Source organism: Dongia sp. agr-C8, from assembly GCF_054658695.1.
Genome location: NZ_BAAGHZ010000002.1, coordinates 829,694 through 886,870 on the forward strand (window position 1 = coordinate 829,694; position 57,177 = coordinate 886,870).

General features: G+C 65.9%; 50 protein-coding genes, 1 tRNA gene and 1 other RNA gene (2 of these 52 only partly in view). 18 read left to right on the forward strand and 34 right to left on the reverse strand.

The features are described from left to right. The 4 genes from ACYQ4T_RS11465 to ACYQ4T_RS11480 all read left to right on the forward strand — a co-directional run. Positions 1-44: the final stretch of a S24 family peptidase gene (locus tag ACYQ4T_RS11465; protein WP_459853941.1), read on the forward strand. It extends 646 nt beyond the left edge of the window; 44 of the gene's 690 nt are visible here — the last part of the coding sequence; its start codon lies beyond the left edge, outside the window; the stop codon is at positions 42-44. A gap of 105 nt (positions 45-149) precedes the next feature. Then, positions 150-491 carry a hypothetical protein gene (locus tag ACYQ4T_RS11470; RefSeq protein WP_459853943.1) on the forward strand — a complete coding sequence of 114 codons (342 nt, stop codon included), beginning with the start codon at positions 150-152 and terminating at the stop codon, positions 489-491. Continuing rightward, a complete protein-coding gene (locus tag ACYQ4T_RS11475) occupies positions 488-715 on the forward strand; it encodes a hypothetical protein (protein WP_459853945.1) in 228 nt (75 codons plus the stop codon). The genes ACYQ4T_RS11470 and ACYQ4T_RS11475 overlap by 4 nt, the downstream gene beginning before the upstream one ends. Positions 716-803: 88 nt before the next feature. After that, complete coding sequence (locus tag ACYQ4T_RS11480; protein ID WP_459853947.1) at positions 804-1,070, forward strand: Flp family type IVb pilin; 267 nt, start codon at positions 804-806, stop codon at positions 1,068-1,070. Here ACYQ4T_RS11480 and ACYQ4T_RS11485 read toward each other — a convergent pair. The 13 genes from ACYQ4T_RS11485 to miaA form a co-directional block, all read right to left on the reverse strand. Beyond that, positions 1,067-2,323, reverse strand: a complete 1,257-nt coding sequence (locus ACYQ4T_RS11485; RefSeq protein WP_459853949.1) for a DUF445 domain-containing protein — start codon at positions 2,321-2,323, stop codon at positions 1,067-1,069. The two genes, ACYQ4T_RS11480 and ACYQ4T_RS11485, sit on opposite strands and share 4 nt — an antisense overlap. Before the next feature lie 136 nt (positions 2,324-2,459). Further along, a tRNA-Lys gene (locus ACYQ4T_RS11490) sits at positions 2,460-2,535 on the reverse strand. A 134-nt stretch (positions 2,536-2,669) separates the two neighbouring features. Beyond that, positions 2,670-3,839: a rod shape-determining protein RodA gene (rodA, locus tag ACYQ4T_RS11495; RefSeq protein ID WP_459853951.1), complete on the reverse strand. Its 1,170-nt coding sequence runs from the start codon at positions 3,837-3,839 to the stop codon at positions 2,670-2,672. Further along, on the reverse strand, positions 3,839-5,713 hold the full coding sequence (mrdA, locus tag ACYQ4T_RS11500) for a penicillin-binding protein 2 (protein WP_459853953.1): 1,875 nt from the start codon (positions 5,711-5,713) through the stop codon (positions 3,839-3,841). Before mrdA ends, rodA begins: the two co-directional genes overlap by 1 nt. 5 nt (positions 5,714-5,718) lie before the next feature. After that, the gene (mreD, locus tag ACYQ4T_RS11505; RefSeq protein ID WP_459853955.1) at positions 5,719-6,246 is read right to left on the reverse strand and encodes a rod shape-determining protein MreD; all 528 of its coding nucleotides are present in this window, start codon (positions 6,244-6,246) and stop codon (positions 5,719-5,721) included. A 20-nt stretch (positions 6,247-6,266) separates the two neighbouring features. Further along, a complete protein-coding gene (gene mreC, locus ACYQ4T_RS11510) occupies positions 6,267-7,184 on the reverse strand; it encodes a rod shape-determining protein MreC (protein ID WP_459853957.1) in 918 nt (305 codons plus the stop codon). A 136-nt stretch (positions 7,185-7,320) separates the two neighbouring features. Then, the gene (locus ACYQ4T_RS11515; protein WP_379953501.1) at positions 7,321-8,364 is read right to left on the reverse strand and encodes a rod shape-determining protein; all 1,044 of its coding nucleotides are present in this window, start codon (positions 8,362-8,364) and stop codon (positions 7,321-7,323) included. A gap of 325 nt (positions 8,365-8,689) precedes the next feature. Next, positions 8,690-9,253 carry a dimethylsulfonioproprionate lyase family protein gene (locus ACYQ4T_RS11520; protein WP_459853959.1) on the reverse strand — a complete coding sequence of 188 codons (564 nt, stop codon included), beginning with the start codon at positions 9,251-9,253 and terminating at the stop codon, positions 8,690-8,692. Between the two features lie 7 nt (positions 9,254-9,260). After that, positions 9,261-10,511, reverse strand: coding sequence for a glycosyl hydrolase family 8 (locus tag ACYQ4T_RS11525; protein ID WP_459853961.1), 1,251 nt, complete (start codon positions 10,509-10,511; stop codon positions 9,261-9,263). 4 nt (positions 10,512-10,515) lie between these two features. After that, a complete protein-coding gene (ilvC, locus tag ACYQ4T_RS11530; protein WP_459853963.1) occupies positions 10,516-11,535 on the reverse strand; it encodes a ketol-acid reductoisomerase in 1,020 nt (339 codons plus the stop codon). 53 nt (positions 11,536-11,588) lie between these two features. Next, positions 11,589-12,098 carry an acetolactate synthase small subunit gene (gene ilvN, locus ACYQ4T_RS11535; RefSeq protein WP_459853965.1) on the reverse strand — a complete coding sequence of 170 codons (510 nt, stop codon included), beginning with the start codon at positions 12,096-12,098 and terminating at the stop codon, positions 11,589-11,591. 47 nt (positions 12,099-12,145) lie between these two features. Continuing rightward, entirely contained in the window at positions 12,146-13,906 is a 1,761-nt protein-coding gene (locus tag ACYQ4T_RS11540; protein WP_459853967.1) for an acetolactate synthase 3 large subunit, read from the reverse strand. A gap of 113 nt (positions 13,907-14,019) precedes the next feature. After that, positions 14,020-14,997, reverse strand: a complete 978-nt coding sequence (gene miaA, locus ACYQ4T_RS11545) for a tRNA (adenosine(37)-N6)-dimethylallyltransferase MiaA (RefSeq protein ID WP_459853970.1) — start codon at positions 14,995-14,997, stop codon at positions 14,020-14,022. 27 nt (positions 14,998-15,024) lie between these two features. On the opposite strand from miaA, the gene serB reads away from it, so the two are divergent. Further along, positions 15,025-15,936: a phosphoserine phosphatase SerB gene (gene serB, locus ACYQ4T_RS11550; RefSeq protein WP_459853972.1), complete on the forward strand. Its 912-nt coding sequence runs from the start codon at positions 15,025-15,027 to the stop codon at positions 15,934-15,936. Next, a complete protein-coding gene (locus ACYQ4T_RS11555) occupies positions 15,933-16,613 on the forward strand; it encodes a hypothetical protein (protein ID WP_459853974.1) in 681 nt (226 codons plus the stop codon). Before serB ends, ACYQ4T_RS11555 begins: the two co-directional genes overlap by 4 nt. Before the next feature lie 7 nt (positions 16,614-16,620). Here the strand turns inward: ACYQ4T_RS11555 and ACYQ4T_RS11560 are convergent, their stop codons facing one another. The 3 genes from ACYQ4T_RS11560 to hflK all read right to left on the reverse strand — a co-directional run bounded on the left by ACYQ4T_RS11560 (position 16,621) and on the right by hflK (position 20,391). After that, a complete protein-coding gene (locus ACYQ4T_RS11560) occupies positions 16,621-18,063 on the reverse strand; it encodes a DegQ family serine endoprotease (RefSeq protein WP_459853976.1) in 1,443 nt (480 codons plus the stop codon). A 163-nt stretch (positions 18,064-18,226) separates the two neighbouring features. Further along, positions 18,227-19,192, reverse strand: a complete 966-nt coding sequence (hflC, locus tag ACYQ4T_RS11565) for a protease modulator HflC (RefSeq protein ID WP_459853979.1) — start codon at positions 19,190-19,192, stop codon at positions 18,227-18,229. Further along, positions 19,189-20,391, reverse strand: coding sequence for an FtsH protease activity modulator HflK (gene hflK, locus ACYQ4T_RS11570; protein ID WP_459853981.1), 1,203 nt, complete (start codon positions 20,389-20,391; stop codon positions 19,189-19,191). Before hflK ends, hflC begins: the two co-directional genes overlap by 4 nt. A 216-nt stretch (positions 20,392-20,607) precedes the next feature. On the opposite strand from hflK, the gene ACYQ4T_RS11575 reads away from it, so the two are divergent. Further along, complete coding sequence (locus tag ACYQ4T_RS11575) at positions 20,608-21,768, forward strand: Mrp/NBP35 family ATP-binding protein (RefSeq protein ID WP_459853984.1); 1,161 nt, start codon at positions 20,608-20,610, stop codon at positions 21,766-21,768. Here ACYQ4T_RS11575 and ACYQ4T_RS11580 read toward each other — a convergent pair. The 3 genes from ACYQ4T_RS11580 to thyX are packed head-to-tail and all read right to left on the reverse strand — an operon-like array spanning position 21,722 to position 24,333. Next, positions 21,722-22,810, reverse strand: coding sequence for a questin oxidase family protein (locus tag ACYQ4T_RS11580; protein ID WP_459853987.1), 1,089 nt, complete (start codon positions 22,808-22,810; stop codon positions 21,722-21,724). The genes ACYQ4T_RS11575 and ACYQ4T_RS11580 overlap by 47 nt on opposite strands. A 4-nt stretch (positions 22,811-22,814) precedes the next feature. Then, positions 22,815-23,387 (reverse strand): L,D-transpeptidase family protein, encoded by a 573-nt coding sequence (locus tag ACYQ4T_RS11585; RefSeq protein ID WP_459853989.1) that lies wholly within the window; start codon positions 23,385-23,387, stop codon positions 22,815-22,817. Between the two features lie 7 nt (positions 23,388-23,394). Beyond that, the gene (gene thyX / locus ACYQ4T_RS11590; protein ID WP_459853992.1) at positions 23,395-24,333 is read right to left on the reverse strand and encodes an FAD-dependent thymidylate synthase; all 939 of its coding nucleotides are present in this window, start codon (positions 24,331-24,333) and stop codon (positions 23,395-23,397) included. A 73-nt stretch (positions 24,334-24,406) separates the two neighbouring features. On the opposite strand from thyX, the gene ssrA reads away from it, so the two are divergent. The 4 genes from ssrA to ACYQ4T_RS11610 all read left to right on the forward strand — a co-directional run bounded on the left by ssrA (position 24,407) and on the right by ACYQ4T_RS11610 (position 26,665). Next, positions 24,407-24,764: a transfer-messenger RNA gene (gene ssrA, locus ACYQ4T_RS11595) on the forward strand. Positions 24,765-24,871: 107 nt separating this feature from the next. Continuing rightward, the gene (locus ACYQ4T_RS11600) at positions 24,872-25,396 is read left to right on the forward strand and encodes an SspB family protein (RefSeq protein ID WP_459853994.1); all 525 of its coding nucleotides are present in this window, start codon (positions 24,872-24,874) and stop codon (positions 25,394-25,396) included. Positions 25,397-25,879: 483 nt separating this feature from the next. Then, positions 25,880-26,119, forward strand: a complete 240-nt coding sequence (locus ACYQ4T_RS11605) for a hypothetical protein (RefSeq protein ID WP_459853997.1) — start codon at positions 25,880-25,882, stop codon at positions 26,117-26,119. A 144-nt stretch (positions 26,120-26,263) separates the two neighbouring features. Next, a complete protein-coding gene (locus ACYQ4T_RS11610) occupies positions 26,264-26,665 on the forward strand; it encodes a response regulator (RefSeq protein ID WP_459854000.1) in 402 nt (133 codons plus the stop codon). Positions 26,666-26,681: 16 nt separating this feature from the next. Here the strand turns inward: ACYQ4T_RS11610 and ACYQ4T_RS11615 are convergent, their stop codons facing one another. Both ACYQ4T_RS11615 and ACYQ4T_RS11620 read right to left on the reverse strand, forming a co-directional pair. Continuing rightward, a complete protein-coding gene (locus tag ACYQ4T_RS11615) occupies positions 26,682-27,824 on the reverse strand; it encodes a response regulator (protein ID WP_459854003.1) in 1,143 nt (380 codons plus the stop codon). A gap of 13 nt (positions 27,825-27,837) precedes the next feature. Then, positions 27,838-31,866, reverse strand: a complete 4,029-nt coding sequence (locus tag ACYQ4T_RS11620) for a response regulator (RefSeq protein WP_459854006.1) — start codon at positions 31,864-31,866, stop codon at positions 27,838-27,840. A 257-nt stretch (positions 31,867-32,123) separates the two neighbouring features. Between ACYQ4T_RS11620 and fumC the strand changes: the two genes are divergently transcribed. Genes fumC through ACYQ4T_RS11635 form a run of 3 tightly spaced genes read left to right on the forward strand, consistent with a single transcriptional unit; the run spans position 32,124 to position 34,779 of the window. Then, positions 32,124-33,533 carry a class II fumarate hydratase gene (gene fumC / locus ACYQ4T_RS11625; RefSeq protein ID WP_459854009.1) on the forward strand — a complete coding sequence of 470 codons (1,410 nt, stop codon included), beginning with the start codon at positions 32,124-32,126 and terminating at the stop codon, positions 33,531-33,533. Continuing rightward, a complete protein-coding gene (locus tag ACYQ4T_RS11630) occupies positions 33,530-34,543 on the forward strand; it encodes an ornithine cyclodeaminase family protein (RefSeq protein ID WP_459854011.1) in 1,014 nt (337 codons plus the stop codon). The genes fumC and ACYQ4T_RS11630 overlap by 4 nt, the downstream gene beginning before the upstream one ends. Then, positions 34,543-34,779, forward strand: a complete 237-nt coding sequence (locus tag ACYQ4T_RS11635) for a ribbon-helix-helix domain-containing protein (protein ID WP_459854014.1) — start codon at positions 34,543-34,545, stop codon at positions 34,777-34,779. Before ACYQ4T_RS11630 ends, ACYQ4T_RS11635 begins: the two co-directional genes overlap by 1 nt. Positions 34,780-34,785: 6 nt before the next feature. Here ACYQ4T_RS11635 and ACYQ4T_RS11640 read toward each other — a convergent pair whose 3' ends face one another. Together ACYQ4T_RS11640 and ACYQ4T_RS11645 are read right to left on the reverse strand one after the other, a co-directional pair. Then, entirely contained in the window at positions 34,786-35,775 is a 990-nt protein-coding gene (locus ACYQ4T_RS11640; RefSeq protein ID WP_459854016.1) for a DUF2280 domain-containing protein, read from the reverse strand. A gap of 343 nt (positions 35,776-36,118) precedes the next feature. Beyond that, positions 36,119-40,444, reverse strand: coding sequence for an AsmA family protein (locus tag ACYQ4T_RS11645; RefSeq protein ID WP_459854018.1), 4,326 nt, complete (start codon positions 40,442-40,444; stop codon positions 36,119-36,121). A 167-nt stretch (positions 40,445-40,611) separates the two neighbouring features. Between ACYQ4T_RS11645 and ACYQ4T_RS11650 the strand changes: the two genes are divergently transcribed. Further along, entirely contained in the window at positions 40,612-40,800 is a 189-nt protein-coding gene (locus ACYQ4T_RS11650; RefSeq protein WP_459854020.1) for a DUF4169 family protein, read from the forward strand. A gap of 15 nt (positions 40,801-40,815) precedes the next feature. Here the strand turns inward: ACYQ4T_RS11650 and ligA are convergent, their stop codons facing one another. The 4 genes from ligA to ACYQ4T_RS11670 all read right to left on the reverse strand — a co-directional run bounded on the left by ligA (position 40,816) and on the right by ACYQ4T_RS11670 (position 46,173). Beyond that, on the reverse strand, positions 40,816-42,903 hold the full coding sequence (ligA, locus tag ACYQ4T_RS11655) for an NAD-dependent DNA ligase LigA (RefSeq protein WP_459854022.1): 2,088 nt from the start codon (positions 42,901-42,903) through the stop codon (positions 40,816-40,818). After that, complete coding sequence (gene recN / locus ACYQ4T_RS11660; RefSeq protein ID WP_459854024.1) at positions 42,900-44,567, reverse strand: DNA repair protein RecN; 1,668 nt, start codon at positions 44,565-44,567, stop codon at positions 42,900-42,902. Before recN ends, ligA begins: the two co-directional genes overlap by 4 nt. A gap of 7 nt (positions 44,568-44,574) precedes the next feature. Continuing rightward, on the reverse strand, positions 44,575-45,582 hold the full coding sequence (locus ACYQ4T_RS11665; protein ID WP_459854026.1) for an outer membrane protein assembly factor BamD: 1,008 nt from the start codon (positions 45,580-45,582) through the stop codon (positions 44,575-44,577). A 204-nt stretch (positions 45,583-45,786) separates the two neighbouring features. Beyond that, positions 45,787-46,173 (reverse strand): hypothetical protein, encoded by a 387-nt coding sequence (locus tag ACYQ4T_RS11670; protein WP_459854028.1) that lies wholly within the window; start codon positions 46,171-46,173, stop codon positions 45,787-45,789. Between the two features lie 562 nt (positions 46,174-46,735). On the opposite strand from ACYQ4T_RS11670, the gene ACYQ4T_RS11675 reads away from it, so the two are divergent. From ACYQ4T_RS11675 to ACYQ4T_RS11685, 3 genes are all read left to right on the forward strand, one after another. Beyond that, positions 46,736-47,320, forward strand: a complete 585-nt coding sequence (locus tag ACYQ4T_RS11675; protein ID WP_459854030.1) for a hypothetical protein — start codon at positions 46,736-46,738, stop codon at positions 47,318-47,320. Between the two features lie 186 nt (positions 47,321-47,506). Continuing rightward, a complete protein-coding gene (locus ACYQ4T_RS11680; protein WP_459854032.1) occupies positions 47,507-48,244 on the forward strand; it encodes an SDR family NAD(P)-dependent oxidoreductase in 738 nt (245 codons plus the stop codon). 63 nt (positions 48,245-48,307) lie between these two features. Next, complete coding sequence (locus ACYQ4T_RS11685; RefSeq protein WP_459854034.1) at positions 48,308-48,769, forward strand: hypothetical protein; 462 nt, start codon at positions 48,308-48,310, stop codon at positions 48,767-48,769. Positions 48,770-48,911: 142 nt separating this feature from the next. Here ACYQ4T_RS11685 and ACYQ4T_RS11690 read toward each other — a convergent pair whose 3' ends face one another. The 7 genes from ACYQ4T_RS11690 to ACYQ4T_RS11720 all read right to left on the reverse strand — a co-directional run. Beyond that, a complete protein-coding gene (locus tag ACYQ4T_RS11690) occupies positions 48,912-49,541 on the reverse strand; it encodes a hypothetical protein (protein ID WP_459854036.1) in 630 nt (209 codons plus the stop codon). Positions 49,542-49,549: 8 nt separating this feature from the next. Next, positions 49,550-51,802 carry a xanthine dehydrogenase family protein molybdopterin-binding subunit gene (locus ACYQ4T_RS11695; protein ID WP_459854038.1) on the reverse strand — a complete coding sequence of 751 codons (2,253 nt, stop codon included), beginning with the start codon at positions 51,800-51,802 and terminating at the stop codon, positions 49,550-49,552. A 1-nt stretch (position 51,803) separates the two neighbouring features. After that, entirely contained in the window at positions 51,804-52,265 is a 462-nt protein-coding gene (locus ACYQ4T_RS11700; RefSeq protein ID WP_459854040.1) for a (2Fe-2S)-binding protein, read from the reverse strand. Between the two features lie 535 nt (positions 52,266-52,800). After that, entirely contained in the window at positions 52,801-53,787 is a 987-nt protein-coding gene (locus ACYQ4T_RS11705; RefSeq protein ID WP_459854042.1) for a carbohydrate ABC transporter permease, read from the reverse strand. A 108-nt stretch (positions 53,788-53,895) separates the two neighbouring features. After that, on the reverse strand, positions 53,896-54,966 hold the full coding sequence (locus ACYQ4T_RS11710) for an ABC transporter ATP-binding protein (RefSeq protein WP_459854045.1): 1,071 nt from the start codon (positions 54,964-54,966) through the stop codon (positions 53,896-53,898). A 3-nt stretch (positions 54,967-54,969) separates the two neighbouring features. Then, positions 54,970-56,154 (reverse strand): carbohydrate ABC transporter permease, encoded by a 1,185-nt coding sequence (locus ACYQ4T_RS11715; RefSeq protein WP_459854047.1) that lies wholly within the window; start codon positions 56,152-56,154, stop codon positions 54,970-54,972. After that, positions 56,151-57,177: the 3' portion of a carbohydrate ABC transporter permease gene (locus ACYQ4T_RS11720; RefSeq protein WP_459854049.1), read on the reverse strand. Its footprint extends 128 nt past the window's final position; only the last 1,027 of its 1,155 coding nucleotides appear in the window; its start codon lies beyond the right edge, outside the window; its stop codon occupies positions 56,151-56,153. The genes ACYQ4T_RS11715 and ACYQ4T_RS11720 overlap by 4 nt, the downstream gene beginning before the upstream one ends.

Here is a 57,177-nt window from a genome sequence, read left to right on the forward strand (position 1 = left end):
TCCGCAATCTGCATCTGGTGCTGAAGAACACGGACATGTACTGAGGCGCCGCGGCCCATCCCAATCGCACAAACCCTCTCTTGTTTATTGCGATTTTCGCAATATTGCGCTAAGCTGCCTGAATGTTCGACAGCCAAGAGGGAATCCGCATGCCGACTGCGCTCAGCCTGCGCCGCGACGCAGAACTCAAGTATGACGGCCCGATTCCGGCGGAGGTGCTGGCGGCGATCGCCGCGGAGGAGCAGCGCGAGCGCGATGCGCAGTTGATGGCGCCTATGACCGAGCCGCAGCGCCTGCGCTTCCGCGCCGCCAAGGAGTTCCGGCTGGCCAAGCGCTCCTTCCGCCTGCTCTGCGCGATGACGCGACGGCAAACGGTGCGACGGCCGGATGCCGCCTGGTTCGCCTTGCGTGACCGGGCCCGCATGGAAGCCGAGGCGCATGTTGAGGCCTGGCGCATGCTGCGCTGGCGCGAGGGCAAGGTCGTTCGATGAGCCGCTCCACCTACGAGCAAGTGCATGACGGCGAATGGTGGCTGTTCCAGGAAGGCCGCTCGAACCGCCGCTGCAAGATCGCTTGCTGCGACTGCGGGTTGGTCCACGTCTTCAGGATCCGGATCCGCAAGGGCCGGATCGAGATGCAGGTCAACCGCCTGCCCCACGCCACCGGCGGCCGCCGCGCCTCCATGGCGGCCGAACGCCGGCGCGGCCTCGATTGACTCAGGTCCGGATTGGCCGAAGGGCCACTTGCCCCGCTGCCGCGCCCGCGACAGTCTTGCGCAGGCTTGGGGCGAGGCTTTCCGCATTGTGGCTCTGCGCAGGACCATAGCGCATTACCGGCGTTGCTCGGACGGAGCGACCGCGATCGAATACGCCCTGATCGCCGGATTGATCGCGATTGTCCTGGTGCCGGGGCTGTTCTGGGTCAAGGGGCTGCAGCAGCGACTCTCCAGCAAGCTGGATGCGGCCACCGGCCAGGCTCTGATCCGCGACGACATCCGCGAGCCGGTGCACAAGGTGGTCAAGGATTCCCAGATCCGCGACGGCAACCGTGCGCCGGTGCATCCCGATTAGCGCAGCAGCTGCGTCAGCGCGAAGATCACGCAACCGACCGCAGCGCCCACCAGGGTTCCGTTCAAGCGGATGTATTGCAGGTCCCTCCCGACGGCGAGTTCGACGCGATCCACGATCGTGCTGGTCTCCCAGCTCTTGACGACATCGGCGACGAAGCGGCCGATCTCCTTGCGCCACGGAACGATCAGGGTCTGGATGCCCTCCTCCAGCCGCTGATCCATGCGCATTTGCAGGGACGGATCCTCGGCGATCGCCGAGCCGAGCGAACGCAGGATGCCCGACAGCGCCTGGCGCAGCCGTGAACTCGGCTGGGCCAGCTCCTGCTCGAGGACCGCGCGCAGGTCCTGCCAGAGGGATTGGAAATAGGCGTTCACCTCCGGGGCGCCGAGGAAGCGATCGCGCATCGCGTTGACCTGGGCGCGGGTGGCCGGGTCCTGCTTGAGGTCGGAGATCAGCTTCTCGATCGCCGCGTCGAAGGTGGCGCGGGCGTCGTGGTCGCGCTGGCCGAGGTCGTCGAGATAGGCGATCAGCCCGTCGGTAATCTCCTTGGCGACCTTGCGATCGATCCGCCGCGGCACCCACCAGCGGCTGCGCTGCTCGACGATCGCCAGGATCTGGTCCTCGTGGACGAAGATATAGGTGCGCACCGCGCGCAGCAGATGATCGAGGAACTGATGATGGGCGCCGTTCCGCCGCAGCACCGACAGCAGGGTCGCCAGTGCCGGCGCCGGCTCGAGGTCACGCAGCTGGCGGCGCAGCGTCATCTGCACGAGCCGCTGCAGCGCCTGGTCGTTGAGCGAGCGCAGGAAGAAGGAAGCCGTGATGGCGAGGCGGTCGGCGACGACGTCGGCATTCTGCCGGTCGGCGAGCCAGGCGCCGAGGCGGCGGCTGACGCCCAGCGCGCGGAGCCGCGCCGCCACCAGTTCCGGCTCCAGGAAGTGCCGCTCGATGAAACTGCCGAGGCCGAGGCCGATCCGGTCCTTGCTGTTCGGAATGACGGCGGTATGCGGGATCGGCAGGCCCAGGGGCCGGCGAAACAGCGCGGTGACGGCAAACCAGTCAGCGAGACCACCGACCAGGGCGGCTTCGGTGCCGGCGCGCAGCAGATCCATCCAGAAGCCCGGCAGCCCGGTCTTGACCGCGGCGAAGTAGCCGATGCCCATGACCACCAGCAGCGCGGTGGCGATGGTCCGGTGGCGGCGCAGGCTGCGGCGCTGTTCGAGGGAAGCGGCGGTCTCGGCGAAATTGGCCACAGGCGAATCTCCTTCAGGAGACCGCAGCATGAGCAGGCACCCTGCCGGCTGACAAGCAGGCGTGCGCCAACCGCCCGACTCGCTGTCGCGAGACCAGAGGGATCAGGCCAATTTGCGCGGTGGGATCACCGGAAGATGGTGGGCGCAGTAGGACTCGAACCTACGACCCGCTGATTAAGAGTCAGCTGCTCTACCAACTGAGCTATGCGCCCGGTTCTGAACCGGAAATATCAAGGCCGCGCAAACCGGCGCGGCCGCGGCGGGATATAGCAAAGGCATCCGGCTTTGTCGATAGCCCAATTCGCCCCCGATTCAGCAGGAATCCCAAGCACTTGGGCGACCGGATCTAGGCGTCCTCGTTGCCCAGGCGACGGCCGATCCGCTGGTCGCGGTGGATGTTGACCGAGAGGACCAGCCCGAAGCCGATCATGACCGTCATCATCACGGTTCCGCCGTAGGAAATCAGCGGCAAAGGCACGCCCACAACCGGGATCAGGCCCATCACCATCGCCGTGTTGATGAAGAAATAGCAGAAGAGATTGAACGAGAGGCCGTAGGCCAGCAGCCGCCCGAACTGGCTCTTACAGCGCACCGCGATCACCACGCCATAGGCGACCAGCAGCACGAAGAGGCCGAGTAGAACCAGGCCGCCCACCATGCCGAACTCCTCGGCATACATGGTGAAGATGAAATCGGTCTGCCGCTCGGGGAGGAAATCGAGGTGGCTCTGCGTCCCCTGGCCGTAGCCCTTGCCCCAGACGCCGCCGGAGCCTAAGGCGATCTTCGACTGCGTGATGTGATAGCCGGTGCCCTGGAGGTCGCTCTCCGGATCCATGAAGGTCATGATCCGGGCTTTCTGGTAGTCGTGGAGGATGTAGGGCGAGGTCCAGGCGTAATAGGCGACGCCAACTCCCATGGCGAGGACCAGCGCGAATTTCCACCAGCGCACGCCGACCACGACGAACATCGCCGCCGCCACCATCATCAGCATGCCCGCGGTGCCGAGATCGGGCTGCTTCAAGACCAGCGCCGCCGGCAGCAGCACCAGGATCGTCGGCACGACCAGCGAGAGCGGCCGGCCGATATCCTCGTAGCTCAAGCCGTGGAAATAGCGCGCCAAGGTCATGACCAGGGTGATCTTCATCACCTCGGAAGGCTGCAGCTGCACCACGCCGAGGTCGATCCAGCGCTGCGCGCCCATGCCGATCTCGCCGGCGAAATCGACCCAGACCAGCAGCAGGACCGAAACCAGATACAGCGGGTAGACCAGACGCATCAGCAGCTTCAGGTCCACCATCGCGACCGCGAACATCAGCACGAGGCCGACGGCGAAGCGCGCCATCTGGCGATCCATCCAGGGATCGGCGCTCAAGTGCGCTGCCGAATAGAGCATGGCGAAGCCGATCGAGGCGATGCAGCCGATCAGGAAGATCATCGGCCAGCTGATCTGCGCGACCTTGTCGCGCCAGGTCATCCGGTTGCGCGCCGAGACGCCGAGTTGCGGACCCAATCCCATTACGGCATCTCCCGCCTTCCGCCCTCGTTGTTCGGATTGCGGCGCGCGGGATCGCGGCGCTGGCACTCGATCAGCATGTCGCGGGCGATCGGCCCGGCGTAGCGCGCACCGCCGCCGCCGTGCTCGATGACGACGGCGCAGGCATAGCGCGGCTCATGCACCGGGGCGAAAGCGACGAACAGCGCATGGTCGCGCTGGCGCCAAGGGATGTCCTCGTTCTTGCGCACGCCGGTCGCGCGTTCCGCCATGGTGATGCGGCGCACCTGGGCGCTGCCGGTCTTCCCCGCCATCTCCATGCCGGGGATGGTGATCCGCGAGGTGTAGGCGGTGCCGCGCTGGGCGTTGCAGACCCGGTCCATGCCGTCCTTCACGACGTCGAGCCAGCTCTGCTGCAGGTTGAGCTTGGGATAGGGGCTCGGCCCGTCGGCCTTTGCGGGTTCGTTGGCCTTGAAGAGATGCGGCTTCACCGCATAGCCGCCGTTGGCCACCCGCGCGGTCATCACGCAGAGCTGCAACGGCGTCGCCAGCACGAAGCCCTGGCCGATCGCGTTGATCAGCGTCTCGCCCGGATGCCAGGTCTGGCCGAGGACCGCCTTCTTCCAGGCGCGGTTCGGGATCACGCCTGGCTTCTCGCCGGGAAGATCGAGGCCGGCGACGTCGCCGAGGCCCAGTTCCTTCGCCGCCACCGCGATCGCATCGATGCCGATGGTGCGCGCGAGCTCGTAAAAGAACACGTCGCAGGAATGCTGGATCGCCCCGGGCATGTCGACATGGCCGTGGCCCTCCTTCTTCCAGCAATGGAAGCGCATGTTGCCGAGGGTGTAGTAGCCGGGGCAGAACACGTTGAAGGCCGGGCTGACGCCGACCTGCTGGGCGGCGATCGTGGTCGCGATTTTGAAGGTCGAGCCCGGCGCGAACTGGCCGGCGATCGCCTTGTTGGTCAGCGGCCGATACTCGTCCGAGGTGAGCTGCTGCCATTCCGCCGGCGAGAGCCCGCGATAGAAGGCCGAGGGGTCGTAGGTTGGCGTCGAGGCCATGGCGAGGATGTCGCCGTTGTAGATGTCCATGATCACCGCGGCGCCGGAAAATTCCGCGGAGAGGCGCTGCTGCACGAATTGCTGCAAGCCGATGTCGAGGCTGGTCACCAGGTCCTTGCCGGGCGTGCCTTCCTCGCGCGCCAGCTCGCGGATGACCCGGCCGACCGAATTGACCTCGAGCTCGCTCTGGCCGGCCTGGCCGCGCAAGGGCGATTCGTACTGCCGCTCCAGCCCGTTCTTGCCGATCCGGATGCCAGGCAGCGACAGCAGCGGGTCCTTGTCGTCCTCGATGTCCTTCTCGTTCGGCGCCGAGACATAGCCAAGGAGGTGCGCCGCAATGCCGCCGAAGGGATAGACCCGCTTCTGGTCGACCTCGATGCTGATGCCGGGCAGGTCGGGCAGGTTGATCTCGACGCGGCTCACCTGCTCCCAGTCGAGATCCTCCTTGACCGGAATCGGCGTGAACGGCCGGTTGCGCGAGAGTTCCTTCATGATCTTGGCGCGCTCGCGCTCGGTGATCGGCACCAGTTCGGCGAAGTCCGCGAGCGTGCGCGCGAGGTCGGTGGTCTGCTCGGCCACCAGCATCGCCCGGTAGTTCGGATAGTTATCGGCGAGCGGCAGGCCGAACCGGTCGTAGATCAGCCCGCGCGAGGGCGGCAGCAGTCGGAGATTGATCCGGTTCTCGTCCGCCAGCAGCTTGTATTTGTCCGCCTGCAGCACCTGCAGGTAATAGAGCCGACCTGCCAGGGCCAGGGTCAATCCCGCCTGGCCGAGGCCCATCAACGCAGCACGCCGATTGAAGACGCGGGACTGGGTGCGGTTGGGGAGCTTCCGCATGGCTCTCACGCCACCCGCAGCATCGAGCGACGCTGGATCCAGGCGAAGACATAGGCGCAGGGCGGATAGGCGACGGCGCCGATCATGTAAAGAAACAGGGCCGGGCGCAGGTTGAAGTCGATCTGCTCGCGCACGATCGTGGCCAGCAGCCACTGCACCAGGCCGGCGACGCCGGACATCAACAGGAATCCGGCCCAGACGATGATGAAAGGCGCACCGGCGAAGATCTTGCGCTGCGCGACGGCAACGCGATAACCGACGAGGAAGGTCAGCATGTTGACCCCGAGCAGGGTCCCCAGCAGGAAATCGCTGAGCAGTCCGATCGCTGCCACCGCCCAGACCGTCATCAGCCGCGGTCTATAGAGCGTCCAGTAATAGATCGGAATCAGCACGAGGTTGGCGTTCATCGGTCCGAGGCCATGCGTGTTCCAGGGCAACAAGCCAAGAAACAACACCAGCACCGCCAGCGCCACCGGTATAGAGCGGCGCAAAGCGAGGTCGATCTGCTGTCCTACCGTTGGTCTGAGCGCCATTTCAAATCGCCGCAAAGCGGCTATTGCGCGCGGTGCAACTTGCCCAGAGCAGGCGAAGCCACGTCCGTCGCCTGCGACGTATCAATGCCGAGGTCCTGCATCAGGATGCCGGGCAGGCTGTAATCCACGAGCCGGATGTACTCCATCCGGTCGAGCTGCGCATAAAGCTGGACCAGGATATGGCCGTCGGCAACCCGCATCACCTCGCCCACCGGCAGGCCGACCGGGAAATTGCCGCCGACACCCGAGGTGACGATGCGATCGCCGACCTTGATGTCGACGTCCCGCGGCAGATACTGCAGCTCGGGACTATCCGAGTTGTTGCCTGCCAGTACCGCCTGGTCGCGCGTACGTTCGATCACCACCGGCACGCGGGCGCTGATATCGGTCAACAGCAGCACGCGCGACGCGCGCTTGCCGACTTCGAGCACGCGACCCACGAGCCCGGCGCCGGTGATGGCGGCTTGCCCTTTGACGATGCCGTCATTCTGCCCGGCCAGCACGATCAACGAGCGCACATAGCTCGAAGACGCATCGGCGATGACCGGTGCGGTCACGTAGCTCGCGCGCGGATCCGGCGTGAACTTCAGCAGATCGCGCAAAGCGGCGTTCTGGCTCTGCAGCTCGCGGCCGATCGACTGCCATTCGAGCAACGTCTTGTTCTCTTCGGCGAGCCGCGCGTTTTCCTGCTTAAGCGCAACCAGCTCCTGCACCGTGCCGGCGGCTTCCTTGGCACTGGCAATCGGCCGCGAGGCGGCTTCCATCACGGGAGCGATCAGATCGATGAGCAGCGTGCGGGCGCGGGAAACGACGACGGTATCGGCCTTGCCGACCAGCATGATCCCGAAGGACAGAAGCACCAGGAGAACAAAAGCGAACCTTTGAGTCCAATTGCGTGCCGCGACCGCAACGCTCACAGATCCGACACGCTGTTTCACGTATGCCCTCCTTACGCGGGCAACCGCTGAACCCAACTATTTCCGTCGCTTAGGCCATATTTTCACAAGAGGTGTGCAGCCCGCAACGAAAAGCTAAGGCAGGATGGCAGAAAATGGTTAACGAAGTGATTCCGGGTTAGTACATATTGATGAGGACATGGCGGTGCGCCTTGATGTCCTCGAGGCAGCGTCCGGTCCCCAGCGCAACGCAGCTGAGCGCGTCGTCGGCGATCGAGACCGGCAGGCCGGTCGCATGCCGCAGCACGTAATCCAGATTGGCGAGCAGCGAGCCGCCGCCGGTCAGCACGATGCCCTTATCGACGATATCCGCCGCCAGCTCCGGCGCGGTGTGCTCGAGGGCCACCTTCACCGCCTCGATGATGGCGCCGACCGGCTCAGCCAGGGCCTCGGCGACCTGGCGCTCGGTGATGACCAGCTCCTTCGGCACGCCGTTCATCAGGTCGCGGCCCTTGATCTCCATCACGCGGCCGTCGCCGTCTTCCGGCGGGCAGGCCGAGCCGATTTCCTTCTTGATGCGCTCCGACGAGCCTTCGCCGACCAGCAGGTTATGATTCCTGCGGATATAGGCGATGATCGCCTCGTCCATCTTGTCGCCGCCGACGCGAACAGAGCGGGAATAGACGATGCCGCCCAAGGACAGGACGGCCACTTCGGTGGTGCCGCCGCCGATATCGACCACCATGGAGCCGGTCGGCTCGGTCACCGGCAGGCCGGCGCCGATCGCCGCGGCCATCGGCTCTTCGATCAGGTAAACCTTGCTGGCGCCCGCGGATTCCGCGGATTCCTGGATGGCGCGGCGCTCGACCGCCGTCGAACCCGACGGCACGCAGACGATGATCTGGGGCTTCGCGAAGATCGGGCGGCGGTTATAGACCTTGGTGATGAAGTGCTTGATCATCTCCTCGGCGACTTCGAAATCGGCGATCACGCCGTCGCGCAGCGGCCGGATCGCCTGGATGTTGCCGGGAGTACGGCCCAGCATCATCTTCGCCTCGTCGCCGACCGCCAGCACATGCTTCTTTCCGCGGGTATCGGCGATCGCCACCACCGACGGCTCGTTCAGCACGATGCCGCGACCCTTCACATAGACCAGCGTATTCGCGGTCCCGAGGTCGATGGCCATATCGGAAGACATCATGCCGAGCAGTCTGGTCAACATTGAGATCACGCACCCGTTATGCCCGACCGCGTTGCCTGAGCGGTGCTCAGGTCCAACGCGATAGCGGGCCAAAATGGCAATTTCCAGGCTGACAGACCTTTGCCGGAAAACCGCAGTTCTTGTGCCCGGATTCGGCGGCCCCGCCGATCCGGGAATACGCGGTAATTAACTTGGATTTGTCACGCCTTAGCGGCCCTACGCGCCCGAGTCCAAGACCTCACAAGGCGTGCCGGCCGCGAGACTTTTACCGCCGCACCAATAGGGTCACAAGCGAATTAATAGATGGTTTCAATGCCTCCGCCTGGATTCCCAAGCAGGCGCTTTTTCAGACCGGCAGCGCCCAGAGGGCGAAGAGCGGGCGGGCATGCGAACGCATGGCATGCCGGACGTTGGGCTGGTTGTAGAGCGTGCCGCCGACGCCCGGCGCAAACCAGCCGGTCCCCTCCCGCCACCAGTCACCGTCGGAGAGCACCAGATAGATCTCCTCCGGCGGATGATGATGGACCGGATAGTCGGTGTGCGGCGCCATGAGCGTCGCACCGATCCAGAGATCCGCGCGCGGCTCCAGCCCGTTCGGACCGACCAGCATGGCGTTGGCGTGGCTCTGCTGGAACCGATTGTCGCCACCCGGACGGCGATACCAGACCAAATCGGCTGAGATCGCCCGCAAGGCGGCGTTGAGCGGCGTCACCGGCGCTAACACTTCATCCAGCAGATCGCAGATCGGGAACCGCACCGGCTGCGGCGCCGGCTCGGCCTCCGGCAGGCTGCGCAGCCGCTCCTCGACGCGCTCCAGCACGCGCGCGGTCTCGGCCGAACGCGCGGCGTCCGCTGCGACCGATCGGCACAGCAAGTCGAGCACGGCCTGTAATGTCGTGTCGCGTGCCATGGGATCTCTACCGCACCGGCGACCACCAATGCCCGGCCATGGCGAGCATGACCTGGAGCTTGATGCTGTCGGGGTAATAGCCCTCGGGCGGCGTCGCGACCATCCGCGCCCAGAGCGCATCCACCCATTCCTGGGCGCCGGGCACCTCGGCCGGCACGCTCATCGCGGCAACGGCGAACGGCGCCATGAAGGCCTGGCTGAAGGATGGATCCAGCACCGTGCCGTCCAGCTTGTAGCTCTCGCCGATCGCGGTGGGATCGTCGCCGGTCGCCTGGCGGATCCACGCCGTCATCCGTCGCACGGCTTCGATCGAGCGCTTGTCGCCGCTGACCAGCGCATCGACCCCGAGCCGCCAGGGCGTGCGGCAGGCATTCCAGGCATAGTCGCCATCGGTCGGCGCCTCCAGGAACTTGGGCGGCGCCGGCTTCGGCCCATCCGTCGTGTCGGTGATGAAGTCCGGCAGCAGCCCGGTGAGCGGCGCGTAGGTCACCTGCATATGCGTCGCAAGGTCGAGATGGGCATCGATGGTCGGCAGCCAGTCGTCGGGATTGACCGTCGCGAAGGCACGGAAGTGATCGACCATCCAGTCCGAGGACCGCGTGGCCTTGGCATAGTCGCCGTCCGGCGCCACCCAGTCGCCGAGCAGGGTCAGATGCGTGGCGGGATCGACCGTGTGCTTCACGATCGCCTCCAGGGTCCGCTCCGCTTCCTCGCGATAGTTGACCGCGCCCAGCGAGCCCCACTGCACATCCGCCAGCAGCAGGGCGTAGGCGATATCGAGGTCGCCGTCGGTCGCGGAATCGCGGCCCATAATGTCCTGGCAGCCTTCGTTCTGGGCCCAGGACATCAGCCGCTTGTCGTAGCTGCTGGGATGCTTGCGGGCATAGCCGAGGAGCTGGTCGAAGACCGATTGTGCCTCGGGGTCATGGCCTGCCATCAAGGCGACGATCACCATGCCATAGCCCTGGCCCTCGGAGACCGTGGTCGCCTTGCCCTCCGCCGCATCGGCGCGGATCCGGAGCTGTCCCTTGCCGCAGCCCGGAATCACATAGCGCTCCTTCCACAGGTCGTAGAAAGCGGCGATGGCCTGGTCGAGCTGGTCGGTGCTCTGCGTCGGCCTCAGGGTGCCGCGCGGAAACGGCACATGCGAGGAGGCAAACGGGCGGCTGGGCGGCTCGGCGAGCGCCGTGCCGCAAAAGAAAAACGCGGCCGCTACGATGCAAAGGATACGCATCGGCGCGGCCGCGTTCGGTCTCAAGCGATCAGTTCTTGGTCTTGTCGACCAGCTTGTTCTTGGCGATCCAGGGCATCATGCCGCGGAGCTTCTCGCCGACCTGTTCGATCGAATGCTCGGCGGCGCGGCGGCGCATCGCCTTGAAGCTCGGCTGGCCGGCCTGGCACTCCAGCACCCAGTCGCGGGCGAAGCGGCCGGACTGGATGTCGTCCAGCACGCGCTTCATCTCCTTCTTGGTCTCCTCGGTGACGATCCGGGGACCGCGGGTGTAGTCGCCGTATTCCGCGGTGTTGGAGATCGAATAACGCATGTTGGCGATGCCGCCCTCATAGATGAGATCGACGATCAGCTTCACCTCGTGCAGGCACTCGAAATAGGCCATCTCCGGCGCGTAGCCGGCCTCGACGAGGGTCTCGTAGCCGGCCTGGATGAGGGCGGTGAGGCCGCCGCAGAGCACGACCTGCTCGCCGAACAGGTCGGTCTCGCATTCTTCGCGGAAGTTGGTCTCGATGATGCCGGAACGGCCGCCGCCGATCGCGCTCGCATAGGACAGCGCCAGCTCCAGCGCGTTGCCGCTCGGGTTCTGGTGCACGGCCACCAGGCAGGGCACGCCGCCGCCACGCGAATACTCGGAGCGCACGGTGTGGCCCGGGCCCTTCGGCGCGATCATGACGATGTCGAGGTCTGGCCGCGGCTCGATCAGCTTGAAGTGGATGTTGAGGCCGTGCGCGAAGGCGAGCGCTGCGCCCTGCTTCATGTTGGCGGCGAGCTCATTGCGATAGAGATCGGCCTGCAGCTCGTCGGGGGTGAGGATCATGACCAGGTCCGCCCACTTCGCCGCTTCCGCCGGCGTCATCACGGTGAGGCCGGCGGCTTCCGCCTTCTTCGCCGAGGCCGAGCCCGGGCGGAGCGCCACGCGGACTTCCTTGACGCCGCTGTCCTTCAGGTTGAGGGAATGCGCATGGCCCTGGCTGCCGTAGCCGACGACGACCACCTTCTTTCCCTTGATCAGGTTCACATCGGCATCACGATCGTAATAGACACGCATCTCGAAACTTCCTCTTTGCAAACGAAATGGAATTGGGGGCTTAAGCTTTGGCTCTACGCCTCTGGGCCGCGGGCGATCGCGACGACGCCGGTGCGCGAAACGTCGATCAACCCGAGCGGCTGCATCAGGTTGATGAAGGCATTCACTTTCTCGGTCGAGCCGGTCATCTCGAAGACGAAGGATTCGATCGTCGCATCGACCACATGGGCGCGGAAGATGTCGGCGATGCGCATGGACTCGACGCGCTTCTCGCCGGTCCCCTGCACCTTCACCAGGGCCATTTCCCGCTCGAGGGACGGCCCTTCGACGGTGAGGTCGGTGACCTTGTGCACCGGCACCAGGCGGCGGAGCTGGTTCTTGATCTGCTCGATGATCATCGGCGTGCCGGAGGTGACGACGGTGATCCGCGAGAGATGCTTGGACACGTCCGTCTCGGCGACGGTCAAGCTCTCGATGTTGTAGCCGCGGCCGGAGAACAGGCCGATCACCCGCGCCAGGACGCCGGCCTCGTTGTCCACCAGCACCGATATCGTGTGACGTTCGCTCAAGTCTTCCTTGCTCACGGCTATGAACCCCGTTCCCCCATGGGTGCTGCTGCGTTCCGACATGACTACACCAGCACCATGCCTTCTTCCGAGATCGGCTTCGCGGTCTGGTCTTCCGGCCCCAGCAGCATCTCGTTATGCGCCGCGCCGGACGGGATCATCGGGAAGCAGTTCTCGCGCTCATCGACCGCCACGTCGACGATGACCGGGCCCGGCGTCGCCAGCATTTTCGCGATCACGTCGTCGAGATCGCCGGCCTTCTCGACCCGCAGGCCCTTGGCGCCGAAGGCATCGGCCAGTTTCACGAAATCCGGCAGCGCGTCGCTGTAGCTCTCGGAATAGCGGCCGCCATGCAGCAGCTCCTGCCACTGGCGCACCATGCCCATCCACTTGTTGTTCAGGATGAAGATCTTCACCGGCAGTCGGTACTGCACGACGGTGGACATCTCCTGGATGTTCATCATGATCGAGGCCTCGCCGGCGACATCGATCACCAGCGATTCCGGATGCGCCACCTGCACGCCATAGGCGGCCGGCAGGCCGTAGCCCATGGTGCCGAGGCCGCCCGAGGTCATCCAGTGGTTCGGGCTCTCGAACTTCAGGAACTGGGCGGCCCACATCTGGTGCTGGCCGACCTCGGTCGTGATGTAGAAATCCTTGTCCTTGATCGCGGCATAGAGGCGCTGCAGCGCGTATTGCGGCTTGATCACCTGATCGGACGCCCGGTACTTCAGGCAGTCGCGGGCGCGCCACTTGTTGATCTGGTCCCACCAAGTGCTCAAGGCCTTGGCATCCGGCTTGATCTGCCGGGCTTTCCAGATCCGCATCATCTCCTCGACGACATGGCCGACATCGCCGACCACCGGGATATCGACCCGGATGTTCTTGTTGATCGAGGAGGGATCGATGTCGACATGGATCTTCCTCGAGCCCGGCGAGAAGGCGGTGAGCTTGCCGGTCACCCGGTCGTCGAAGCGCGCGCCGATATTGATCATCACGTCGCAGTCGTGCATGGCGAGATTGCTCTCGTACATGCCGTGCATGCCGACCATGCCCAGCGACAGCGGATCGGAGCCCGGGAAGGCGCCGAGACCCATCAGGGTCTGGGTGCAGGGGAAGCCGGTCAGGCGCACGAACTCGGTCAAGAGGGCGCAGGCCTGCGGGCCGGAATTGACGCAGCCGCCGCCGATGTAGAACAGCGGGCGCTTGGCATGCGCCATCGCCTCGATCGCCTTCTCCACCTGCGCGCGGTCCGGGCGGACCTGCGGGTTGTAGCTGCGGTGCTTCTGGCCGGCATGGTTGACGTATTCGTACTTCGCCTGCTGCACGTCCTTCGGCAGGTCGATCACGACCGGACCGGGACGGCCGCTCTTGGCGACATGGAAGGCTTCGTGGACCTTGCGCGACAGCTCCTCGATCGATTTCACGAGGTAATTATGCTTGGTGCAGGGCCGGGTGATGCCGGTGGTGTCCGCTTCCTGGAACGCGTCGTTGCCGATCAGATGCGTCGGCACCTGGCCGGTCAGGCAGACGATCGGAATCGAATCCATGAGCGCATCGGTGAGACCCGTCACCGCATTGGTGGCGCCGGGACCCGAGGTCACCAGCACGCAGCCGACCTTGCCGGTCGAGCGCGCATAGCCTTCGGCGGCATGGACCGCCGCCTGCTCGTGGCGGACCAGGATGTGCTTGATTCGGTTCTGCTTGAAGAGCGCGTCGTAGAGAGGAAGGACGGCGCCGCCGGGATAGCCGAAAATAACGTCAACGCCCTGATCGATCAGCGCTTTGACAATGATTTCCGCTCCGGTGATCGGTTCGACCGCCATGATCCACTCCTAGAGGGTTTTAACCCTTTGAAACAACCGGGGAATACTGCATGCCCCACGCCAAGCCGCCAGCCCTTTTTCGGGCCAGGGCGCGGCACCGTAGTGGCTCAGTTTTAGTGGGTCAACAGGAAATCGCGAATTTTATGACGTATGGGCGCAAGGTAACTTTGCGAAAATTTCATAGCTTCCCGGTCAGGCGCTAAGAAAATTGCGCCAGGCAGCTGCCGGCGGAACCAGGTCCCCTGCCGTTTGGCGTAGTTCCGGGTCGCCTGCTGCGCCGCCGCGACCGCCTCCTCCAGGCTCCAGGCACCGTCGAGATGTCGGGCCAGTTCCCGGAAGCCCAGGGCCTTGAAGCCGGCCTGCTCCGGGTCGGCCCCGGGATAGGCCCGCCGCGCCGCCGTCACTTCATCGAGCGCGCCCTTTGCCACCATCGTGATCAACCGGTCGTCACAGGCGGCATAGAGCTGGTCGCGCGCCGGCGCCGTCACGAAGCAGAGCGCCTCGACGGCGAGCGGCGGCGTGCTCGGCTGCTTCTGCCACCAGGCGAGCGGCTTCCCGGTCGCGGCGAGAACCTCCCAGGCCCGCATCAGCCGCTGGCTGTCGCTCGGCCGGAGCTTCGCCGCCGTATCGGGGTCTTGCGTCGCAAGCCGCGCATGCAGTCCCTCCGCACCCAGTTCCGCGAGCAGCGCCTGGGCTTCCGCCCGGTGGACGGGATCGATCTCGGGGATCGGCGCGAAGCCTTCGAGCAGCGCCCGCAGATAGAGCCCGGTTCCGCCGACCAGTAAAGGCGCGCGCCCCGTTGCCCACGCGGCCTTGATCTCCTCCGCCGCGAGTTCCGCCCAGCGCGCCGCGGTCGCCGGATCGTCGAGCGGCAGGATTCCGTAGAGCCGGTGCGGCAAGGCGGCCATCGCAGCGGCCTCGGGCTGCGCGGTCAGGATCGGCAGATCGCGATAGATCTGCATCGAATCCGCGTTGATCACGGTGCCGCCGAGATCGGCCGCGAGATCGAGCGCCAGCGCCGACTTGCCACTGGCCGTGGCGCCGGCGATGACGATCGCTTTCAGCTTGTCGGTCGCGTCTCGCTTCCCCATAGTCCGCCCACGATTCCGGGAATCCTCATGACCCATATCCTGACACTTGTCGCCGGAGAGCGCGCGACACTCGCGCCCAGGCTACTCGAAACGCTCGGCGCGGCCCTGCGCGGCGCCGGCGCCGCCACCGGCGAAATCAACTGGCTGGCACCGAACGAGCGCGCCTGCGACCTGCCCTTTGCGCACCTGGCCGATGACCGCGCCCATGAAATCGCGCGGGCGACGCTAGCCGATCTGCCGGTCGATTTCCACGCACAGCCGGTCGAGAACCGCCGCAAGCGCCTGCTGATCGCCGACATGGATTCGACCATCGTCACCGCCGAGACCCTGGACGAGCTCGCCGCCGAAGCCGGCCTGAAAGACGTCATCGCCGAGATCACCCGGCGGGCGATGCGCGGCGAGATCGACTTCGCCCAGGCGCTGGTGGAGCGGGTCGCCATGCTGGCCGATCTCCCGGAGGCCGCTCTGGCAAGGACCGCCGCGAATCTCACTCTGATGCCGGGTGCCGCGACGCTGGTTCATACGATGAAGGCGAACGGCGCCTTCACCGCCCTGGTCTCCGGCGGCTTCAAGTATTTCACCGCCAAGGTCGCGGCGCGCACCGGGTTCGAGCTCGACCTTGCCAACGACCTCGCAATGGCCGACGGGAGGCTCACCGGCGAGCTGCAGGGCCCGATCCTCGACAAGGACGGCAAACTGAACGCGCTGCAAACCCTGAGCGCCGAACGCGGCCTGACCCCGGCCGACGCCGTCACGGTCGGCGACGGCGCCAACGACCTGCCGATGCTGCTCGCCGCCGGCCTCGGCGTCGCCTATCACGGCAAGCCGCTGCTGCGCGAGCAAATCCGCGCCCAGGTCAACCACAGCGACCTTCGAACTCTTCTCTTCTTCCAGGGTTATCTCGCCGAGGAGTTCGTCTCTCCGGCTGAGGAACCATGAGAACAAGCATCGCCGCCGCCGCCATCGCCCTGCTCACCGCCTGCTCGCCATCCACATCACCCCAGCCCGCTTCGGTCCCGGAACCCGCACCGCAGCTCAGCACCGCGGCAAGCGGACCCTGCACCCGCGGCTTCGTCGAGATCGCAGTCGGCACGCCCGCCTGCGGCATTGCCCTGGAAGCGAACGGCAGCCTTACTCTCGATGGTCGGCGCACCCAGCCGATCGTGGTCAGCTATCAGGAAGGCGCCGACGGCAAAGTTGCGCTGCCGGCGCGCGAAGTCGTTCTCTTCCCACCTTCGCCGCAGCATGGCCTTCGCGTCATCCAGGCCTGCGAGACGGCTGATGGGAACAGCCTCTGCTGGGCCACGCGGCTGCTCGACCCCAAGAGCGCCAAGCTGCATGACATCGTGGCGGGAAAGTACGGCCCATCGCATTGGATCCGTTGGAGCCCCGCCGAGCGGCGTGTCGCCTTGATCAGCCGAAACGAAGGCGCCGAGTGGTTGCACATCGTCGATGCCGCGACGGGCGTCGCGACCACCTATCCGTCGGCGAGCGAGAGCGTCAATTGGCAGATCGAGCGCGACACCTTCGCCTGGACCGGCGATGATGCCTTCAGCGTGAAGGTGAAGACCTGCGACTACTGCGGGTTCGAGACGCGCAGCTTCACCCTGCCCTGAGCGGCCCTTAGCTCTTGCCGATCTTGACCGCGACCCACTGGAAGTCGCCTTTGCGGTTCACCAGCAGGGTCACCACGCGATAGCCGTTGTCCTGCGCCGCCTTCACCCGGTCGCGCACGTCGCCCGGGGACTTGACAGCCTTCTGGTCCACTTCGACGATGACGTCGCCGGGCCGCAGGTCCTTCTCCGCCGCCGGCCCGTCCTGGGCGACATCGGTCACCAGCACGCCTTCGGCGTCGCCGCCGAGGCCATACTTGTCCCGGCCCTTCTGGTCCAGGGTCGCGAGATCGATGCCGAGGCTCTCGATTTTGCTGTCTTCGTCTTCCGGTGCCGGCTGCTGGCTGGCCGGTTCGACGCTGGCCTGGTCCTCGTTCTCGGGATACTCGCCGACCTTGGCGCTGAGATTGACTTGCTTGCCTTTGCGCCAGACCACGACGTCGACCGTCTTCTGGACCGGCGTCTCGGCGACGATGCGGGGCAGGCCGCGCATCTCGGTCACGTCGCGGCCGTCGAACTTCAGCACCACGTCGCCCTGCTTGATGCCCGCAGCTTCGGCCGGGCCGCCCGGCGTGACGCTGGCGACCAGCGCGCCCTTGGCGCCCGGCAGCTTCAGGCCTTCGGCGAGGTCCGGGCTCACCGATTGAATGCGCACGCCGATCCAGCCGCGGCGGGCATGGCCGAACTCGCGGATCTGGTCGATGATCGGCTTGGCGAGATTGGACGGGATCGCGAAACCGATGCCGACCGAGCCGCCGGAAGGCGAGTAGATCGCCGAGTTGATGCCCACGACCTCGCCGTCCATGTCGAACATCGGGCCGCCGGAATTGCCGCGGTTGATCGAGGCGTCGGTCTGCAGGAAATCATCATAGGAGCCCTGGCCGATGTCGCGCTGGCGCGCCGAGACGATGCCCGCGGTCACCGAGCCGCCGAGGCCGAAAGGATTGCCGATCGCCAGCACCCAGTCGCCGATGCGCATGTCGTCCGAATTGCCCCAATTGACGAAGGGCAGCGGCTTGCCGGCCTCGATCTTCAGAAGCGCCAGATCGGTCTTCTCGTCGGTGCCGATCAGCTTCGCCTTGAACTCTTCATTGTCGTGGGTGATGACGGTGATCTCGTCGGCATTCTCGATCACGTGGTTGTTGGTCACCACGAAGCCGGTCGCGTCGATGATGAAGCCGGAGCCGAGCGAGGTCGCGCGCCGCGGCTTCGGCGCCTCGCCGCCTTGTTGGCGGTCGAGGAACTGGCGGAACAGCTCGTCGAGGTCCTGGCCCTGGTTCTCTGTGCTCAGGGTCTGGGTGGTCGAGATGTTGACCACCGCCGGCAGGGATTTCTCCGCGAGATCGGCGAAGCCCTCCGGCACGCCGCGCGCCACGGCCGTCCCGATCAGACCGCCGCTCAAACCCGCCGCCAGCAGCGCGGCCAAGACCACCGATCGCAACAGCTTCAACACAACGCTCCTTCGTGAAGTCGAACGCGCCGCCGGGCGATCCCGCGGCCATTTCCGATCATAGCAACGCCACCGCCCCGGCGGCAATTTCCCCCATGACCCGGCTGGGTCACTTTATTGGGGGTATTGCGGCCGGATTGTGGCGAATACGCTGGGATTCGGGCGTCTACTGGCTGCCCGATTCCGGTGTGACGCCTTCGGCCGGCTGTTCCGGCTGCAGTCCCGGCGCTGCCTGCGGCTTTGCCGGGGGCGGCGCGGTCGGGGTATCCGGGTTTCGGTCGAAGAAGCGGAAGAAGTCGCCGCTCGGCGCCCCGACGAAAGTCGTATTCTCGCCGCCCAGGCCGAGCTGCATCGCCTGCATCGAGCGGTAGAAGTCGAAGAACTTCGGATCGCTGCTGTAGGCCTCGTTGTAGACCCGGGTCGCTTCGGCATCGCCCTCGCCGCGGGTGATCGATGCCTTGCGCTGCGCTTCGGCGAGGGTGACCACGCGCTCCTTGTCGGCTTCCGCTTTGATTTCGAGCGCGCGACGGTTGCCGTCCGCGCGGATGCCGGCGGCTTCCTGCGCGCGCTGTGAGCGCATCTGGTTGAACACGGCCTCGCTGTTCTGCGGCGGCAGATCCACGCGCTGGAAACGGACATCGACGATGCGGATGCCGTAGGGCGCCGCCGCCTGCCGGGTCAGCTCTTGGGTAATCAGCGACATCAGCTCGGCGCGCTTGGGCGTCAGGATGTCGGTCATCGGTGTGTTGCCGACCGCTGAACGCAAGGTCGAGATCAGCACCGCGCCGATCTGGCCCTCGGCGTTCATGGTCGTCTTGGCGACCTGATAGAATTTCAGCGGGTCGGTGATCTGGTAGCGCACGAAGGCGGAGATCACGACGCGCTTCTGCTCGCGCGTCAGCAGCAGCTGCGGCTCGACATCGAAGTTGCGCACCCGCTTGTCGAGATAGGTCACGTTCTCCACGATCGGCAGGCGGAAGTAGAGGCCCGGCTCCTTGATGGTCCGCTTGGGCTCGCCGAACTGCAGGACCAGGGCCGATTCCCGAAGCGTCACGGTGAAGGCCGCCGCATAGATGCCGATCGCGGCGATGATGACCGCGGCGATGGCGATGACTGGGATCCGGTTTCTCACTGGCTCGCTCCCGCCGGCGAGGCCGACTGCTGGTTCACATCAGGTTGCGGCTGGATCGCAGGGGAGTTGCCGATGGACGACGACCCGCCGCCCGGCGTCGATGTGGTGCCCTTCTTCAACAGCTGATCCAGCGGCAGATAGGGGATCGCCCCGCTGCCGCCGGCGGACTGGTCGATCAGCACCTTGTTCATGCCACCGAAGATGTTCTGCATCGACTCCAGATAGATCCGGCGCTCGGTCAGGCTCGGATCCAGCTTGTACTGCTCATAGACCGAGAGGAACCGCTGCGCCTCGCCGTGGGCGTTGGCGACCTTCTCGGCTTTGTAGGCTTCGGCCTGCCGCACCATCTGCACCGCCTGGCCCTGCGCGCCCTGCACCACCTTGTTTCGGTAGGCCTGGGCGTCGTTCACCGCGCTGGTCGCGTCGTTGCTGGCGCGCTGCACGTCGAGGAACGCGTCGATCACCTCTTGCGGCGCACCCACGTCCTGCAACGAGACCTGCTCGACATTGATGCCGGCGTGGTAGCTGTCCAGCATCTTCTGCGCCAAGATCATCGCCTGGGTCTCGATCTTGGCGCGGTCGGCGGTCGTCGCGGCCTGGAACTCGGACTGGCCGATGATCTCGCGGATCGCCGATTCGACCGCCTTCTTGACGGAGTCTTCCGGCTCCTGGATCTCGAACAGGTATTGCTGGACCTGCTCGGGCCGGATGCGCCAGAGCACGACCGCTTCGATCTTGATGATGTTCTCGTCCTTGGTCAGCATCAGGCTCTCGCCCTGCACCTCGGTGCTGGCGCTGGCCGCCCGGCGGAAGCCGATCTCCGTGGTGAAGCGCTGCTGCACGTTCGGCGTCTCGACATGGCCGATCGGCACAGGATAGTTCCAGTGCAGGCCCGGCTCGACCGGCGGGCCCTTGTAGACGCCGAACACCGTCTCGACGCCGACCTCGCCGGGATTGACGACGTAGAAGCCGGTGGCACCCCAGAGCGCGACCACCGCCGCAGCGATCAGGCTGAAGCCGCGCCAGGAGCCAAAACCCCCGGGCAGGACGGACTTCATCCGGTCCTGGCCACGGCGCAGCATCTCCTCGAAATCAGGCGGGCGATTGCCGCCGCCACCGCCGCCGACGGGACCGGTACCGCGACCCCAGGGGCTCTTGCCACCGCCGCCCCAAGGACCGCCTTGATTGTTCCAAGCCATGTAGTACCCCTCGCCGCCTCGGCTGTTCTTGTTGGTGGCCCGCCCCAGCCGCCAATTCTGTAGGCAACCCGGGGGCAAGGCCTTATATGACAGGCCGGAAGCCGCCGCAACGCGCGGCACCCGGTTTCGCCCCTGGTTTCCCGAAGGGTTGTCTGTGGCGCGAAATATGGGAATCCTGCCCAATAAGATCAAGGTTTGGAAAGCATAGGGAAGAAGATGGCCGCGGTGACGGAAGCCCAGATTCGAGACGCATTGCGCGCGATTCCGGCGCCGGACGGCGGCGGTGACATCGTGGCGCGCGGCATGGTGACCGGGCTGGTGCTTAAGAACGGCAATGTCGGCTTCTCGATCGAAGTCGATCCGCGCCAAGGCCCGAAGCTCGAGCCGCTGCGCAAGGCCGCGGAGAAGGCCGTCGAACAGCTCCCCGGCGTGCTTTCCGTCACGGCGGTCCTGACCGCGCATCGCGGCGGGGGCGGAGCGGCATCGCAGCCGCACAGTCATGGGCATGACCACGGTCACGGTCATGCACACAACCATCCGCAAGGCGCGCCGCAGCCGCGCAGCGCCCCGGGCCGTACGCCGGTCGCCGGCATCCAGCACATCATCGCCGTCGCCAGTGGCAAGGGCGGCGTCGGCAAGTCCACGACCGCGGTGAACCTCTCTCTCGCCCTTTCCGGCCTAGGTCTCAAGGTCGGCCTGCTCGACGCCGACATCTACGGCCCGTCGATCCCGCGGCTGCTCGGGATCAGCGGCAAGCCGGACACCACACCGGAGAAGAAACTGAACCCGATGCAGAAGTTCGGCCTCAAGGTGATGTCGATGGGCTTCGTCGTCGCCGAGGATACGCCGATGATCTGGCGCGGCCCCATGGTGATGAGCGCCATCACCCAGCTGCTGCGCGAAGTCGATTGGGGCCAGCTCGACGTTCTCGTCTGCGATCTCCCGCCCGGCACCGGCGATGCGCAACTGACCATGGCGCAATCGGTGCCGCTCTCCGGCGCCGTGATCGTCTCGACGCCTCAGGACATCGCGCTCATCGACGCGCGCAAGGGGCTCAACATGTTCCGCAAGGTCGACGTGCCGGTGCTCGGCATCGTCGAGAACATGAGCTACTTCACCTGCCCGCATTGCGGCGGCCGCAGCGACATCTTCGCCCATGGCGGCGCCCGGGCCGAAGCCGACAAGATGCAGACGCCGTTCCTCGGCGAGATCCCGCTCGACATCCAGATCCGCGAGACCTCGGACGCCGGCACGCCGATCGTGGCCAAGCAGCCGGACTCGCCGCACAGCGCCGCCTATCGCGCCGTGGCCGATCAGGTCTGGCGCCAGCTCAACGACCAGCCGCTGCGTCCGGCCCCGCGGATCGTGATTCAGTAGTCGCGGGCGGCACCGTCGACTGCAGGTCCAGCAGCCCGACCTTGCGGGCCGCGAGATAGCGGTAGAGACGCCCGCCGCCGGCGCGGCTCTCGGCGAGGCAGGAGAAGGCGAGCTTGATCACATGCTCGTCGTCGCTGGCCACGGCCGCCGGCAGGATCGCGTTCCAATCCGGCAGGTCCGACGCGATGCGTTCCGCGGCCGCTGCGGCCGACGGTATCTCCGGCCGATCCAGTGAGAGGTAGAGCGCCAGCAGCGCGCGCCAGACCTCGCGCGCGAAGCCACGGCGGTCGATGGCGAAATCGCTGAGGATCCGGGCCGCATGCATGCCCGTCACCGCATGCAGGCTGTTGAAGTCGTCGGCGCCGAGGAACAGCAGGGCCGCGGTCTGCCGCAGCCGGTCGAGGGTCAGGTCATCCACCTCGAGCGAGGCCGCGATCAGCGGAAACAGCGTCGTCTCGGCGGCCCGCGACATCTCCCGATCGATCAGCGCGTCGGCATCGGGCTCGAACTCGAGCCCCGGCCAGCTGCGCGTCTTCAGCAGGACCTGCAGCGGCTCGTCGCTGGGTGCGAAGGGCAGTTCGGCCGGCATATCGGGACGCTCCGGCAGCGCCAGGTATCGCGAAGCCCAGTAGGCCAATCCGACGGCGATCTCCTCAGGATCATCGGCGATCACGCCATAGGCGGTGCGAATGACCGGATGAAACGCCGCGGCGCCGAGCCCGGCCGCAAGCCCGGGCAGATAGGCGCGCATGGCCGCCCGCGCGTTGAGGCGCCCGATCTCGCGGCGAAAGAAGCCGAGATAGTCGAGATAGGCGGATTCATCGCCGAGCCGTTCCCGCCAGTTCTCGGCATCGATGCCGTCACCGGGGGTCCCCGCCGGCTCCATCCTGGAGAGATAGGCCAGCCCGTAGCTCTCCACCCGCTCGGGTGACGCGCCCATGCGCTCGAGCGCGATCAGGGTCATGGAGCAATGGTTGCTGAGCCCGCCCTGGTAGCTCGGGTGATAATGCCGCGCCTTCGCGAGCAGGGTCTTCAGCAGCATGGGATCAGGGCCTGATCTCGATCGGCGTGCCGAGCTCGGTCGCCGACCAGATGATGTCCATGGCGATGTTGCCGACGCCGATGCAGCCGTTGGTCAGCGGCGACTTGGTGAACCAGCGCCAGAAATACTTCTGCCCGTGGATCATAATCTCGCCGCCGGCCGCCCCGCGGGCGAGGTCCGCCTTGCTCGGGTAGGAGACCAGGATCGCCCGGTGATAGTCGGTTCCGGCATCGCGCCAGTCGAGCGCGTAGCGACCCTCCGGCGTCCGCTGGTCGCCCTCGCGCCGCTTCTGCCCCTGGGGATTCTTGCCGAGCGAAATATCGACCTCGTAGAGCCGTGTGCCATCGCGCATCAGCCAAAGCTTCCTGGCGCTCTTGTCCACCAGCACCTGGTCGACCGGGCCGATGGACAGCGCGATCACCTGGCCGGCCATCGTGACGAAGGCGAGGAAGCCGAGCAGCGGGAGCGCAATCGCGCAACACAGCACCGTCAGCCTGCGGCTTGGTCGCCAGCGCCGGGGCTCCGGCAGAATGAGCGGCGGCGCGGCCTCGACCGCGATGGAAGCAGCTTCGGACATCGAAGGTTCAGTGCTCGCCGTTCAGCACGGCCTGGAGCTCGGCCCATTCCCGCTTGCCGAGACCGCTGGTCTCGAGCGTCACGGTCTCACCCTTCAGCATGCGCCGGATCGCATCGAGCGCGCCCTTCGACAAAGTGGTCGCATGCAGCCGGTGCTGCTCGAAGGCTTCCGCCGTCAGCGGTACCCATTTCTTGAGCACGTCCACCATCGCATCGGCATAGACCCGGATCTCGTACTGGGCATGAGCGTCGGCGCGCAGGCTGAGGAAATGCATGAAGTTGTGCAGATCGACCTTCCAATACCACTGGGTATAGAAGTTGAGGCTGAGGTTCATCCGCGCGAGCTCGCGCGCCAAACCCTGCTTCCCAGCATCGATCGTCTCGCCGGCCTCGGTCTCGTTCAGCATCTCGGCATAGTGGTCGTAGGCGGTGGTCGAATCCTGCTTCAGGATGTCGAGCACGCGGGCCGCCTCCGCGCCGGTCAGCACGTCGCCGCGGCCCTGGCGGTTCGCGACCGACTGCGCCGCGAGCTGCTCCGGCGCCGGAATGTAGAATTCCCGATCCAGGATCGAGTAGCGCGCCGAGTATTCGTTCACGTTGGCGGTGCGGTGCCGGATCCATTGCCGCGCGACGAAGATCGGCAGCTTCACGTGGAACTTGATCTCGCACATCTCGAACGGCGTCGAGTGGCGATGCCGCATCAGATAGTGGATGAGGCCCTTGTCCTCGCTGACCTTCTTGGTGCCCTTGCCGTAGGAGACCCGCGCCGCCTGGACCACGGCCGCATCGTCGCCCATGTAATCGATCACCCGGACGAAGCCGTGATCGAGCACCGGGATCGCCTGGTAAAGCACCTCCTCCAACGCCGGCGCCACCGGCCGGCGGGTCGGCGCCGATTCCGCGCGCTGGCGGTCGATTTCGGCTTGCTGGTCGGGGGAAAGCGGCATGACTCGGGCAACCTGGGTTCGCGTAAATGGGCGGGACTTTTACGCGATCCGGACGCCGGGGGCAAACAAGGGCCCGTTTGATTCCGGTCCAGTCAATGCCTATATTAACGATTGTCGGGCAACCGACTATGGCGATAAACGCTCTGTAGAATAAGCGTTGCGGACCCGGGGGCAGTACCCGGCGCCTCCACCATTTTCACCAGCCAATGCATGGCTTTGGCTGGCCGCTATGGGGGCGAAACAGGATCGACGCGCGTGGTAAAGGCAGAGTTTTTGCTCGGCATGGTACCGCCGTTATCGGGCCATTTCAGAGATGCCAACGACAACGTTGCATCTGATCTTCGTCTGGCGGCCTAATAGCCCTCGCGGGCTATAAGCTGTTGACTTAGAACGCGGTTCGGGGGGCGCCGGGCAACAGAATGCCCCCCACTGAATTTTCGACCGGTTCCCGGACGAAGGCGCCCACAAAGAGGCGCCGCCCCTGTAGATTGATAGGGGCAGGGTTCCAGGGAAGCGGCAGGGGAACGGCTGGATCGGCATGGCAAAGGACGAACTGGGTTACGATCGAATCGTCGAGCGGCAACTTCGCGGCGTCGCGCGCGAAGTACTGGCGCAAGTGGCGACCAAGGGCCTGCCCGGCGATCACCATTTCTACATCACCTTCCGCACCGACTTCCCCGGCGTCTCCATCGGACCTGCCCTCAAAGCGCAATTCCCGAAGGAGATCACAATCGTGCTCCAGCACCAGTTCTGGGGTCTCGAAGTGACCGACGAAGCCTTCGCGGTGACATTAAGTTTCAGCGGCAAGCATGAGCGCCTGCATGTGCCCTTCGAAGCGCTGGTCAGTTTCACCGACCCTTCGGTGAAGTTCGGCCTGCAATTCGAATTGAAGAACCAGCAGGTCGAGCTGCAGCCGGGCGACAAGGTGGCGCCCGCTGTCGCTAAGGAAGAAGCGCCGACCGCGCTGCCGAAGAAGTCTGAAGCGACGAAGCCCGCCGAAAGCAGCGACGGCGGCAAGCCCGCGACCGTCATCGCGCTCGATAACTTCCGCAAGAAGCACTGACCGCGCACACACGCTCGCGGGTTTCGTGCGCAATCTCACATTGTGGCGGGTTGACGCAGCGCATTCGACTCGGTATGTTGCGCGCGCCTCTCAAATCAAGGAGGAGGTCGTCGAATGACTTGCAACATGGATGGCGTTTCGCACGCCTGATTCGATACCGGTGAAGGCAGCATGCCTTCGCTCTGTGACTCCTTGAATTAAGCCAGAACATCTAAGACAGCGATCCCCTTCTCGGGGCCTATCTGTTGGACTCTCGGTTTTCCGTGGCTTTCGCGCCGCCGGAGCTCTGGAGTCATCGTTCTTCCGCCTATTCAAAGAGTCGCGGCCCGCGAAAGCATCCGCGCCGCTCGCCGACATCGAGTTGTTCCACCGCTGAAACCGCCAAAACGCCGCGCGCATCCCGAGAGGGTCGTTCGACGAAGGAGAAGTCTTGTCCTCGTGCATCCGCGCGCGACGCTTCGGCACAACCTTATGGAGAAGAAAATGGCGCTCTATTTGAGCTTCCTGAACCTGATCGCCGGCTCGCCGGGAATCCTCGGCCGTTTGACGACCGCGTTCAGGCGCGATCGCCAGCGGAGCCCTCGGCCGATCCTGCTTTCGCAGTCCGGCCAGGCGCCCCCGCGTCGCCGGTTCAGGGGTGACCTGTGGCGGTATCGCATCCAGTCGATCCGCTTGGTCGAGCTCTCGCCGCACCTTCGGCGCGACATCGGCCTCGACAGCTAGTCGCCCGCAAAGCCCTCCCCCGTTTTCGGGGGAGGGTGGCCGGGCGGGCCAGATCCAAGGAATCGTCTCCACGGTTGATTTGGATCAATGATGGAGGTCGCTCTCCAGTCCATGCTGCGGGCGTACTGACGTCAGGAGCGTTCCATGTCTGCAGTCGGCGGCGGCGACACTTTGCCCTTGGTCCTGGTGGTGGACGACGAGCCCTCGGTCCGGGCCACGCTGTCGCTTTGCCTGCGGGCGGCCGGCTACCAGACGATCTGCGCCGAGGACGGCCGCGCCGCCCAGCAGTTGATCCACGACTTCAGCCCCCAGGCCATTGTCGCCGACATCTTCATGCCGGTGCAGGACGGGCTCGGGCTGATGAACTGGCTCCGCGAGCAGCAAATCAAGATCCCGGTGGTGGCGATTTCCGGCCACGGCCGCTCCGTGGATTTCGACGGGCTCGGCATGGCCCGCCGGCTCGGCGCCAGCTCGATCCTGGAGAAGCCCTTCCCCGCCGGCGCGCTCGCGGCGGCCGTGGATTCCGCGCTCGGCGCCGCCGCCTAAGCCTGAACGTCCGAAATCAAGCCTCGACCAGCCGCTCCGCCTGCCGGGCGATTTCGCCGTCGGTATCGGCGAACTTCTTGGCGATGGTGCGGAACTCCTCGCGGATCTCCATGAAGGCATCGGTGACGTCCGGATCGAAATGCTTGCCGCGTCCCTCGGCGATCAGCTCGACCGCGCGCTCATGCGTGAAGGCCGGCTTGTAGACCCGGCGGCTGATCAGCGCGTCATAGACATCCGCCACGGCCATGAGGCGCGCCGAAACCGGAATCCCGTCGCCGGAAAGACCCTCCGGATAGCCGGAGCCGTCCCACTTCTCCTGGTGCGAATAGGCGATTTCCTTCGCCAGCTTCAGGAACTCGACCGGCGTGCCCAGCTGCCGCTCCGCCTGCTCGATCGCGTCGCGACCGAGCGTGGTGTGGGTCTTCATGATCTCGAACTCTTCCGGCGTCAGCTTGCCGGGCTTCAGCAGGATCTTGTCGGGAATGCCGACCTTGCCGATGTCGTGCAGCGGCGCCGACTTGAACAAGAGATCGATCACATGGTCGGTGAAATAGCCGGCGAAGCGCGGGTGATCCCGGAGCTTGAGCGCCAGGGCCTTCACGTAATGCTGGGTGCGGCGGATGTGGTTGCCGGTTTCGTTGTCGCGGGTCTCCGCCAGCGAGGCCATGGTCAGGATGGTCACGTCCTGAATGGCCTGCACCTCGCGGGTCCGGCGAAACACCTCGCTCTCGAGATAGGCGTTCTTGTCCTTGAGGAAGTCCTGGCCGGCCTTGAGCTGCAGGTGGGTCCTCACCCGCGCCAGCAGGATTGGCGGGCTGATCGGCTTGGTGATGTAATCGACCGCGCCGGCCTCGAGGCCGATGCGCTCGTCCTCGCTCTTGGTCATGGCGGTCAGGAAGATCACCGGGATATGCCGGGTCCGCGGGTCCTCCTTCAGCCGCCGGCAAACCTCGATCCCGTCGAGGTCGGGCATCATCACGTCGAGCAGCACCAGATCCGGCGGCAGGTCCGAATGCACGATCCTGAGCGCCTTCTCGCCGGAATTGGCCACCTTCACCCGATAGTGGCTCTTCAGGAGACCGGTGATCAGCGACAGATTGACCGGCGCATCATCGACGGCGAGGATGGTCGGGACATTTCCTTGTTCGACGGTTTCCATAAGTCCCATCCTTTCAGAGCGCGAGATCGGCGGTTTGCGCGCCGCGGCTCAATTCCTGCAATGCGGCATCGAAATCGAAGGCATGCGACGCCTCGGCCAAAGCCTCGAACCCCGGGGCGCCCAGGGCCGCGCGCAAGGTATCGGCCTCGGCATCGACCAGATCGACGGCGTCGCTGTCGTCGTTCTTCAACAGCGCCATCAGGCGGCGCATGACGTCGCGCTGCCGCTCGGTGTCGTTCGCCGCCCCGTTCTGCTGCCGGGCCTGCGGCGCCGGCAGCGAAGCCCAGAGCTCGGAGATGAGATCGCGCAACCCGGCGCGCCAGACGTCGAGCAGCGGATCGATCTTCTCCCGCGGCGCGCGCTCGCGGATGGCCGCCTCCAGCAGCGCCGCCTGTTCCTGCAGCCGGGTCGCGCCGATGTTGCCGGCGAGACCCTTGGCGGTATGCGCCAGGCGTTGCGCGGTGGGCAGATCCCGGCCGCCCAACGCCTCCTGCAGCAGCTGCGGCGCCTTGGTCTGGTCGCGGGCGAATTTCAGCAGCAGGTCGCTGTAGAGCCGCCGCTTGCCGAGCACGCGCGAAAGACCGAGCTTCACATCGAGCCCATCGATGTTGAGGCCGGCGGGATCGAAGCCGTCGGCGAGATCGGCGACGGTCGCCGCGCGACGGCGCGGCTCAGGCTCGGCCTCCGCCCGCGGCGTCAGCCAGCGGGCCAGGGCGCCAAACAGCGCGGCCGGATCGATCGGCTTGGCGACATGGTCGTTCATCCCGGCGTCCAGGCATTTCTGCCGCTCCGCCGCCATGACGTTCGCCGTCATCGCCACGATCGGCAGGCTGTCGAACCGCGCCTCCTTCCGGATCTCGATCGTGGCGGCGATGCCGTCCATGACCGGCATCTGCATGTCCATCAGGACCAGGTCGAAGGTGCCCGCCGGCGCGGCACGGAGCTTGTCCAGCGCGACCGCACCGTTCTCCGCCACCTCGACCTTGAGGCCGACTTCCTTCAGCAGCTCGGTCGCGACCTCCTGATTGAAGTCGTTGTCCTCGACCAGCAGCACCCGGGACCCTTGCAGATTCTCCGGCAAGGCGATGAGTTCGTCGGCCGCAGCACGGCTCTCGCCCGTGGCCTCTTCCGGCACCGTACCGAAAATGCGGATCGTGGTGTCGAACAGCAGCGAGGGCGCCACCGGCTTGATCAGCACGGCTTCGATGCCCGCGGCGGGCGCCCGCTTCAACACGTCCTCGCGGCCATGCGCCGTCACCATGATGAGATGCGGCGCCGGATCGAGATCGAGCGCGCCGATCGCCGCGGCGGTTTCCAATCCATCCAGCGCCGGCATCTGCCAGTCGAGGTAGACCGCCTGGATCGGCTTTCCGGCGGCGGCTTCGGCCTTCAGCGCCTCGACCGCCTCCGCGCCGGAACCGGCCTGCAGCGTCTCGAAAGTCATATCCGACAGCATCTCGGCGAGCACCATGCGGGCGTGCGGGTTGTCGTCCACCACCAGCACCTTCAGCCCGCGCAGGTCCGGGTTGGGGATCAGCGCCTTGCGCTGCGCCGCGCCCTTGCCGAGCTTCGCGGTGAACCAGAAGGTGCTGCCCTGCCCCGCCTCGCTCTCGACCCCGACCGTGCCGCCCATCAGCTCGGCCAGGCGCTTCGAGATTGCGAGCCCGAGGCCGGTCCCGCCGTATTTGCGCGTGGTCGAGCTGTCGGCCTGCTGGAAGGACTGGAACATCCGCGCGGTCTGCTCCGGCGTCATGCCGATGCCGGTGTCGCGCACCGAGAAGCGCAGCACGACATAGTCGTCGGCGATCGCATCGGCCTTGACCGCGATGTGGATCTCGCCGGTCTCGGTGAACTTGACCGCGTTGTTGGCATAGTTGATCAGGATCTGGCCGAGCCGCAGCGGGTCGCCGCGCAAGGTCGCCGGCACCGTGCGATCGACCTCGATGATGAGCTCCAGCCCCTTGGCACCGGCCTTCTCGGACACCAGGGTCGAGACGTTCTCCATCACCTTCTCGAGGTCGAAGTCGATCTCCTCGGTCGAGAGCTTGCCGGCCTCGATCTTCGAGAAGTCGAGGATGTCGTTGATGATCCCCATCAGGTGCTGGCCGGCCTGCTGGATCTTCTTCACGTAGTCGCGCTGCCTGGGATCGAGCGCGGTCTTCAGCGCCAGATGCGACATGCCGATGATCGCGTTCATCGGTGTGCGGATCTCGTGGCTCATGTTGGCGAGGAAGTCGCTCTTGGCCTGGGTCGCCGCCTCGGCCGCCTGCTTGGCGTTGAGGATCGCCTCCTCGGCGCGCTTCCTCGGCGTGATGTCGCGGACATTGGCGAAGGCGACGTGCTCGCCTTCCAGCTCGAGCATCATCAGCACGACTTCGCTGAAGAAGGGCTCGCCGGTATCCCATTTCCGATTGCACCAGTCGAAGGTGACCGGATGGCCGGTGCGCACGACTTCGTCCAGCGCCGCCTTGACGACGTCCGCCGAGGCCTCGCCGTTCGGCTGGTTCGGCGGCGTGAGGCGTGGATCCATGATGTCCAGGCCCTGCATCCGCGCGCGGTCGGGAATGCCGAACAGCCGCAACGCTGCCGCATTGCAGTCGAGAAAGCCCTGGGCGTTGAACAGGAAGAAGGCGTCGAGCGTGTTGTCGAAGATCATGCGGAACTTCTCCTCCGCACGCTTTCGCTCGGTGATGTCGGTGCAGAAGCCGCAGACCGCATAGGCCTTGCCGAGCTCGTCCATCAGCGGGAACATGGTGTTGATGGCGGTGTGCATGCCGTCGACCAGCGGCAGCCGTTCCTCGGCGATCCGCACCTGGCCGCTGTCGATCACATATTTGTCGCTGGCGACGATCTCGTCGGCGGAAGAAGCCGGGAAGAGCTCGTGGTCGGTCTTGCCGACGGCGTCGCCGTCCTTGAAGCCGAAGGCTTCGCTCCAATGCTTGTTGACGAAGAGATACCGCCCGGCGAGGTCCTTCTGGTAGATGAGCGCCGGCGCGTTATCCATGATCGCCTGCAGCTCGGCGCGATGCCGCTCGGCATCCCGTTCGGCCTTCAGGCGTTCTCCCACCTCGTGCCGCAGGCGACGGTTCACGATCACCGCCCAGGCGAGCAGCAGCACGATCGCCATCGGGATCGGCCAGTATTTGGCGGCGATGTCGCCCCAGTCGATCGAGGATACGCGCGGCAGCCAGCGGTCGCGGATCTGCTGGCGGTCGGCATCGCTGATCGTCTCGATCGCACGGTCGAGCAGGCCGGCGAGTTCCGGCCAGTCCTTGCGGACGGCGAAATGCAGCTCGCTGGTCTTGAAGCCGGCCTCGCCGCGCAGATCGAGGTTGGCGAGGTTCAGCCGGCTGATCAGGAAGGTTGAGACGATGAGGTCGCCGACATAGGCGTCGGCGCGTCCGGAAGCCACCGCGCGCAAGGCCGCTTCGGTGTCTTCGACATTGACGATCTTGACGGTCGGCACCTTGACCGGCAGCACGTCGTTGATGGCGTAGCCCTGCTCGAGCACCACGGTCCTGCCGCCGAGATCATCGAGCGAGCGGATCGCGGAATCGCTGCGCCGCGCGACCACTACGTTGTTGCTGGTGATGTAGGGTTTGGAGAAGGCGAGATAGCCTTCACGCTCCTGCGTCTGGCCCACGGAGACCAGCAGATCGACCTCCTGCCGCTTGGCCGCCTCCAGCACCGAATGCCAATCGGGATAGACGACCGGCTCGACCATGATGCCGAGGCGCTGCGTCACCAGCGCGAGATAGTCGGCGCTGATCCCCTGATGCCGGCCGGTGCGGTCCATCAGGTCGAACGGCGCCCAGCCGCCCTTGTAGAGGCCAAGCCGGATCGGCTGGTGGTTGGCCAGCCAGCTGCGTTCTTGCGAGCTCAGCGGCACCCAGACCTGCTCGCCTTCGGGCGCGGTCTGGGCGAAAGCGGCGCTCGGCACCGAGAGCAGCAGGCCGACCAGCAACGCGAGCGCGCGCAGCAGGCGATAGATGCCTGCAACCGCACGTTCGGTCCGATGGCGCTGTTCGCTCGCCACGCGCATCCGATGATCGCTCCCTGCCTGGGCCGCCCTGGGCGGCCGAAGTTCCCAGCGGACTCTAAAGAGCGAAGATTTACTGTACGTTAAGGCTGTTCCCGCCTTGCGAGCCGTGCAAATTCGGCATGCCCTTGAAAATTAACGGCTTCTTCGCAAACGCACGCCGGGAGGCGTGCGGAATCGCGCCGCGCCGCCCGACCCTTTTCCCGACTGCGTTTTACCGCTAAAACCCGCCCATCCTGCCTCATCCGGAGCCCTCCCCCATGGCGAAAGCCGCAGCGAAGACCGCCACCCGCAGCGAAACCGATTCCTTCGGCCCGATCGACGTCCCGGCCGACAAGCTCTGGGGCGCGCAGACGCAACGCAGCCTGCAGAATTTCAAGATCGGCGGGCAGCGGATGCCGGTCGGCCTCATTCGCGCCTTCGGCTTGCTGAAGCAGGCGGCGGCCCGCGCCAACATGAAGCTGAAGAAGCTCGACCCCAAGCTCGGCAAGGCGATCGACGCCGCGGCGGCGGAAGTCGCCTCCGGCGCGCTGGACGATCACTTTCCGCTGGTGGTCTGGCAGACCGGCTCCGGCACCCAGACCAACATGAACGTCAACGAGGTGCTGGCCAACCGCGCCAACGAGATGCTGGGCGGCAAGCGCGGCGACAAGAAGCCGATCCACCCGAACGACCAGGTGAACTACGGCCAGTCGTCCAACGACAGCTTCCCGACCGCGATGCACATCGCCGCGGTGCGCCAGGCGCTGGACGCGGTGATCCCGGCGCTGACGCATCTGCAGCAGGCGCTGGACAAGAAGGCCAAGGAGTTCGGCAAGATCATCAAGATCGGCCGCACCCACCTCCAGGATGCGACGCCGGTGACCTTGGGCCAGGAGTTCTCCGGCTATGCGGCGCAGGTGAAGAACGGCATCGCGCGGGTGAAGGCCTGCCTGCCGCGCCTGCTCGAGATTCCGCAAGGCGGCACCGCGGTCGGCACCGGCTTGAACGCCGCCAAGGGCTTCGACAAGGCCTTTGCGGCCGAGCTTTCGGCGCTCAGCGGCGTCAAGTTCGTCGCCGCCGGGAACAAGTTCGAGGGCATGGCGGCGCATGACGCCTTCGCCGAAATCTCCGGCGCCTATAACGTGCTGGCGGCCTCGCTGATGAAGATCGCCAACGACATCCGGCTGTTGGGCTCCGGCCCGCGCTCGGGCCTGGCCGAGATCAACCTGCCGGAGAACGAGCCCGGCTCCTCGATCATGCCGGGCAAGGTCAACCCGACCCAGGCCGAAGCGATGACCATGGTGGCGGCCCAGATCATGGGCAACAACGTCGCGGTCACCGTCGCCTGCTCCAACGGCCATCTCGAGCTCAACGTCTTCAAGCCGGTGATCATCCACAACGTGCTGCAATCCGGACAACTCATTGCGGATGCCTGCATGAGCTTCACCGACAATTGCGTGGTCGGCATCACGCCGAATCTGCCGCGGATCAAGCAGTCGCTGGACCAGTCGCTGATGCTGGTGACCGCGCTCAACACCCATATCGGCTACGACAACGCCGCCAAGGTCGCGAAGAAGGCGCATAAGGAAGGCACCAGCCTGAAGGAAGCGGCGCTGGCGCTCGGCCTGCTGACCGAGAAGCAGTTCGACCAATGGGTGCGGCCGGAAGACATGCTCGGGCCGAAGTGAAGTCGGACCAGGAAGTCCACATCACCTATCTGAACGGCGCGGATGTCGATCGGCTCGCCTTGAGTGACGACGAGATCCTGGCCGCGGTGGAATCCGGCCTGCGTGCCCAGGGTGCGGGCGAGACCGTGATCGAGCCGCGCGTCCATCTCATCCCAGAAAGCCCGGCGCGGGGGCATTTCAACGTGCTGCGCGGCGAGGTGAAGCCGCTGGGCTTCGCCGGCGTGAAGGTGGTCGGCGACTTCGTCAACAACTACAAGCTCGGCCTCCCTTCCGAGATGGCGATCCTCAACCTGTTCGATCCCGCGACCGGCATGCCGAAGGCAATCCTCGACGCGACCGCGATCACCGACATGCGGACCGGGGCGATGACGGCGCTGGGCGCGAAGCATCTCGCGCGCAAGGACTCCCGCGTGCTCGGCCATGTCGGCGCCCGCGGCACCGCCACCTGGAACGTGCGGCTGCTCGACCATTTGTTCGACTTCGACGAGATCCGGGTCCATTCCAAGCGGCCGGAGAGCCGCGAGGCCTTCGCGGCGCGGCTTTCCGCCGATCTCGGCAAGAAGGTGGTCGCCACCGACAACTGGGAAGACTGCCTCAAGGGCGCCGACATCCTGGTCGAGGCCTCGCGCCTGCCCGCCCCCGAGCCGCTGTTCAAGACCGAATGGATCAAGCGCGGCGCCTTCGTCGTCCCCTACGGCACGATGAGCGCGGTCGAGCTCAGCCTGACCGACATCATGGACAAGATGGTGGTCGATGACTGGGGCCAATGCCGCAAGGGCCTGCCCTTCGGCGCGCTGCGCGCCCATGTGGATTCCGACCGCCTGAGCGAAGCCAATCTGCATGCCGAGCTGGGTGAGATCGTCGCCGGCAAGAAGCCCGGCCGCGAGCGCGAGGACGAGACCATCCTGTTCTGGCATCGCGGCTTGAGCCTCAGCGACATCGCGCTGGGCGCGGCGCTGCTCGACAAGGCGGCGCAGCAGGGGCTCGGCCAGAGCTTGCGGTTCCGCTGATGACGGATGCGCCGACCCGGCTCCGCAAGCATTCGGTCAGCATCGCCGGCCATCGCACCAGCATCACGCTGGAAGCGGCCTTCTGGGAAGCGCTCACGGCCATCGCGCAGGCGCGCAAGACCACGGTCGCCGGCCTGATCGCCGCGATCGACGACGCGCGCGCCGCCGATCCCGCGGCGCCGAACCTCTCCAGTGCGATCCGGGTGTTCGTGCTGCGAGAGCGCAACACCCGCTGAGACCCCTCACCGGGAGGCCGGCGCCGCGGCGCGGTGCGGGCGCGCGTAGCGTTCGTAGAAGCCGCCGCATTCCTTGGCCGCCTGCGCCAGGAAGGCGGCGGCCCGCTCCGGGTAGTTGGCTTCCTCGAGGCGGTTCGCGAAACGATCGAGCATGCGCAGCCGCACCACTTTCTGCGCGACGCCGATCTCGGCGACGGCGGAAAGGAACTTCGCGCGGGTCGCGGCATGGAGGTCGATCCAGCGCTGCGCCGGCGGGCGCGAACCGGCGGGGTCATAGGCATAGACCTGCCGCCGGTCGATGGCGATGCCGAACTCAAGCTGCACGGAGGCCGCGACGCGCGTGGGAGTCTCGTAGCGCGCCAGGCCGCGCACGATAAAGGCCTTCATTTCGTCGGTCAGGACCGACTTGGTCTTTTGATTCTGTCTGCGTCCAGTCTGCGTTGCCGCATCTTCCGCCGGCGCGCCGTCGGCGGCTTTTGCGGGATCGGGCGTAATGCCGAGCCGCGCCCTGGCCAGCGCGCCCAAAGCCTCGAGCGCCGCGTCGCGCGCCTCGCGCGTCACGCGGGGGTCATCGACCGGGTCGGCGGGAATTTGTAGGGCGTCCGCATCCTGCGGGGATTCCGCATCCTGTCTGCGTCCGGTCTGCGTTGCGGGGGCATCATCGGGCGCGATGGAGAACACCGTCGGCGCGGCCGCCTCGATCTCCGTCCTGCGCGTGAACTCGGGCTCCGGCGGCCGGTCCGCCGGAAGCTGCACCGACTCCTTGTCCTGTCTGTGCTCGGTCTGCGTCGGCAGCACGAACTCGCCCCGCCAGTAGGGGACGACCTGGTCGGGATCGAGCGCGACGCCGAAATACGCGTACACGCCGGCGGCGATCCGCTCGGGCGCCTCCCGGTTGCGCAGGCGCGCCTCGATGAACGCCTTCAGGCGGTCCGGGGAAAACTGCGGGGCGTCTGCGTGCTGTCTGGGTGGGGTCTGGGTTGGGGTCAGGGCCATGGGGTTTCCTCACGGGCTCGGCGACGCGCGGGGACAACCGTCGCCTTCGGTTTTGCCAAGCGGGCACGCGGCACGAAGCTGCCGGAAAGTGGAATGGCCCGCAGGGCGGGGGCGCAGGTGGCCGACAGAGAGTCACTCTGCGGGAGGGAGTATAGCCTTGATTGGCTACTTACACAATGGTGTGATTTTCGGCACTACTCTGGGAGCCTGATAGGCCTCAGGCAGCGCCAAGGCCTCACCCCAACCCTCTCCCTAAGGGGCGAGGGAGTGCAGCCAGCGCTCGGAAAGGCTCGTGCAACCGCTTGCGGCGGCTTGAGCCAAGCAAGACCCACACGCTCTTCAATCAGTTCCCGCTGGTGCCCGGCTCTCCCGCCGGCTCGGTGGTCGTCTCGTTGCCGGGGACCGGGATCAGCTCGTCCGGCGCCGGTTCGGCGGGCGCCGCCTCAGCTGGCGCTGGTTCGGCGGGTGCCGGCTCAGCCGGAGGCTGCTCTGCGGGAGCTGCTTCCGCCGGCGCTTGTTCAGCCGGTGCTGGCTCGGCCGGGGCGGCACCCGGTTCCGCGGCGGGCGCCGGCTCGGCGGCCGGTGCCTCCGCCGGCGGCTGCTCGGTTGCCGCAGGCGCTTGTTCGGCCGGCGCTGCCTCGGCCGGAGCCGGTGCCGTCTCCTCGGGCTGCGCCGCCGGTGCGGTGCCGACCGCACCGGGTTCCGCACCCGGGGCGGCGTCCTGCGAGGCGGGCGCGGCGTCCTGGGTCGCCGGGGCCTGGTCCTTCTTCTTGCCGCCGCCGAGCACGTTGTTCAGCAGGCCGCCGGCCGCACCGCCGACCGCAGCACCACCGGTGCCGCCGAGGGCGCCGCCGACCGCTTCGCCCGCGGTGCCGCCGATGCTGCTGCCCGGCGCCGAGGTGTCGCTCGCACCACCGCCCAGGCCCGGGAGATTGACGCCCGGGATGTTGAGGCCGGGGATGCCGCTGGCGCTGGGTGCCGCGCCGCCGCCGGAGAAGGACGGCTTCGGCGAGCTGACCGGCCCGTCGAGATTGACGCTCATGAAGGCTTCCTGCGCATCGGCGCCGAACAGGTCGACCAGCAGGTTGAGCGCCATCTGCGCGAGATCGACCTTGCCCTTCGCCGTGCCGCGCGCCCGCGGGTTGGTGAAGGCGGTGTCCTGGGTATCGAGCACGCCGTTGGTGATGTTGAAGGTGCCGTCGAGCTTGTTGTCGACGCCGGTATAGGCCGAGAGCACGCCGTTGATCTTCTCGGCGATGCCCTGCACCTGCTTCACCTTCTGGCCGAGCACGCCGATCAGCGCCGAGCCGACGGTCTGCTCGATCTTGCCGATGATCAGCACGGTGCCGTCGAGATTGCCCTTGCCGGTCAGCGAGCGGACGATGTCGGCCTGGGAGAGGCCGCTGCCGGTGCCGTCGAAGTTGAGGGAGATCGGGCCCTTGACCTGGCTGCCGGCGATGCCGCCGCCCAAGAGCTCGGCCAGCTGGATCGCCTGCACCGCGACCTTGGCGTCGATCTTCGGCGTGCCGTTGCCGTTGACCGAGGTGCCGGAGAGGTCGAAGGAGCCGCCATAGATCTTGCCGTTCAAGGTCTGCATGGTCATGAGACCGTCCTTGATCGTGATCTTGGCGGTGAGGTCGTCGATCCGCTGGTCGGGCATGATCAGCGACTTCGCCTTGAAGTCGATATCCGCGTCCTGCTTGCCGAGCGCGGAGAGGTCCAAGGGCTCGGTCGACCAGGGCCCGCTGGTCTTGGCCGGCGAGCCGCTGCCGCCGGAGCCGGTCGTGCTCTTGCCGGCATTGCTCTTGGTCGAGGGCGCCATGAACGGCGTCAGGTTGACCGTGCCGCCGGTGAGGTTGGCGGTGATCATCGGCGTGGCGCCGGTCGCGTCGTAGTTGGCCGTGCCGGTCAGGCTGGAATCGCCCCACTTGGCGTCGAGCTGGCTGACCGAGGCCTTCTGCGTGCTGCCCGCCGCCTTGACCGCAACCGCGAGCGGGCCGCCCTTGGCGCCCGCCGGCAGGTCCGCCATCTTCATCAGGTCGGTGAATTCCGGATGGTTGGCGGTCACCGCGAGATCGAAGGCGATCGGCTGTTGCTTCGGCATCTTCACATTGCCGGCGACCTTGGCCGTGGCACCGGCAGCCGAGAGATCGAGATTGAGGTTCATGTCCTCGGCATTGCCCTTGAGCGCGCCGGCGGCCGAGAGCGTGCCCATGGCCTGCGCCTTCGGTCCCGCGAGGCCGGCCAGCTGCAGCAGCGGCGCCGGCTTCTCGGCCTTGAGGTCGAGCGTGGTATCGACCTGCGGCGTGCCGGAGATCCCGGTGACCTTGCCGGCGAGCTTGCCGGAACCGCCGATGCCGCCGATCGACAGGGTGACGTCATAGGTGAGGTCATCGGCGCCGCTCTGCGCGGTGCCGGCGAAGGCGACCGAGCCCAGCTGCTTCGCCGCGTCGACCGGACCGCCGAACAATTGCGCCAGCGGCGCCGTATCCTTGGCCTTGATGTCGAAGGTGGAATTGATCTTCGGAATGCCGCCGGCCATCAACCCGGCCGCCGACCCCTTGGCCGTGCCGTTGAGACCGACGCCGGTCATCGCCATGGCGACGTCGAAGGTGACGTCGTTGGCATTGCCGTTAGCCTTGCCCTTGAGATCGAGCCGGCCGAGCTTGCCGGCCTGGCCGGGCATGCCGCCCATCTCCATCAGCTTGCCGGCATCCTTGGCCGAGATGTCATAGGCGATGTCGAACTTCGGGTCGCCCTTGAGATCGGAGACCGTGCCCTCGATCGCACCCTTGCCGCCCATCAGGTCGCCGACCGAGACGTCCTTGATGTTGAGGGTCGCGTCGGCCAGGCCGATCAGCGCATGCAGGTTCTTCACCTGCTGGCCGTTCATGGTGAGGCTGCCGGCCTTCACCTCGATATTGGCATCGAGGTCGCCGAGCGGCGCCAGCGCCTTCAGCGGGTTGTCCGGCGTGCCCTTCTTGGCGGTGTCGGCGGCCGCGGTCTCCGCCGGCGCCGCTGCCTTCTTGTCGCCTTGCGGCAGGTAGCCGTCGACGTTGAGCTTGTCGACCGAGAGGCCGACGCCGAAGGCCATGCGCTTGCGCTTCTGGTTGTCGGGCAGCGCCAGGATGACGCCGCCCGAGATCTTCGAGCCGTCCAGGGTCGCGTTGAGATCGGCGACCTCGACCTGGGCCGGGCTCGCGTTCAAGCGGCTGGTCAGCGCCAGCTTGCGCAGCCGGTCGGCCGGCACGCTGTTGAGCGCACCCGGCGCGAACATGTCCGCGACCTCGCGCAGGTTGTCGGAGCTCGCCTTGACCGCGCCGGTGAAGCTCGGCTGGTCGTTCTTCGGCGCCAGCACGCCGGACAAGGTGAAGGCGGTGTTGCCCGGAAGCTGCGCCGAGAGCTGGGTCAGGTTGAGCGCGCCGTCCTTCAGCTGGGCGACCAGCTTGGTGCCGTCGATCGCCTTGCCCTGATAAGCGATCTGCTCGACCGTCGCCGTGACATTGGCGGTGATGCCGGTCGGCAGGGTGAACGGCGCCGCGGGCTTCGCTTCGCCGCCGCCGGATTCGCCCTCGGCTTTCTTCTCGGTGGCTTCGCCGGCCTTGCCCGCCGGCATCAGCTTGTCGAGATCGACCCGGCCGACCGCGAGATCGGCGTCGACGGTGGTCGCCTCGCCGTATTTGGCACCGACCGAGCCCTGGGCCGCGACGTCGCCCAGCGACACAGCGAGATTCTTGATGTCGGCGGCGGCCGAGCCCGCCGTCACGTCGCCGGCGAGCGAGAAGGGCCGCGCCAGCGCGGGCGGCTGCGCCGCGGCGGCACCGCCGGAGAGGGCCGCCATCAGCTCGGCCACATTCTCCGCCTTGGCGGAGAGCTTGCCGGTGACGATCGGCTTTGTCGGATCTGCGGCCGCCGACATGTCGGCCTGGCCGGAGAAGCCGAAGCTGCCCTTGGTCTCGCCGACCGTCAGGTTGAGGTCGATCGGCATCGGCGCGGTCGGGTCCATGCGGCCGGACTTGACGCTGAAGCCGAGCGGCAGGTTCATGGCGATGAGGCTGCCCTTGGCGTCGAACGGCCCATTGAGGCTGGCCATGGACAGGCCGAGGTTGATCTTCTCGACTTTCTGCTCGGTGCCCGCGGCCAGGTCGCGGTAGATCACGGTGCCGTCTTCGAGCGTGGCGCCGTCGATCTGGATGTCCCAGCCACCGGCGGAAGCGGTCGCGCCGTCCGGCGAGGGAGCCGGCGCCGGCTCGCTCGTGGTGGTGCCGCCGGTCGAGGCCGGCGGCGTCAGCTGCCAGTTGCCGGTGCCGTCCTTCAGCTTCTCCAGCACGATCACCGGACGGGTGAGCACGATGTCGGTGATCTGCGCCTTGTGCGAGAGCAGCGGCATGAGCGCGACCTTGACCTTGGCCGATTCGATCTCCGCCATGTTGGGCGCGGTGCCGCCGGGCGCATTGCCGAACTTGATGCCGTCCACGCTGACCGAAGGCAGCGGCAGGATCGAGAGCGAGATCTTGCCCTCGATCTTCAGGTCGCGGCCGGTCGCCTCCTTGGCCTTGGCCTCGATCGTGCCCTTGTAGTCGTTGAGGTCGATGAAGAAGGGGGCGATCAACGCGGCCGCGACCACCAGAACCACGATGCCGCCGATGACATAGAGCAACTTCTTCATGATCACGCGCTCCGCCCTTATTGCCCTTACGGCCAAACGCCCCCGGATCGTCTCGGGTTCGGCCGCCTTCTTGCGCTCTCCCCGCGCTTCCCCGCATTATCGCCAAAGGAAAGAATGCCCGGCAAGGCATTCCAACGGTTTTTTCAGTGAAATCTGCGCGAGGCCCGATGGCTGAAATCGTCAACCTGAACAAGCGGCGCAAGGCCAAGGCCCGCGCCGAGGACGAGTCGCGGGCCGAGGCCAACCGCGTCAAATACGGCCGAACCAAGGCGGAGAAGCAAAACGACCGCCGCGCCGCGGAACGCAGCGCGCGGTTGCATCAGGGCACGCGGCTGGAGAAGGACGAAAAAAGCTAGGGCCTTCATCGTCGTTTACTGGCCGATCATCGCCAGCCACTCGTCCTCGGTGAGGGTCTTCACCCCGAGTTCGGCGGCCTTCTTCGCTTTCGAACCGGCATCGGCGCCGACGATGAGATAGTCGGTCTTGGACGAGACCGAGCCGCCGACCTTGGCGCCGAGGCTCTCGGCCCGGGCCTTGGCTTCGTTGCGGGTCATCTTCTCGAGCGTGCCGGTGAAGACCACGGTCTTGCCGGCGATGGCGCTGTCGGCGGCGACCACCGGCACAAAGGCCTCGATCTCGACCTCGGCTTCCAGCGCGTCGATCACCTTGGTGTTGTGCTTCTCGGCGAAGAATTCCGTGAGGTCGTCCACCACCGAGGGGCCGATGCCGTTGATCTCGTCGAGATCCTGACGCGCCTGGCTGCCGACCGTTCCCGCCGCGACCATGGCCTCGCGGAAGGCCTTGAAGGTGAGGTAGTGCTTGGCCAGCAGCCGCGCGGTCACCTCGCCGACCTGCGGGATGCCGAGCGCATAGATGAAGCGGTCGAGCGCGATGGTCCGCCGCGCCGCGATCGCGTCCATGAGCTTCTGCACCGAGGCCTCGCCCCAGCCCTCGCGCTCGAGCAGGGCCTTGCGGTGCCGTTCGAGCTTGAAGATGTCGGCCGGCGACTTCACCCAGTCGAGGTCGAAGAATTCCTTGATCGTCTTGTCGCCGAAGCCGTCGATGTCGAAGGCGCCGCGGCCGACGAAATGGCGCAGCCGCTCGGTCGCCTGGTTGGGGCAAATGAGGCCGCCGGTGCAGCGCCAGGCGGCGCCGCCCTCCTCCCGGATCGCGTGGCTGCCGCAGACCGGGCAGACGCCCTTGATCTTCTTCTTGAAGTCGAAGCGCTCGTGGCGGCGCGCCTTGGGGTCTTCCACCACGCCGACCACCTGGGGGATGACGTCGCCGGCGCGCTGGACGATGACCCGGTCGCCCTCGCGGATATCCTTGCGCGCGATCTCGTCCTCGTTGTGCAAGGTCGCCTTCGACACCATCACGCCGCCGACGTTGACCGGCTCCAGCATCGCGATCGGCGTCAGCACGCCGGTGCGGCCGACCGAGATGAAGATCTCGTTCAACTTGGTGATCGCCTGCTCGGCGGCGAATTTATGCGCGATCGCCCATCGCGGCGCGCGGCCGACGAAGCCCAGCCGCTCCTGCAGCGCGAGGTCGTCGACCTTGTAGACGACGCCGTCGATGTCGTAGTCGAGATCGGCGCGGTCCATCGCCATCTTGTCGTAGAACCGCATCACGCCGTCGAGGTCGTGGGCGTGGCTGTTCAGCGGGTTGGTCGCGAAGCCCCAGGCCTTCAGCTGCTTCAAGAGCTCGGTATGGGTCTTCGGCCAGTCGTAGCCCTCCGCGAAGCCGAAGGAATAGGCGAAGAAGCGCAGCGGTCGCGCCTTGGTGATGCGCGGATCCATCTGGCGCACCGAGCCCGCGGCGGCGTTGCGCGGATTCATGAAGGTGGCCTCGCCCTGGGACTCGCGCTCGGCGTTCATCTTGAGGAAGCCGGCCTTGGTCATGAAGACCTCGCCGCGGATCTCGACCCGCTTCGGCACCTTGCCTTTCAGCTTCACCGGCACGTCGGCGATCTGCCGGAGATTCTGGGTGATGTCCTCGCCGGTGGCGCCATCGCCGCGGGTGGCGCCGACCGTGAGCGCGCCGTCCTCGTAGCGCAGGTTGGCGGAGAGCCCGTCCATCTTCGGCTCGAGCGCCAGCGGGATATCGACCTCGGGCTTGAGCCCCAGGAAGCGGCGGATCTTGCCGAGGAAATCCTCGACATCCTCGCGGCTGAAGGCGTTGTCCAGCGACAGCATCGGCTCCAGATGCTTCACCTTGGCGAAGCCCGCCGCCGGCGCCGCGCCCACCTTCTCGCTCGGCGAGTCGGCGCGCTTCAGATCGGGGAAGCGCTGCTCGATCGCCTCGTTGCGCAGGACCAGCGCGTCGAACTCCGCGTCGGAAACCTCCGGCGCGTCCTTCTGGTAGTAGAGCGCGCGGTGATGCCCGATCTCCAGGGCGAGGCGGGCGAGTTCCCTCTTCGCCTCGGCTTCGGTGAGGGTGTCGACCGGCTTCGCCTTCACGCCGCGCCCACCAGCAGCTTGTCGGCGGCGGCGCGCGCCTCGTCGGTGACCACGGCGCCGGAGAGCATGCGGGCGATCTCCTCGCGGCGCTCGGCCTCGTCGAGCGGCGTGGTCGCGGTGGCGATCTTGCCCTTCACCGTCCGCTTCTCAACCCGGAGATGATTCTGCGCCAAGGCCGCCACCTGGGGCGAATGGGTGATCACCAGCACCTGCACCTTCTTCGCCAGGCGCCGCAGCCGCTCGCCGACCGCGGCGGCGGTGGCGCCGCCGATGCCGGAATCGACCTCGTCGAAGACCAGGGTCGGCACCGGCTGGTTGCTGGCCAGCGTGACCTTCAGCGCCAGCATGAAGCGCGCAAGCTCGCCACCGGAGGCGATGCGGTTGATCGGGCCGGGTGTCGCGCCGGGATTGGTCGCGACCTGGAACTGCACGCGGTCCCAGCCGCCCTCGCCCCAATCCCCCTCGCCGAGAGTCTCGATGCGGGTCGCGAACCGCGCCTTCTCCAATTTGAGCGGCGGCAATTCCTTGTTGACCGCGGCATCCATCGCCTTCGCCGCCTTGGCGCGCGCGGCACTCAGCGCCGTGGCGGCGTCGCGATAGGCGGCGAGGCCGGCCTCGGCCGCCTTCTTCAGCGCGCCGAGATCGGCGCTCTGACCCTCGATCAGCGCCAGGCGGCGCTTCAAGTCGGCGAGCAGGTCCGGCAGGGCGGTTACCGCGACGCGATGCTTGCGCGCGAGCTCGCGCAGCAGGTTCAAGCGGTCGTCCAGCTTCTCCAGGCGGTTGGGGTCGGCGTCGAGATCGGCGGCCATGCGTTGCAAACCGGCGATGCCCTCGGCGAGTTCCGCGGCGGCGCGATCGAGCGCGCTCGCCACCGGATCGAGTCCGGCGCCGGCCTTGTCGGCGATGCGCTGCAGCCGGCGCGCGGCGGAGGCCAGCGCGCGGTCGGCGCCGCGCTCGCCGGCGAGCTCGCCATGCGCCGCCTCGATCGCCTCGAGCAGCTGTTCGCGGTGCATCAGCTGCTGGCGCTCGGCGGTGAGCGCGGTCTCCTCGTCCGGCCTCGGGTCAGCGAGTTCCAGCTCGCTGGCGGCATGGCGGAGATAGTCTTCGTCGGCGCGGGCGCGCTCCAGCTCGGCATGGGCGCCGTCCAGCGCCTCCTGCGCCTGCCGCCAGCCGCGATAGGCGGCACGGACCTTGTCCGCCGAGGCTTCCAGACCGCCGAAGGCGTCGAGATGGGTGCGGTGGGTCGCCGGATCCAGCAACCCGTGCACCTCGAACTGGCCTTCGATCTCGATCAGCAGCTCGCCGATCCGCCGGAGCAGCGCCACGCTCACCGGCTGGTCGTTGACGAAGGCGCGGGACTTGCCGTCGGCGCCGACCTGCCGGCGCAGAATCAGCAGGTCGTCGCGCTCGATCCCCTGCTCTTCCAGGATCGCGTGGGCGGCATGGCGCTCCGGCAGGGTAAAGGTCGCCGTCGCCCCGGCCTGGGTCGCGCCGGCCCGCACCAGGGCACCCTCGGCCCGCGCGCCCAGCGCCAGGCCGAGCGCGTCGAGCAGGATCGACTTGCCGGCGCCGGTCTCGCCGGTCAGCGCGGTCAAGCCGGCGGCCAGGCTCAATTCCAGCCGGTCGATGAGGACGATGTTTTGGACGGTCAGCCCGACCAGCATGGACCGCTTAGAGCCCGCCGCTTCCGAACACGCCGCCGTCGTCCGGCGACGGCTGAGAATCCGGCACCGGCACCGGCTGTTCCTCGACCGGCGGTGTCGGCACCGCTGGGGGCGGCGGCGGCAGGCCCGGTCCGGTCTGGTTCTGGATCACCGAGTTGCTGTCGACCGGCGCCTGCGGCGGCGGCAGGCCGAGATCGTTGGTGGCCTGGTCCGGCTGCGGCTCCGGCGGCGGCGGGCCTTCCGGCGCCTTGTTCGGGTCGGTCACGACCGGCGGCAGCTCGGCCGCGGTCTCCATCGCGATGCCCTTGCTGGTCAGCAGATTGTAGGCATCCTGGTACCACTGGCTGCCCGGGTAGTTATAGCCGAGCACCGAGGCCGTGCGCTCCGCCTCGGCGTAGACGCCCAGCGCCACGTAGGATTCGGTCAGGCGCTCCAGCGCCTCCGGCACATGGGTGGTCGTCTGGTAGTGGTCGATCACGTTCTTGAAGCGGTTGATGCCGGCGAGATACTGGCCGCGCTCCATGTAATAGCGCCCGACCGACATCTCCTTGCCCGCCAGGTGGTCGCGCACCAGGTCGAGCTTCAACGTCGCGTCGCGGGCATAGGGGGTGTTCGGGAAGCGGGCGATCACGTCGGACAGCGCGCGCTGTGCCTCCTCGGTATTGCCCTGGTCGCGCGACACGTCGGCGATCTGCTCGTAGTAGCAAAGCGCGCGCAGATAATAGGCATAGGCCGCGCCGCGGTTGCCGGGATGGAGATCGATGAACCGCTCCAGCGCCGGAATCGCGTCGTCGTAGGAGTCGATCAGATAATAGGAGTAGGCCGACATCAGCTGCGCCTGGGTGGCCCAGGTCGAATAGGGATGCTGGCGCTCCACCTCGTCGAACAGCTTCGCGGCCTGGCGGGTATTGCCGGTGTTCAGCGTGTCGAGCGCGTTGTTGTAGAGCACATCGACCGGGGTATCCGGGATTTCCGGCTCCGGGCTCTTGCAGGCGGCGAGCGCCAGGAGCGCCACGGGAAATGCCGTGGCGCGGATGGACCGCCCGAAACTCCGAATGAGGCGCACGATTCCGCCGTTCCCTGTTTAGACCCGGCGGACTATAGGCGGAGCGGCGGTCCTTCTCAAGCCCGGTGGATGCCCGCCAAACCCTTAGTAAGGCTGGCAAAAAAGAACCGCCCGGCGGCCCGCTCGGGGCGTGCCGGGCGGTTCGGGACGCGCTTACTCGCCGTAGGCCGAGGTTTCGCCGGAATCGGCGTCGTATTTGATGGTGACCACCGAGAGCTGGCAGAGATCGACCCCGTGCCATTCGGCCGAGGAATTGTCCTCGGAATAGACCACCTTCAGGTCCCAGGCGCAGGTGTCGGTGTCCCGGCTGAAGGAGATGTTGGCCCGCTGGCCATCGCCCAGGGTGTCTTGCCCGAGCACGTCTTCCTGCCAGTCCGACGATTGCGTCGGCGCCACGTAGAACTCGCTGATCTCATAGCCGGTGGCGTTGATCAGCGAGAAATCCTGCTCGCCGGCCAGCGCCGAGCCGCCGGTGATCGCCAGGACACCGAGCGCGAACGCCGCCCGGCGAAATGCAGTCCGAAATGACGCTGTCTTCAAGGTGGATCCCCCGTTGGCGTGGCACCTGGACGGTGCCCTCGGGAGGATTCTGGACTGCGAGGTCTTAAAGGACGGTGAAGCGCAGGTGCGGAATGTGGAAGCCTAAAGGAACGCCGTCGCGCCCCTTCGAGCGCGCCCCAAAAGCGAAGGGCCTCCCGGAGGAGGCCCTTCCATTGCCCTGCCTAGAGGCGGCAGCTCAACGAAGCCCGACCCCAACTTCGGAGGCCGTGCTCATGAGAACCGCCCTCTGCGGCATATGACAATGAGACATCTGACCACCTCCTTTCCATTGTTGAACGGACAGTATGTAGGAGGCGCGCGCGATTTTACAATCGCGATCGCAACTGGGGCGGAGAAGTGCGCCAAGGGCGGCCGTTGGCTTTTCGAGGTCGCCTTGCCGTTCTCCAACCGGGACGTGTAGACTCCGTGCGAATGTTAGTGGGGGCTTCGATCGTCATGGGACGCGAGTTGTTCCTGTCGACGAAGAGCGTGCGGTTTCCTACGAGGGAACGCGGGGACTCCGATGTGCGTGACGAACTTGCGGCCATGGCGTGGAGTTCGCTTGGCGGTTCTTGCCTTTCTGCTGTTGGCCGGCTGTCAGGGCTCGCGCGACACGCTTGTCGCCGTCTATGAGGGTAACGCCGTCATGCACGTCGAGAACGGCAGTAACCCACCCAGCTACTTCATCTTTGCACCTCTGCCTCAAGGAAAATCGCCGGAAGACATCGCCTCCAGGGTGATGTCGCTCGCATGCCCGAATGGAAGTCCTCGGCTGCTTTATGCCCAGGGGATGTCGTGGGGGGACAATGTCTCCCGCGGAGCATATGTCGACGCGAAGCTGCTGGAAGCAGGCTTCACCTGCAACTACGCAATCACCAGCCTCATGATCGAGGACAGCTTCGTCCAAAGGGTGCCCGACCGGAACGGCCTGCCGGCTTATGAGATCTCCGGGCAGATCGCCCGCGACGACCTGCCCGAACGCAAGGCGGCGCGGATCATGCACGCAACCTGCCTGACCGGCGACCCGAAGCTGCTCCAGGCGGACTATGCCGGCGCCCGGCAGGTCAGCAATGGGGTAGAATTCTGGAGCGGGGTCTTCACCTGCGGGCAGCCGATCCGCAGCCTCGGCGCTACCCCGCCGGGTTGAAGCCCCGCGACCTAGCCCTCGAGACGCAGTAATATTGACGCCTCCACCGCAGAGTCGTACTCATCGGCAATAGTGGTGCCGATCGAGAGGCCACCAAGCATAATCGGCTCGAGCGCGACGCCAGGCTCGCGCGACAAAGCCGGTGACCGAGCCTGCCAAAACGCCCACAGCCGCAGTGGTCAGCACATGCGTTTTCACAACAAAACAGCGATTGTGACCGGGTCGAGCGGCGGAATTGGGTCGGCCATCGTAAAGCGGCTCGCATCCGAGGGCGCACGCATCATCATGGCCGACCGTTCGCAAGAGAATGCCTCCGCGATCATGGAACAAGCGAAGGCGGAAGGCGCACCCGATGTCTGGCTCTGCCCGTGCGACGTCTCCAGCGAGGCTGACGTCGCCGCCACCGTCAACGGCGCGATGGACCGCTTCGCCCGCGTGGATCTGGTGGTGAACAACGCCGCCATAGAATCCTTCAAGAAGATCGAGGACCTCACCGGGGAAGACTGGATGAACGTTCTCGGCGTTGATCTGCTGGGGGCTTTCTATTTTACCAAATACGCCTTCCGAACGATGAAGCCGGGCGGCGCCATCGTCAACATCGCCAGCATCCACGCCGTGCAAACAGAGGCCCTGTCGGCGCCCTATGCCGCAGCCAAGGCGGCGATGCTCTCCCTGACCCGCACGGCTGCGATCGAGGGCAAGCCAAAGGGGATCCGGAGCAACGCCATCCTGCCCGGCGCGATCGACACCCGCATGCTGTGGGACAACCCGAATGTCAAATCGGGAGTCGAGAGGATCGACGAGGGGGACGTGGGCCAACCGCAAGACATCGCCGCCGCGGTCGCCTTTCTTGGTTCGGAGGACGCCAAGTTCATCACCGGAACGACGCTCAACGTGGACGGTGGGCGTTTGGTCAAGCTGTGACGTGGGAAACCAAGCGTCGCCGGTCGCACAAGAAAGACCGCATCAGACTTACCGCGAGGAATCTTGAAAGATGACTCGCGGGAGCTGCTCAATTTCGAGCACTTACCGGGATGGCAGATCGTAGCACTGCGTCGCGCCGGCAGCTTCGCAGCATCCAGAGAATTGGAGCCCTCGATGCGTTTACCTTTACCCCAGTTTGACGGTCCGCCGGCCATAGAGAAGAACACCGGTATTCGCGTCACCATCATGGGCTCTCAAGACTTGGAGAGCGTGCGCATCCTGTTCGAAGTTCCGGCTGTTTTGCCAAAGGTCGATTATTCGGACGGGATGAGTGGAACTTTTTATTCAGGTCCCGCCGGCAGAATTTCCAGCCTTAGCGTGTACGGGTTTCGGTACTATTTCCAAAAATTCCTGCGAACTGTAGGTTATGACGAAGATGACATTCGACAGTACTTACTAGCCGGCCTCACCCATGCCGGCTATCTCTCATCTTGGCGGGATGTTCATATCCACTTTGATGAATAGAGCGTCAGTCGATAGCTCCCACGCTCGCCGCAATGTTTGCTTTGCGCCAAGACAGACGGTACGCATTGGCCGTTTCAGCCCGCGTTGAAATCCTGACGCTGGCGGCATCCGATGCGCCGGCGCCGATTCTTTGCGACCCTCCTCACTCCGGACAGGGTTGCCCAGCGGCGCCCCAGAGCGCGATGTCTCTGACGTGATCCTCGAAGGTGCCGGGTGGTGTCGTGCGGCCCTCGCCCGGCGCCCAAGCCCGGGGGATGAAACCGCTCAGCGACGCATCGTGCCGCAGATGCTCGATCAGGCCCTCGGCGTCGCGGCCCCCGTTCCGCTTGGGATCGCGCAGCTGGGCGCAGATCGTGGCACCGCTTTGGCCGAACCAGAGGAATTCCACCGGCGCCAGCTGCCAGTCGATGCCGGCATGCGGCGGGGCCGGCGCCGGATCATTGGCCGTGGTCGAAGTGACGTGACAGGTCGCGCAGGGGATCAATTCCGCGCCGATGCGGCTTTCCCCGCCATGGATGTTCATGCCGTGGACCCGATTCTTAGTCTCACCGGCCGGCGTCCAGATCGGCACGGCGTTGGCATCGACATGGCAATTGGCACAGCGTGGATGCGTCACTACGGCTTCGATTCTTTTCCAGGCCTCCAGGCCGTCCGCGCGACTGACGCTGCCAGGCGGCAATGCGTCCTTTGAGTCGCCGTCGGCCAGTGCCATTCCAACGAAGGTCGCGACGATCGGCGCGGCGATCGCCAGCCAGATCAGAGAGATGCGCATGGCCACCCTCACACGAAGTCGATGAATTTGTTGAACGGCATCTCGCGAATGCGCTTGCCGGTCGCGGCGAAGATGGCATTGGCCAGGGCGGGTGCCGCGGGCGGTACCGGCGGCTCGCCCAGTCCCCTGACCGTGTAGTCGTTCTCCAACCCGCGCACCTCGATCACCGGGCACTGGTACATGCGCATGCCTTCGTGGTGGTTGTAGTTGGTCTGCTGGACGGCACCATTGGCATAGGTGAGCTCGCAGTTCATCGCATGGCCGAGGCCCCAGACGATCGAGCCCTGGACATTGTTCTCGAAGTTGACCGGATCCACGATCTTGCCGACATCGGCCGCCACCCAGACCTTGTCGATCTTGATGCCGGAATCGGTCATGGTCACCTCGACGACCTCCGCGACCGCGGTGCCGAAGGATTCGACGAAGGCCACGCCGCGGCCCTTGCCGTTCCCCAGCGGTCCCTTCCAGTCCGCCATTTCGCCGACCGTCTCCAAAAGCTTGCGATAGATCGGGATCTTGCAGAGCTCGATGCGTGCCTTCAGCGGATCGAGCCCCGCGGCATGGATCAACTCGTCGATGAAGCTCTCGGTAAAGAAGCCGTTCGCCGAGGCGCCGACCGAGCGCCAGGTGGTGGAGGGCGACAACCCCTGCACCTCATAGCTCGCCGAGCGGTAGTTCGGGATGTCGTAGTAGACATTCCAGATCCCGACGGCCAACTGGGTGTCGGGATCTTTCGAGACCGTGCCCATCCTTTCCAGCAAACCCTTGAAAGGCGTGGTGGCCGCGACCTGGGCATCGGCGGCGATGATCTTGCCGTCCTTGACGCTGCCCCGATACCGGCCCATCGCGATCTGACGCGGAATATCCTGGAGGAAGTCCTGCTCGCGCGAGAAGATCAGCTTGACCGGCGTTCCCTTGAGCTGGTTGGCGATCTCGGCCAGCACGCGCACGTTCTCGAACTCGAGCCGGTGGCCGAAGCTCCCGCCCATCCATTCGTTGTGGAAGGTCACCTGCTCGGGCTTCATGCCGATTGCCTTGGCGGCGATCTGCTGAACCGCCTGCGGCGACTGATGCCCGACCCAGATTTCCATGCCCTGGTCGGTGACGATGCCGATGCCGCCGAGCGGCTCCAACGGGGCATGGGCGACATAGGGTGCGCGATACTCCGCCTCGACCAGCGTGCCCTCTTCCAGCGCGGCTTCGACGTTGCCGTCGTTGCGCCATTCCTTGCCGAGGAACTTCGGATCGAAGGTTTCGCCCACGACCTTCCAGTGCTCGGCTTGCTCGGCCGGGTACTTGGATGGCTCCCACTGGCATTCGACCTGCTCGGCCGCCTTCATGGCATACCAGCTGTTGGTCGCGATCACCGCGATGCCATTCGAGAGCTTCAGGACCTTCTGCACCCCCGGCATCGACTCCGCCTTGGTCGCGTCGAAGGACTTGACCGGCTGACCCTTGTTCGGGTTGAGCTGGACGGCGGCGTAGACCATGCCGTCCATTCGCCGATCGATGCCGAACTTCATCTCGCCGGTGACCTTCGGGCGGATGTCGAGTCGCTCCATCGGCTTGCCGATCAACCGCCACAGCTTCGGGTCGCGCAGCGTGACATCGGTCACCGGCGGGATCTTCGACGCCTCGGCAGAGAGCGCCGTGTAGGGAATCTTCGTGCCATCCGGCAAGATCACGTTGCCGCCCTCGGTGCGGAGATCCGCGACGGCGGTGCCGCTGCGCCGGGCCGCAGCCGCCTTCAGCGTTTCCCGGGCCACCGCCCCGGCCACACGCAGCTTTTCGTAGGTATCCGGGATCGCACTGGAGCCCCCGGTCATCTGCAGGCCGGACTGCTTCAACCATTCGAGCGCGGCGGCCCGCGCCTTCTCGGCTTCGGGGCTCTGGTCCGGCGCCATGAACGGCGCAAGCTCATGGGCGAAGCCGCTGTTGTAGTAGGCGGGGCTCGGCCCCGCGAAGCGGACCTCGAACTGGCCGGGCTCGAGGTCGAGCTCCTCGGCAATCATTATGGTTTGGATCGACCCGACGCCCTGGCCCTTATCGGCGTGCTGGGCGATGAGGATGATCCTGTCGGGGCTGATCTCGACCCAGGGATTGAAGGTCACGGATTGAGGGCCGAGGCCCGCGACAAGTGGATTGGCCGCGGCCTTGGCGGCCTCTTGCGCCCGGCCGTATGACCCGAAGGCGACGCCGCCGGCAACGGCGACGGAGCCAAACACGAAGCTCCGGCGGGAAAAACGCGATATCTCGCCCATCTCACGCTCCTCCCATTTTCGCGGCAGCCGTGTGGATGGCGGCACGAATCCGTTCATAGGTGCCGCAACGGCAGAGATTGCCCGACATGACCTGGTTGATCTCGTCGTCGGATGGATTGGGAATCAGCGTGAGCAGCGAGATCGCCTGCATCATCTGGCCGATCTGACAGTAGCCGCATTGCGGCACCTGGTGCTCGATCCAGGCCTCCTGCACCGGGTGCAGCTTTCCCTCGCCGACGGCCTCGATCGTGGTGACCGCCTTGCCGCCGATATCGGCCATGCGGACCTGGCAGGAGCGAACAGCCATGCCATCAACCTGCACGGTGCAGGCGCCGCATTGGGCTATCCCACAGCCATACTTCGCGCTGGTGATGCCGAGCTCATCGCGCAAGACCCAAAGCAAGGGCATCTCGGGGACGACGTCCACCTGATGCTTGGTTCCATTGACAGTCAGCTCGAACATGCGAACCTCTCCCGTTGGTATGCATTGCTGGTGGCAGGGACTGACGAGATCTGCTTAGGAAAGAACGTCAAAGAATTTTGGCCGTCGCTGCCGTCTCGGCGGCGGCGATATCCTGCTCTCACGAACCGGCAAGCGTGCGGGACAGCGGCACGCCAAACCGGGCGACTTAAGCCAGAACGTGCGTCGAGGCGGGACGGCGAGAGAGCTGCAGTGCAGAGAGATCGAATGACGTCCCGGCCGGAATTATTTCGGCCATCGTCCCGCGCGTCAACTGTTGCCGCATCGCCACGGGTCGGGCCCGCGCCATTGCAAGCGCGCGACAGCACGCCCGCTTTCGACGACTTGCGGGCATCGGCCGATTTTCTATGACGGATTCAATGCCGTAGCGCCGAATGGGTCGGCTTGCGATCTTTCCCCTGCGGAAGCCTCATTGTCCATATGTGGCGGTCCGTTGGCTCTGTGCCTAAGACTGCCCACCGTGAGGTGGATCGCCGGTCGCCCGGGGACCGGTGAAGTCCCTCATCCAGACTTCCAGTCACCCTCTGCCCGACACGGTCCGGCCAAAGGGCTTCAGAGCGAAAGCTGCAAACACAAGGGCCGGTAACATCATGACAATCGTGGCCGCCGAAAGATGGGCCCATTCCTCCGCCCCGCCGCCGACCTGAGCCTCCTTCATCGAGAGCTGACCGACGGCCCACGGCGGCAGGGTAAGTGCGTTGTCCGCCGTGAGGTAAGCAGCAAAGAGATATTCGTTCCAACACAACAAGAATACGATCATGCCGGTCGCGACCATACTCGCGCGTACCATGGGCAGCAGTATTGTGAAGAATATACTTAGCTGCGAAGCGCCGTCGAGTTGTGCCGCTTCTTCCTGCTCTGTTGCCGCAGACCCCAGTACCGGCAGGAGAAGCCATGTGGCCACCGGGATATTGATGGCCGTGTAAACCAAGATCATGAACACCAGCGTGTCGCGCATTCCCGTTGCCTGCGCCAGGACATAGAGCGGCAACACCAGCACGACGGGCGGAAGCACGCGGGTCGCCAGCATCAGGGATGCGGCCCCCGCCACCGAAATGACCGGCCCCCGCCGGCGAAGCACAAAGGCGACCGCAACGCCGGCAAGGGCCAGCAGCGCTGCGATGGAAACAGCGCCCGAAGCGGAAGCAACCACAGGGACAAGCCCGAATAGAAACAAAGGGCCGACAAGACTCGACCACCGCATGGTGGAACGAAATCGCGTCAATCCGTAGATGGCCATGCCGCTCACAGCGATCGTCAATGTCGTCGCGATGCTGCCGATGAGTGCAGAATTCACGAAGCGCGAGACGAGGTTCTCGTTATGCTCAAAGAGGATGAATCGCCATGCGTCGAGCGAAGGTACGAAGTCGACGAAGGGCAGATAGCCCGGCGGCTGGTCAATATCCTCGATGCTCTTAATCGATGTGATGGCGACCCAGTAGAGCGGGAGCAGGCAGACAATCGACCATACCACCAGCAAAGCGTAGGTTACGACCTGGGCCAACGGTCTCACAGTCCGCCCCGCAGGCCGTTGAGAACCATGCCTCGATCTCGCAATCCCGAACTTGAGTACCTGGAAGATGTGCTGCTTCCTCTTCGCCGGCTTTCATGGTCAGCGGATCCGCTGGCCGGTGGTCGCGTCGAAAACGTACAGGTGCTCGCGCCGCAGGGACACGCCGACGGTGTCGCCCTGGCTGCCGCCGATGTCCTTCGACGCCTTCACCGTGAGCTTGTCAGCGCCGATCTCGACCGTCACCAGCGTGTGGTCGCCGATCAATTCGGTGGTGTAGATGGTGCCCTTCAGGGCGCCGGCCTCAGGAGCAACCACCGCGCAATCTTCCGGCCGCACGCCCAGAATCGCCTTGTCCATGCGCGCGGAAACCGGTGATTCGATCCTGGCGCCGCCGGTCAGGAAATGACTGCCCTCGAGGCTGCCGTGCACGATGTTCATCGGCGGGGAGCCGATGAACTGCGCGACGAAGAGATTGGCCGGATCGTTGTAGATCTCCGCCGGCGTCGCCAACTGCTGAAGCACGCCCTTGTCGAGGATTGCCACCCGGTGGGCCAGCGTCATGGCCTCGATCTGATCATGCGTCACATAGATGGTGGTGATGCCGAGCGACTGCTGCATGTGCTTGAGCTCGGCACGCATGTAGCCGCGGAGCTTGGCATCGAGGTTCGACAGCGGCTCGTCCATGAGAAAGACCGAGGGCCGCCGGATGATGGCGCGCGCCAGCGCGACGCGCTGCCGCTGGCCGCCGGAAAGCTCGCGCGGGTAGCGATCGAGCAGGTCGCCGAGATGCACCTGCGATGCCGCCTCGCGAATCGCGCCGTCCATTTCCGCCTTCGATACCCGCCGCACCTTGAGCGGAAAGCCGATATTCTCGGCGACCGTCTTGTGCGGATAGAGCGCGTAGGATTGGAAAACCATGGAGATGTCGCGGTACTTCGGCAGGATGTCGGTGACGTCGCGCTCGCCGATGAAGACCCGGCCCGCCGTGGCGGTCTCCAGCCCCGACAGGATGCGCAGCGCCGTCGTCTTGCCGGAGCCGGACGCGCCGAGCAGCACCAGGAACTCGCCCGGTGCCACGTCGAGGTCGAATTGCTCGAGCACCTTCACCGGACCAAAATACTTTTGGACCTTGTCGAACTTGACCGGAACCTTCGGGCTGCCAGCCGGCATACCTTACCCCTTCACCGCGCCCATCAGGACGCCCCTCGAAATGAACCGCGTCAGCAGGATCGCCATCAGGATCACGGGAATGATCATGATCACGATGACCGCGCTCATCTCCCACCACAGCACGCCCTTCTCGCCCGCGTTCTTCGCCGCCACCATGATCGGCATGGTCTGCACCTTGGCATAGGCCAGGAAAACCGCGAACAGATACTCGTTCCAGTTCAGGATGAGCGTGAGCAGCGTCGTCGCCGCGAGCCCAGGCCGCGTCAGCGGCAGCACGACCTCCCAGAAGATCCGGAAGCGCGAGGCGCCGTCGAGCTGCGCCGACTCCTCGAGCTCGATCGGCAGGCTGACGAAGAAGTCGCGCATCAGCCAGACGACGATCGGCAGGTTCGCCACCGTATACATCAGGATGAGCGCCAGATGCGTGTCGAGCAGCCTGACTTCCTGGAACATGATGTAGATCGGAATGACGACCACGATCGGCGGCAGGATGCGCTGGGAAATGATCCAGAACAGGATATCGCCGTTGCCGAGGCTGATCACGAAGCGCTTTCCGAGCGAGCGCGCCAGAAAGACGAAGAGGGCCAGCGCCACGGATGAGGCCAGCCACCACGGCACGCCGGCATAGCTGGTGGCTATGATGACCAGAACAATGAGCCCGACGAAGATCGCGATGTTGCCGATCTTCGGCCGGTACTGGATACGGGCCAGCGCATAAGCCGCCATGGCGCCGACCGCGACGCAGATGGCGGTCGCCGCGATCGAGACCACGATCGAGTTCGTGAACGCCAGAAAGATCTTGCAGATCTGCGGCTCCATCGGCTGCAGCGTCACGAAGGGAGAGATGACGAAGGCGAAGGAGTTGTAAGCCAGCAAGCCGATCTGCCGGAGGACGGACGGCGCGTCGCAGTACGGGTCGCTGGTGAACTGGACCCGCCAGGCGTCGAGCGTCGGCTCGAAGTCCAGGAACGGCACATAGAAGGGCCCCTGGTTCACCGCCGCAGCATCCTTGAAGGACGTGATGACGACCCAGTAGATCGGGAACAGCACGACGATCGACCAGATGGCCAGCAATGCGTGGGCCACCACGCTTGCGACCGGCGACATCCTGCCGACTGCGGGCGGCTCGAACAGGCGCTGCATCAGGCTGCGGTCCGCCTTGTCAAAGCGCAAGCTTGCCTTGCTCATGCGCGGGCCCTTCGCAACTGGCCAAGCACCACGTAGTTGAAGAACGAGGCGCAGGTCACGACGGTCAGAAGCAGCAGCAGATAAGCCACCGCCGCCGATGTGCCGACGTCATTGGCCCGCCAGATGTACATGGAATGGAGCGTCATCGATTCGGTGGAGGATCCCGGTCCGCCGCCGGTCATGATGTTCGGGAGATCGACGATCTTGAAGGCCTCGATCATGCGGATCAGGAGGACCGTCACGGCGACGGGGACGATCTGCGGCCAGACGATCTCCTTGAAGATCTCGACGCCTGACGCGCCGTCCACCTGCGCCGCCTCGACATGATCCCTGGGCACGTTCTCGAGGGCGGCCAGCATGGTGATGAAGATGAAGGGAATCCATTGCCATGAGTCGCAGATCATCATCACGATGCGCGCCGCCCAGGGATCGGCCGACCAGACCCAGGCGTCCACGGTGGCCGCGCCGAACAGCGGCTGGAACGGCCCCTTCGTGATGTCGGCGACCATTTTCATGGCGTAGCCCACGCCCAAGGGGGTGATCATCAAGGGAATGAAGAAGATCACGCGGAAGAAGTTCTTGCCGGAGATCGGCTGCGAGCACAGGAACGCCAAGCCGGTGCCGATCACGAATTGCAGGGCGCAACCGACAAAGACATAGAAAAGTGTCGTGAGCAGGGTGCCGATCGGGTTGCCGGAGAAGAGCGTGGCGGCGGCGATCCAGGCGACGAAGACGGCCATGGCGGCGGAGATGAAGCGGCCGATCATGCCGAACCAGTTGGTGTTGCGGGTGGAGCGATAGAGCCACCAGGCGACGGCGGCGACAACGGCCGCCAGGAAGAGCGTGCCAAGCCAGCTCATGGCGCCGATCTTGCCGAGGAAATGCACCTGGTCGTTGCCGAAGAACTGCTTGGCGAAGTTCTGGAACCAGACCAGCCGGAACTTCAAGCCCTCGCCGGTGAACCGGACGCGGCTCAGGGCGAAGACGATCGAGTAGAAGGTCGGGAAGATCGCGAAGATCAGG

Coding starts and splice junctions, on each gene's coding strand:
- ACYQ4T_RS11470 (WP_459853943.1), top strand. CDS start 150: ATGCCGACTGCGCTCAGCCTGCGCCGCGACGCAGAACTCAAGTATGAC.
- ACYQ4T_RS11475 (WP_459853945.1), top strand. CDS start 488: ATGAGCCGCTCCACCTACGAGCAAGTGCATGACGGCGAATGGTGGCTG.
- rodA (WP_459853951.1), bottom strand. CDS start 3,839: ATGGGATTGGGTCCGCAACTCGGCGTCTCGGCGCGCAACCGGATGACC.
- mrdA (WP_459853953.1), bottom strand. CDS start 5,713: ATGCGGAAGCTCCCCAACCGCACCCAGTCCCGCGTCTTCAATCGGCGT.
- mreD (WP_459853955.1), bottom strand. CDS start 6,246: ATGGCGCTCAGACCAACGGTAGGACAGCAGATCGACCTCGCTTTGCGC.
- ACYQ4T_RS11515 (WP_379953501.1), bottom strand. CDS start 8,364: ATGTTGACCAGACTGCTCGGCATGATGTCTTCCGATATGGCCATCGAC.
- ACYQ4T_RS11520 (WP_459853959.1), bottom strand. CDS start 9,253: ATGGCACGCGACACGACATTACAGGCCGTGCTCGACTTGCTGTGCCGA.
- ilvC (WP_459853963.1), bottom strand. CDS start 11,535: ATGCGTGTCTATTACGATCGTGATGCCGATGTGAACCTGATCAAGGGA.
- ACYQ4T_RS11540 (WP_459853967.1), bottom strand. CDS start 13,906: ATGGCGGTCGAACCGATCACCGGAGCGGAAATCATTGTCAAAGCGCTG.
- miaA (WP_459853970.1), bottom strand. CDS start 14,997: ATGGGGAAGCGAGACGCGACCGACAAGCTGAAAGCGATCGTCATCGCC.
- serB (WP_459853972.1), top strand. CDS start 15,025: ATGACCCATATCCTGACACTTGTCGCCGGAGAGCGCGCGACACTCGCG.
- ACYQ4T_RS11555 (WP_459853974.1), top strand. CDS start 15,933: ATGAGAACAAGCATCGCCGCCGCCGCCATCGCCCTGCTCACCGCCTGC.
- hflK (WP_459853981.1), bottom strand. CDS start 20,391: ATGGCTTGGAACAATCAAGGCGGTCCTTGGGGCGGCGGTGGCAAGAGC.
- ACYQ4T_RS11575 (WP_459853984.1), top strand. CDS start 20,608: ATGGCCGCGGTGACGGAAGCCCAGATTCGAGACGCATTGCGCGCGATT.
- ACYQ4T_RS11580 (WP_459853987.1), bottom strand. CDS start 22,810: ATGCTGCTGAAGACCCTGCTCGCGAAGGCGCGGCATTATCACCCGAGC.
- ACYQ4T_RS11585 (WP_459853989.1), bottom strand. CDS start 23,387: ATGTCCGAAGCTGCTTCCATCGCGGTCGAGGCCGCGCCGCCGCTCATT.
- thyX (WP_459853992.1), bottom strand. CDS start 24,333: ATGCCGCTTTCCCCCGACCAGCAAGCCGAAATCGACCGCCAGCGCGCG.
- ACYQ4T_RS11600 (WP_459853994.1), top strand. CDS start 24,872: ATGGCAAAGGACGAACTGGGTTACGATCGAATCGTCGAGCGGCAACTT.
- ACYQ4T_RS11605 (WP_459853997.1), top strand. CDS start 25,880: ATGGCGCTCTATTTGAGCTTCCTGAACCTGATCGCCGGCTCGCCGGGA.
- ACYQ4T_RS11610 (WP_459854000.1), top strand. CDS start 26,264: ATGTCTGCAGTCGGCGGCGGCGACACTTTGCCCTTGGTCCTGGTGGTG.
- ACYQ4T_RS11615 (WP_459854003.1), bottom strand. CDS start 27,824: ATGGAAACCGTCGAACAAGGAAATGTCCCGACCATCCTCGCCGTCGAT.
- ACYQ4T_RS11620 (WP_459854006.1), bottom strand. CDS start 31,866: ATGCGCGTGGCGAGCGAACAGCGCCATCGGACCGAACGTGCGGTTGCA.
- fumC (WP_459854009.1), top strand. CDS start 32,124: ATGGCGAAAGCCGCAGCGAAGACCGCCACCCGCAGCGAAACCGATTCC.
- ACYQ4T_RS11635 (WP_459854014.1), top strand. CDS start 34,543: ATGACGGATGCGCCGACCCGGCTCCGCAAGCATTCGGTCAGCATCGCC.
- ACYQ4T_RS11640 (WP_459854016.1), bottom strand. CDS start 35,775: ATGGCCCTGACCCCAACCCAGACCCCACCCAGACAGCACGCAGACGCC.
- ACYQ4T_RS11645 (WP_459854018.1), bottom strand. CDS start 40,444: ATGAAGAAGTTGCTCTATGTCATCGGCGGCATCGTGGTTCTGGTGGTC.
- ACYQ4T_RS11650 (WP_459854020.1), top strand. CDS start 40,612: ATGGCTGAAATCGTCAACCTGAACAAGCGGCGCAAGGCCAAGGCCCGC.
- recN (WP_459854024.1), bottom strand. CDS start 44,567: ATGCTGGTCGGGCTGACCGTCCAAAACATCGTCCTCATCGACCGGCTG.
- ACYQ4T_RS11680 (WP_459854032.1), top strand. CDS start 47,507: ATGCGTTTTCACAACAAAACAGCGATTGTGACCGGGTCGAGCGGCGGA.
- ACYQ4T_RS11690 (WP_459854036.1), bottom strand. CDS start 49,541: ATGCGCATCTCTCTGATCTGGCTGGCGATCGCCGCGCCGATCGTCGCG.
- ACYQ4T_RS11695 (WP_459854038.1), bottom strand. CDS start 51,802: ATGGGCGAGATATCGCGTTTTTCCCGCCGGAGCTTCGTGTTTGGCTCC.
- ACYQ4T_RS11700 (WP_459854040.1), bottom strand. CDS start 52,265: ATGTTCGAGCTGACTGTCAATGGAACCAAGCATCAGGTGGACGTCGTC.
- ACYQ4T_RS11710 (WP_459854045.1), bottom strand. CDS start 54,966: ATGCCGGCTGGCAGCCCGAAGGTTCCGGTCAAGTTCGACAAGGTCCAA.
- ACYQ4T_RS11715 (WP_459854047.1), bottom strand. CDS start 56,154: ATGAGCAAGGCAAGCTTGCGCTTTGACAAGGCGGACCGCAGCCTGATG.